At 68.2% G+C, this 57,671-nt stretch carries 47 protein-coding genes (1 of these 47 running past the window's edge); 13 read left to right on the plus strand and 34 right to left on the minus strand.

Annotated features, from left to right (window positions below):
• Positions 1-141 precede the first annotated feature (141 nt).
• On the minus strand, positions 142-489 hold the full coding sequence (locus tag ABE424_RS18680; protein WP_346492173.1) for a Rieske (2Fe-2S) protein: 348 nt from the start codon (positions 487-489) through the stop codon (positions 142-144).
• 179 nt (positions 490-668) lie between these two features.
• Here ABE424_RS18680 and ABE424_RS18685 point away from each other — a divergent pair, with 179 nt between their 5' ends.
• The 4 genes from ABE424_RS18685 to ABE424_RS18700 all read left to right on the plus strand — a co-directional run bounded on the left by ABE424_RS18685 (position 669) and on the right by ABE424_RS18700 (position 3,870).
• Positions 669-944: a hypothetical protein gene (locus ABE424_RS18685; protein ID WP_176988368.1), complete on the plus strand. Its 276-nt coding sequence runs from the start codon at positions 669-671 to the stop codon at positions 942-944.
• A 108-nt stretch (positions 945-1,052) separates the two neighbouring features.
• Positions 1,053-1,760, plus strand: a complete 708-nt coding sequence (locus ABE424_RS18690) for a fumarylacetoacetate hydrolase family protein (RefSeq protein WP_346479764.1) — start codon at positions 1,053-1,055, stop codon at positions 1,758-1,760.
• 57 nt (positions 1,761-1,817) lie between these two features.
• Positions 1,818-2,231: a large-conductance mechanosensitive channel protein MscL gene (gene mscL / locus ABE424_RS18695; RefSeq protein ID WP_346492172.1), complete on the plus strand. Its 414-nt coding sequence runs from the start codon at positions 1,818-1,820 to the stop codon at positions 2,229-2,231.
• Between the two features lie 217 nt (positions 2,232-2,448).
• Complete coding sequence (locus ABE424_RS18700; protein ID WP_346491693.1) at positions 2,449-3,870, plus strand: M28 family peptidase; 1,422 nt, start codon at positions 2,449-2,451, stop codon at positions 3,868-3,870.
• 343 nt (positions 3,871-4,213) lie between these two features.
• On the opposite strand, the gene ABE424_RS18705 is transcribed toward ABE424_RS18700, so the two are convergent.
• The 7 genes from ABE424_RS18705 to ABE424_RS18735 all read right to left on the minus strand — a co-directional run bounded on the left by ABE424_RS18705 (position 4,214) and on the right by ABE424_RS18735 (position 14,905).
• Positions 4,214-4,993, minus strand: a complete 780-nt coding sequence (locus tag ABE424_RS18705; protein ID WP_346479265.1) for a TrmH family RNA methyltransferase — start codon at positions 4,991-4,993, stop codon at positions 4,214-4,216.
• A gap of 52 nt (positions 4,994-5,045) precedes the next feature.
• Complete coding sequence (locus ABE424_RS18710; protein WP_176988364.1) at positions 5,046-6,563, minus strand: alanine/glycine:cation symporter family protein; 1,518 nt, start codon at positions 6,561-6,563, stop codon at positions 5,046-5,048.
• 129 nt (positions 6,564-6,692) lie between these two features.
• A complete protein-coding gene (locus ABE424_RS18715; protein ID WP_176988363.1) occupies positions 6,693-9,818 on the minus strand; it encodes an efflux RND transporter permease subunit in 3,126 nt (1,041 codons plus the stop codon).
• Positions 9,815-10,903, minus strand: coding sequence for an efflux RND transporter periplasmic adaptor subunit (locus ABE424_RS18720; RefSeq protein WP_346491692.1), 1,089 nt, complete (start codon positions 10,901-10,903; stop codon positions 9,815-9,817). Before ABE424_RS18720 ends, ABE424_RS18715 begins: the two co-directional genes overlap by 4 nt.
• 248 nt (positions 10,904-11,151) lie before the next feature.
• On the minus strand, positions 11,152-13,209 hold the full coding sequence (locus ABE424_RS18725) for a TonB-dependent copper receptor (RefSeq protein ID WP_346491691.1): 2,058 nt from the start codon (positions 13,207-13,209) through the stop codon (positions 11,152-11,154).
• Positions 13,210-13,279: 70 nt separating this feature from the next.
• A complete protein-coding gene (locus ABE424_RS18730; RefSeq protein ID WP_346491690.1) occupies positions 13,280-13,738 on the minus strand; it encodes a DUF2946 family protein in 459 nt (152 codons plus the stop codon).
• A gap of 183 nt (positions 13,739-13,921) precedes the next feature.
• Positions 13,922-14,905: a LysR family transcriptional regulator gene (locus ABE424_RS18735; protein WP_176988360.1), complete on the minus strand. Its 984-nt coding sequence runs from the start codon at positions 14,903-14,905 to the stop codon at positions 13,922-13,924.
• 237 nt (positions 14,906-15,142) lie between these two features.
• Between ABE424_RS18735 and cysK the strand changes: the two genes are divergently transcribed.
• Positions 15,143-16,102: a cysteine synthase A gene (gene cysK / locus ABE424_RS18740; protein ID WP_019183911.1), complete on the plus strand. Its 960-nt coding sequence runs from the start codon at positions 15,143-15,145 to the stop codon at positions 16,100-16,102.
• A gap of 238 nt (positions 16,103-16,340) precedes the next feature.
• Positions 16,341-16,940, plus strand: coding sequence for an O-acetyl-ADP-ribose deacetylase (locus ABE424_RS18745; RefSeq protein WP_346491689.1), 600 nt, complete (start codon positions 16,341-16,343; stop codon positions 16,938-16,940).
• A 4-nt stretch (positions 16,941-16,944) separates the two neighbouring features.
• On the opposite strand, the gene ABE424_RS18750 is transcribed toward ABE424_RS18745, so the two are convergent.
• The 8 genes from ABE424_RS18750 to gap form a co-directional block, all read right to left on the minus strand.
• Positions 16,945-18,261, minus strand: coding sequence for a M1 family metallopeptidase (locus tag ABE424_RS18750; protein ID WP_346479225.1), 1,317 nt, complete (start codon positions 18,259-18,261; stop codon positions 16,945-16,947).
• 127 nt (positions 18,262-18,388) lie between these two features.
• Positions 18,389-19,393 carry a class I fructose-bisphosphate aldolase gene (locus ABE424_RS18755; protein WP_121039354.1) on the minus strand — a complete coding sequence of 335 codons (1,005 nt, stop codon included), beginning with the start codon at positions 19,391-19,393 and terminating at the stop codon, positions 18,389-18,391.
• A 246-nt stretch (positions 19,394-19,639) separates the two neighbouring features.
• On the minus strand, positions 19,640-21,106 hold the full coding sequence (gene pyk, locus ABE424_RS18760) for a pyruvate kinase (protein ID WP_346491688.1): 1,467 nt from the start codon (positions 21,104-21,106) through the stop codon (positions 19,640-19,642).
• Positions 21,107-21,319: 213 nt separating this feature from the next.
• Positions 21,320-21,961, minus strand: a complete 642-nt coding sequence (locus ABE424_RS18765) for an HAD hydrolase-like protein (RefSeq protein WP_346491687.1) — start codon at positions 21,959-21,961, stop codon at positions 21,320-21,322.
• Positions 21,958-23,133 (minus strand): phosphoglycerate kinase, encoded by a 1,176-nt coding sequence (locus tag ABE424_RS18770; protein ID WP_346491686.1) that lies wholly within the window; start codon positions 23,131-23,133, stop codon positions 21,958-21,960. The genes ABE424_RS18765 and ABE424_RS18770 overlap by 4 nt, the downstream gene beginning before the upstream one ends.
• Before the next feature lie 161 nt (positions 23,134-23,294).
• Positions 23,295-24,662 (minus strand): DUF3999 domain-containing protein, encoded by a 1,368-nt coding sequence (locus ABE424_RS18775; protein ID WP_346491685.1) that lies wholly within the window; start codon positions 24,660-24,662, stop codon positions 23,295-23,297.
• Entirely contained in the window at positions 24,659-27,343 is a 2,685-nt protein-coding gene (locus ABE424_RS18780; RefSeq protein ID WP_346491684.1) for a DUF2339 domain-containing protein, read from the minus strand. Before ABE424_RS18780 ends, ABE424_RS18775 begins: the two co-directional genes overlap by 4 nt.
• Positions 27,344-27,523: 180 nt before the next feature.
• Positions 27,524-28,525: a type I glyceraldehyde-3-phosphate dehydrogenase gene (gap, locus tag ABE424_RS18785; protein ID WP_121039371.1), complete on the minus strand. Its 1,002-nt coding sequence runs from the start codon at positions 28,523-28,525 to the stop codon at positions 27,524-27,526.
• 200 nt (positions 28,526-28,725) lie between these two features.
• Here gap and ABE424_RS18790 point away from each other — a divergent pair, with 200 nt between their 5' ends.
• From ABE424_RS18790 to ABE424_RS18800, 3 genes are all read left to right on the plus strand, one after another.
• Positions 28,726-29,355, plus strand: a complete 630-nt coding sequence (locus ABE424_RS18790; RefSeq protein WP_346491683.1) for an OmpW family outer membrane protein — start codon at positions 28,726-28,728, stop codon at positions 29,353-29,355.
• A 548-nt stretch (positions 29,356-29,903) separates the two neighbouring features.
• Positions 29,904-30,719, plus strand: coding sequence for a S1/P1 nuclease (locus ABE424_RS18795; RefSeq protein WP_346491682.1), 816 nt, complete (start codon positions 29,904-29,906; stop codon positions 30,717-30,719).
• 10 nt (positions 30,720-30,729) lie between these two features.
• Positions 30,730-31,536 carry an MBL fold metallo-hydrolase gene (locus ABE424_RS18800; RefSeq protein WP_346491681.1) on the plus strand — a complete coding sequence of 269 codons (807 nt, stop codon included), beginning with the start codon at positions 30,730-30,732 and terminating at the stop codon, positions 31,534-31,536.
• Between the two features lie 52 nt (positions 31,537-31,588).
• Here ABE424_RS18800 and ABE424_RS18805 read toward each other — a convergent pair whose 3' ends face one another.
• From ABE424_RS18805 to ABE424_RS18815, 3 genes are read right to left on the minus strand one after another with little or no spacing between them, the layout of a single operon-like run.
• Positions 31,589-32,158, minus strand: coding sequence for a hypothetical protein (locus ABE424_RS18805; protein WP_346491680.1), 570 nt, complete (start codon positions 32,156-32,158; stop codon positions 31,589-31,591).
• Positions 32,155-33,360 carry a TonB family protein gene (locus ABE424_RS18810; RefSeq protein WP_346491679.1) on the minus strand — a complete coding sequence of 402 codons (1,206 nt, stop codon included), beginning with the start codon at positions 33,358-33,360 and terminating at the stop codon, positions 32,155-32,157. Before ABE424_RS18810 ends, ABE424_RS18805 begins: the two co-directional genes overlap by 4 nt.
• Entirely contained in the window at positions 33,353-33,718 is a 366-nt protein-coding gene (locus ABE424_RS18815; RefSeq protein ID WP_346491678.1) for a BlaI/MecI/CopY family transcriptional regulator, read from the minus strand. The genes ABE424_RS18810 and ABE424_RS18815 overlap by 8 nt, the downstream gene beginning before the upstream one ends.
• Before the next feature lie 214 nt (positions 33,719-33,932).
• Between ABE424_RS18815 and ABE424_RS18820 the strand changes: the two genes are divergently transcribed.
• Entirely contained in the window at positions 33,933-35,885 is a 1,953-nt protein-coding gene (locus ABE424_RS18820) for an acetyl-CoA hydrolase/transferase C-terminal domain-containing protein (RefSeq protein WP_346479234.1), read from the plus strand.
• Positions 35,886-36,012: 127 nt separating this feature from the next.
• Here ABE424_RS18820 and tkt read toward each other — a convergent pair whose 3' ends face one another.
• The 13 genes from tkt to ABE424_RS18885 form a co-directional block, all read right to left on the minus strand.
• The gene (gene tkt, locus ABE424_RS18825) at positions 36,013-38,022 is read right to left on the minus strand and encodes a transketolase (protein WP_346479235.1); all 2,010 of its coding nucleotides are present in this window, start codon (positions 38,020-38,022) and stop codon (positions 36,013-36,015) included.
• Between the two features lie 151 nt (positions 38,023-38,173).
• A complete protein-coding gene (locus ABE424_RS18830; protein WP_346491677.1) occupies positions 38,174-39,529 on the minus strand; it encodes a dicarboxylate/amino acid:cation symporter in 1,356 nt (451 codons plus the stop codon).
• Between the two features lie 67 nt (positions 39,530-39,596).
• Complete coding sequence (locus ABE424_RS18835; RefSeq protein ID WP_346491676.1) at positions 39,597-41,300, minus strand: BatD family protein; 1,704 nt, start codon at positions 41,298-41,300, stop codon at positions 39,597-39,599.
• Entirely contained in the window at positions 41,297-43,036 is a 1,740-nt protein-coding gene (locus tag ABE424_RS18840) for a tetratricopeptide repeat protein (RefSeq protein WP_346491695.1), read from the minus strand. The genes ABE424_RS18835 and ABE424_RS18840 overlap by 4 nt, the downstream gene beginning before the upstream one ends.
• Positions 43,033-44,040 (minus strand): VWA domain-containing protein, encoded by a 1,008-nt coding sequence (locus ABE424_RS18845; protein WP_346491675.1) that lies wholly within the window; start codon positions 44,038-44,040, stop codon positions 43,033-43,035. Before ABE424_RS18845 ends, ABE424_RS18840 begins: the two co-directional genes overlap by 4 nt.
• The gene (locus ABE424_RS18850) at positions 44,037-44,498 is read right to left on the minus strand and encodes a DUF4381 family protein (protein ID WP_346491674.1); all 462 of its coding nucleotides are present in this window, start codon (positions 44,496-44,498) and stop codon (positions 44,037-44,039) included. The genes ABE424_RS18845 and ABE424_RS18850 overlap by 4 nt, the downstream gene beginning before the upstream one ends.
• On the minus strand, positions 44,495-45,418 hold the full coding sequence (locus ABE424_RS18855) for a DUF58 domain-containing protein (RefSeq protein ID WP_346491673.1): 924 nt from the start codon (positions 45,416-45,418) through the stop codon (positions 44,495-44,497). The genes ABE424_RS18850 and ABE424_RS18855 overlap by 4 nt, the downstream gene beginning before the upstream one ends.
• Before the next feature lie 5 nt (positions 45,419-45,423).
• The gene (locus tag ABE424_RS18860) at positions 45,424-46,446 is read right to left on the minus strand and encodes a MoxR family ATPase (RefSeq protein ID WP_346491672.1); all 1,023 of its coding nucleotides are present in this window, start codon (positions 46,444-46,446) and stop codon (positions 45,424-45,426) included.
• A gap of 139 nt (positions 46,447-46,585) precedes the next feature.
• A complete protein-coding gene (locus tag ABE424_RS18865) occupies positions 46,586-48,577 on the minus strand; it encodes a type IV pilus secretin PilQ family protein (protein WP_346491671.1) in 1,992 nt (663 codons plus the stop codon).
• Positions 48,578-48,597: 20 nt separating this feature from the next.
• Positions 48,598-49,092 (minus strand): pilus assembly protein PilP, encoded by a 495-nt coding sequence (locus tag ABE424_RS18870; protein ID WP_257018742.1) that lies wholly within the window; start codon positions 49,090-49,092, stop codon positions 48,598-48,600.
• A 38-nt stretch (positions 49,093-49,130) separates the two neighbouring features.
• Positions 49,131-49,808, minus strand: a complete 678-nt coding sequence (locus ABE424_RS18875) for a type 4a pilus biogenesis protein PilO (RefSeq protein WP_179460186.1) — start codon at positions 49,806-49,808, stop codon at positions 49,131-49,133.
• Positions 49,805-50,644, minus strand: a complete 840-nt coding sequence (locus ABE424_RS18880) for a PilN domain-containing protein (RefSeq protein ID WP_346491670.1) — start codon at positions 50,642-50,644, stop codon at positions 49,805-49,807. The genes ABE424_RS18875 and ABE424_RS18880 overlap by 4 nt, the downstream gene beginning before the upstream one ends.
• Positions 50,644-51,702, minus strand: coding sequence for a pilus assembly protein PilM (locus tag ABE424_RS18885; RefSeq protein WP_019183880.1), 1,059 nt, complete (start codon positions 51,700-51,702; stop codon positions 50,644-50,646). The genes ABE424_RS18880 and ABE424_RS18885 overlap by 1 nt, the downstream gene beginning before the upstream one ends.
• 223 nt (positions 51,703-51,925) lie before the next feature.
• On the opposite strand from ABE424_RS18885, the gene ABE424_RS18890 reads away from it, so the two are divergent.
• Positions 51,926-54,355: a penicillin-binding protein 1A gene (locus ABE424_RS18890; RefSeq protein WP_346491669.1), complete on the plus strand. Its 2,430-nt coding sequence runs from the start codon at positions 51,926-51,928 to the stop codon at positions 54,353-54,355.
• Between the two features lie 235 nt (positions 54,356-54,590).
• A complete protein-coding gene (locus tag ABE424_RS18895) occupies positions 54,591-55,238 on the plus strand; it encodes a hypothetical protein (RefSeq protein ID WP_346489403.1) in 648 nt (215 codons plus the stop codon).
• A 23-nt stretch (positions 55,239-55,261) separates the two neighbouring features.
• On the opposite strand, the gene ABE424_RS18900 is transcribed toward ABE424_RS18895, so the two are convergent.
• Positions 55,262-56,026 (minus strand): alpha/beta hydrolase, encoded by a 765-nt coding sequence (locus ABE424_RS18900; protein ID WP_346491668.1) that lies wholly within the window; start codon positions 56,024-56,026, stop codon positions 55,262-55,264.
• A 96-nt stretch (positions 56,027-56,122) separates the two neighbouring features.
• Between ABE424_RS18900 and ABE424_RS18905 the strand changes: the two genes are divergently transcribed.
• Entirely contained in the window at positions 56,123-56,899 is a 777-nt protein-coding gene (locus ABE424_RS18905) for a helix-turn-helix transcriptional regulator (protein WP_346491667.1), read from the plus strand.
• Positions 56,900-57,021: 122 nt separating this feature from the next.
• Here the strand turns inward: ABE424_RS18905 and ABE424_RS18910 are convergent, their stop codons facing one another.
• On the minus strand, positions 57,022-57,671 hold the 3' portion of the coding sequence (locus ABE424_RS18910) for a citrate synthase (RefSeq protein ID WP_121039442.1). The gene runs 628 nt beyond the window's last position; the window shows 650 of its 1,278 coding nt (coding positions 629-1,278); its start codon lies off the right edge, out of view; its stop codon occupies positions 57,022-57,024.

Genomic DNA, 57,671 nt, shown 5'->3' on the forward strand with positions numbered 1-57,671 from the left:
CCGCTGGCCGGCTCCACGTACGGTTGGCCGTCAAGAGCAGCCGGCCAGCGGCCGGCACTACCGGTCGGGTGCGACCGACACCGGGGGCGTAGCGACCAACGCTCGCTACCTACCGGTGGGTTGGCGACCTGCCGGTCGTTGTCACGCCAACCAGACCTGGCCGTCGCGCACCTGCACGGGGACCGTGCGCAGGCGATCGCCGCGGCACGGGCCGGCCACGCAGTCGCCGTTGTCCAGCGAGAACGAGGCGCCATGCGCCGCGCAGACGAGGTGCCCTTCCCTGCTTTTCAGGAACTGCCCCGGCGCCCAGTCCAATCGACGGCCCGCGTGCGGGCAGATGTTCAGCCACGCGCGCACCTGGTCACCCTCGCGGTACAGCACCACCGATTCGCTGTAGCCGTCGATACGCACGTCGGTTTCGGCAAATCCCCCGTCCGCCAAGGCGTCCAGGGCGATGAGGGCGGTGGTGGTGGTCTCGGGAACGGACATGGCATCCAGGTAACGGGCAGTGGAGGGACAGTGTCTCACGCACTCATGTCACTGGCTCCCGGATGAATACAAGTCATTGATTTGCAATGAACGCGCGGTACGTTTAACGACTTTTTCACTCAATGACAAAAGCCAGCACGGATACTCATCCACTGCTGACCTCAGCCAAAAAGAGTGCCATGTACAGCCGCTTCTTCCAGTTCAACCAATTCCGCACCCTGTTCGCGCCGCGCAAGCCGCGCCATCCGCTGGTGCGCGTCGCGGTCGGTCTGTTGGGCCTGGCGATCCTGGCCGCGCTGGTGTTCGTCGGTGTGTTCGTGGGCGCGGCGATGATCATCGCCGGCCTGGCATGGAAGCTGCTCGCCCAGCGCAAGAGTGCGCGCACCGCTCCGTCGCAGGTCGTGGACGGTGAATACCGCGTGGTCCGCAAGCAGGCCTTGCCGATGTCGCGTTGATCGACGCGCTTCCCTCCTGATGACGGCCGCGCCCTGCGCGGCCGTTTCTGTTTGTGGGACCGGAAAAACGCTCTAGACTGCGGCGAAACCTCTCCACAGGACGCACGCATGACCGATGTAATCCCCCCGCCCGAGCAGCCCCGCATTCCGGTCGCCGGTGGCGGTACGTTTCCGGTGCGTCGCATCTACTGTGTCGGCCGCAACTTCGCCGATCACGCGCGCGAAATGGGTGCAGCGGTGCCGTCTGCCGATGATCGCGGCCGCCCGATGTTCTTCAGCAAGCCGGCCGATGCGATCGTGGTCGGCCATGACGATGTGATCCCCTACCCGCTCGCCACCCAGGACCTGCACCACGAGGTGGAGCTGGTGGTGGCGATCGGCAAGGACGCGCCCGCCGGCGAGCTGCCGGTCGACCAGGCCGAGGCGCTGGTGTTCGGTTATGGCGTCGGCCTGGACCTGACCCGCCGCGACCTGCAGGCGCAGGCCAAGGCCAAGGGCCATCCATGGGATCCGGCCAAGGGCTTCGATCAGTCCGCCCCGGTCAGCGAGCTGGTGCCGGCCGGCGAAGTCGGCGATCTGGCCGCGCTGAACCTGTCGCTGGAGATCAATGGCGAAGTGCGCCAACAGTCGCTGCTGGACCAGATGATCTGGAACGTGCCGGAAATCCTGCACGAACTGTCCAAGCTGTGGGCGCTGCGCGCGGGCGATCTGGTGTTCATGGGCACGCCATCGGGCGTGGCCGCGTTGAAGCCGGGCGACCGTTTCAGCGCGCGCCTGGAAAACGTGGCCGAGCGCCACGGCGTCATCGCCGGATGACAATGGCTGCGTTACGCTGCGGCGTCATTTGATTCCCCACTACGACAGGAGAGCCCGATGGGTGTACTGACTGAGTTCAAAGAATTTGCCATGCGTGGCAACGTCATCGACCTGGCGGTCGGTGTGGTCATCGGTGCGGCGTTCGGCAAGATCGTCACCGCGCTGGTGGACAAGATCATCATGCCGCCGCTGGGCTGGATGATCGGCCGCGTGGACTTCTCAGAGCTGGCCTGGACCCTGGCCCCGGCCCGGATCGCCGCAGATGGCAAGGAGATTCCGGCGGTGGTGGTCGGCTACGGCGACTTCCTCAACACCGTGGTGCAGTTCGTGATCGTGGCCTTCGCGATCTTCATGGTCGTGAAGTTCATCAACCGCCTCGCTCGCAAGAAGCAGGCCGAGCCGGCCGCCCCGGCGGCGCCGAGCGAAGAAGTGCTGCTGCTGCGCGAAATCCGCGACAACCTGAAGCACTGAGGCAGCGACACCGGTAGTGCCGGCCGCTGGCCGGCTCCACGGATATCCTGCATCGCGCGGAGCCGGCCAGCGGCCGGCACTCCCCATCGAAAGCCCCGCTCCGGCGGGGTTTTCGCTTTTGGAAAACAGCATTCGCCGGAGCATGACCTACCGCCCATGTGCGCGCCGGACAGGCTGGTAAGCTCGGACGCTTCCGCCCCGTTTCCGGAGTTCGTCCATGCGTCGCCGCGTCCTTGCCATCGCATCTTCCCTCGCCCTGCTGGCCGCGCCCGCGTTCGCGGCGACGGGTATCACCACGCTGCCGCCGAAGTCGCTGGCCACCGCCGCCGAGCTGCGTGAACAGGCCCTCAAGGACGACACCGGCTGGAAGGTGGTCGAGTCGCTGACCACCGAAATCGGCCCGCGCATCGCCGGCAGCGAGGCCGACGCGCGCGCGGTGGCCTGGGCGGTCGCCAAGTTCAGATCGCTCGGCTTCGACAAGGTCTGGACCGAGCCGGTCACCTTCCCCAAGTGGGAGCGCCGCAGCGAGCATGCCGCGGTGATCGGCAAGCATGCCCAGCCGCTGGCCATCACCGCCCTCGGCGGCAGCCCGGGCGGCACGGTCGAGGCCGAGGTGGTGCGTTTCGCCGATCTGGCCGCGCTGCAGGCCGCGCCGGAAGGTTCGCTGAAGGGCAAGATCGCCTTCGTCGATTACCAGATGACCGCCTACCGCGATGGCCGCGACTACGGCAACGGCGGCGCGGTGCGCAGCAAGGGGCCGTCCGAGGCGATACGCAAGGGTGCGATCGGCTTCGTGATGCGCTCGGCCGGTACCGACTCGCATCGCGTGCCGCACACCGGCATCACCCGCTTCGATGACGGCCTGACCCCGGTGCCGGCCGCCGCGCTGTCGGTGCCGGACGCCAACCAGCTGGCGCGCCTGGTCGCGCTGGGCAGCACCACGCTCAGGCTCAGCCTGGATTGCGGCTGGGACGGCAAGGCGACCTCGTACAACGTGATCGGCGAGATCACCGGGCGCAGCCTGCCCAAGGAAGTGGTGGTGATCGGCGGCCATCTCGATTCCTGGGACCTGGGCACCGGCGCGGTCGATGACGGCGCCGGCGTGGGCATCACCATGGCCGCCGGCCATCTGATCGGCCAGCTCAAACAGGCGCCGAAGCGCACCATCCGCGTGATCGCCTTCGCCAACGAGGAGCAGGGCCTGTACGGCGGCAAGGCGTACGCCGAAGCGCACGCCAAGGATGTGGTGCTGCACCAGCTCGCGGCCGAGAGCGATTTCGGCGCGGGCCGCATCTACGCCTTCAACACCGGCTCACCGAACCCGGCCAACTCGCGCGAGGCCACCCGCCAGATCGCCGAGGTGCTCAAGCCGCTTGGCATCGCCTACGCCGCTGACAAGGGCGGCCCGGGCCCGGACGTGGGTCCGCTGGCAGCCAAGGGCGGCGCGTGGGCGTGGCTGGCACAGGATGGCAGCGACTACTTCCACCTGCACCACACTGCCGACGACACGCTCGACAAGATCGACCCGGCCGCACTGGCGCAGAACGTAGCGGCGTATACCGTGTTCGCCTATCTCGCCGCCGAAGCCGAGGGCAGCTTCGGCAGCGAAGCCAAGCCGACCACGCCGCCGAGCGAGTAATCCCAACAGGCAGGTACCTGACGTTGGCAAATGGTAGGTACCGACCGTTGGTCGGTACAAAAAAAAGCCCGGTCGCATTGCGACCGGGCTACCGGGATAACGTCACACCCCACGCGGTGAGCGCCGCTAGACCTTCGCGGTCCGGACAAGCGGATCGCCGCGCTGCGGGGGTGTCTCTCCTCACCCACGCAGCACAGCGTCCACCCGGCACTGTGCGCAGTTTTCACTGCGTGCACTATGCGATTAATCCGAAAGCGATGTAGTCACGACGATTTCGGTGAAACCGATCACACCGTGGGTGGCGCGAATGACGCCGCGCTCTCCCCGAAAACGCACGCACGGCTCAGACGCGACTGCGTCCGAACCACTGCGCCAGCAACACTGCCGTCGCCGAGGCGACGTTGAGGCTTTCCACCGCACCCGTGCCCGGGATGGACACCTGGTGGTCGCACGCCTGCGCCAGCTCGCGATCCATGCCTTCGCCTTCGGCGCCCATCACGTAGACCAGTCGCGCCGGCAGCGTGCTGGCAAACAGATCATCGCCGCCCTCCACCAGCGTGGCGGCCAGGCTCAAGCCGGCGGCACGCAGCTGCTCCATCGCTTCGGGCAGTGCCGGCAGCCGCACCAGCGGTACCGATTCGGCGCCCCCTTCGGCCACGCGCGCGGCGGCACCGGACAACGCCAATGTCGCGCCCGGCGGCAGCAGCAGCCCGGCCACACCGAAATGCGCGGCCGAGCGCAGGATCGCGCCGAAGTTGTGCGGATTGCCCACGCCATCCAGCCACAGCGCCAGCACCGGCGCGTCGGCGGGCAGCGTGGCCAACCACTCCTCCAGCTCCAGCATCGGCGCGCGCAGCACGTCGGCGACCAGGCCTTCGTGATGCGTGGTCGCGGCGAGCTTGTTCAGATCGCCGTCTTCCACCACGCGGTAACCGACGCGGTTGGCGACGCACCACTTCAGCACCGGCTGCATGCGCGGGATCAGCGCCTCGGTCAGGTACAGCTTGCGCAGCGCCTGCGGGCGATGCTCGAACAGGGCCTGCACGGCATTCCAGCCGTACAGGCGCAGCTCGTCGTTGCCACGGCCGGGCGGCGGCGGCGTGCCACCTTCGCGGGGCGGCAGCGGCGTGGCGCGCGGCGGCCGCGAAGACGGACGGCGCGCATTCTTCCAGGGATCATTCACTACGGGACAGCTCCAGCTTGCGGGTACGCCAGAAATCGGCGTTCTTGATGCCCAGGGCATCGGGGTCGAAGGTCGGATCCAGGCCGAGCTTCTTTTGACGCTCATAGTCGCGCAGGGCCAGCATCGCCGGCTTCTGCACGATCAGGATCGCGATGATGTTCAACCAGGCCATCAGGCCCACGCCGATGTCGCCCAGCGCCCACGCCATGCCGGCATTGTGGAACGCACCGAAGATCACCATGCCGATGATGCCCAGGCGCAGCAGCAGTACGGTCAGCGGACGCTTGGCGTTGTTGTTGACATAGGTCAGGTTGGTTTCGGCCATGTAGTAATAGGCCATGATCGTGGTGAAGGCGAAGAAGAAGATCGCGATCGCCACGAAGGCCGCGCCGAAGCCCGGAATGACGGTTTCCACTGCGGCCTGCGCATAGCCAGCGCCTTCAGCCACACCGGCCAGGCCGGCGAACACGGGGGCGCCGCCCGGCACCGGCGAATACACGTTGTAGGTGCCCGCGGCCAGGATCAGGAAGGCGGTGGCGGTGCACACCATCATGGTGTCGAAGTAGATCGCGAAGGCCTGCACGTAGCCCTGCTTGGCCGGATGCGAGACCTCCGACGCGGCCGCCGCGTGCGGGCCGGTACCCTGGCCGGCCTCGTTGGCGTAGATGCCGCGCTTGACGCCCCACTCCACCGCCAGGCCCATCATCGCGCCGAAGGCCGCATGCGCACCGAAGGCGCTGCTGAACACCGTGCGGAACATGTCCGGCACGCGGTCGTAGTTGATGATCATGATGACGATCGCCATCAGGATGAAGGCCGCCGCCATGAACGGCACCACCACCTCGGCGAAGTTGGCGATGCGCTTGACGCCGCCGAAGATCACCACCGACAGCAGCAGCGCGACCACGATGCCGATGCCCAGCTTGAGCGCCTGCACCGATTCCAGCCCCATGAACTGGCCATCCAGCGGCCCGCACAGGCTGCCGCCGCGGCAGGCGTTGATGATGCTGTCGGCGATGGCATTGGCCTGCACGCCCGGCATCAGGAAGCCGGCGGCGATGATGGTCGCCACGGCAAACGCCAGCGCGTACCACTTCAGGCCCATGGCCTTTTCGATGTAATACGCCGGGCCACCGCGGTAGCGGCCTTCGGCATCCTTGGTCTTGTAGATCTGCGCCAGGGTGCATTCCACGTACGACGTGGAAGCACCGAGGAAGCCCATCACCCACATCCAGAAGATCGCACCGGGGCCGCCAAAGGCGATCGCGGTGGCCACGCCGGCGATGTTGCCGATGCCCATGCGCCCGGCCATGGACATGGCCAGCGCCTGGAACGAGGACACGCCCGCGTCGGATTTCTCACCCTGCACGGTCAGCCGGCACATCTCCACGAAACCGCGGATCTGCATGAAACGGGTGCGGGCGCTGAAGTACAGGCCTGCGGCAAGACACAGGAAGATCAGAGCTTTGCTCCAGATGATCCCGTTGATGAAACTGACTACTTCTTCCACGCGCTCTCTCCAGTCGGCGGAAACAAAAGGAACGTCCCCGTCGGCTGGGACCCGGTCGATTCTCCACGATCCGCGCCGGGCTGCGTAGTGGCAATTTCGATGAATGGGCGACAATGCCGCCCATTCCGCTCAGGCATGGCCGCCCACGGAGGGGGTTTCGGCTTCCTGGCGGGCCAGTTCGCGCGCCACGGCTTCCGGCGAACGCGTATACGGCGCCAGCAGCGAGTAGAACGCCGGCACCACGAACAGCGACAGGAAGGTGGACACGGTCACGCCGAAGATCACCACCACGCCGATCGTGCCGCGGCTGGCCGAGCCGGGACCCCCGGCCACCACCAGCGGGATCGCACCGACCACGGTGGCGATGGAGGTCATCAGGATCGGGCGCAGGCGCACCATCGCCGATTCGACGATGGCCTGGTGCACGTTGCGGCCCTCGTCGCGCAGCTGGTTGGCGAACTCCACGATCAGGATGCCGTTCTTGGCCGCCAGGCCGACCAGCATCACGATGCCGATCTGGCTGAACAGGTTGATCGTACCGCCGCTGACATACAGCCCCAGCAGCGCCCCGAGCACGCCCAGCGGCACGGTGAGCATGATCACCAGCGGATGGATGAAGCTCTCGAACTGCGCGGCCAGCACCAGGAACACCACCAGCAGGGCCATCGCGAAGGTCAGCAGCACGGCGCTGCCGGCGTTCTGGTACTCGCGCGATTCGCCCTTCCAGCTGACCTGCGCGTGCTGCGGCAGCTCCTCGCTGGCCACCTGCTGGGCCCAGGCGATCGCCTCGCCCAGCGGATAGCCCGGGGCCAGGCCGGCGTTGATGGTGATCGAGCGCAGGCGGTTGAAGCGGTTGAGGCTGCCGGCTTCGGCCACTTCGCTGAGCGTGACCAGGTTGGACAGCGGCACCAGCTCGCCACCACTGGCGCGCACCCGGATCGCGGCCAGATCGGCCGGCGAGGCGCGCCCTTCGCGGCCGGCCTGGACCAGCACGTCGTACTCCTCGCCGTTGTCGACGAAGGTGGTGACGCGGCGCGAGCCCATCATGGTTTCCAGCGCGCTGCCGATCGCGGTGACCGACACGCCCAGATCGGCCGCACGCTGGCGGTCGATGTTCACGCGCATCTGCGGGCGGGTTTCCTTGTAGTCCGAGTCCGCGCCGACCAGGCCGGGGTTGTCGGCCATGCGCAGCAGCATGCGGTCACGCCACTGTGCGATTTCTTCGTACTCCGGGCCACCGAGCACGATCTGGAACGGCTGGCCCTGGCTGCGGACCAGGCCGCCACCGACCTGGGTGCGCACGCGCACGCCACGCAGATCGTTGAGGTGGGTCTGCAGTTCGGATGCCACATCCGGCGTGGAGACGTCGCGCTGGCGCCACGGCTGCAGGAACACGCTGATGCGACCGGTGTGCATTTCCTCGCTGGCGCCGAAGCCGCCGGGCACGCGCGGGTTGGCGCGCACGATCGGCTGGTCTTCACCGACGAAGCCGGACACGATCTTCTCGACCTGCTGGACCTGGCCGACGGTGTAGTCGAAACCAGCGCCTTCCGGGCCATCGATCATGATCTGGAACGAGCCGCGGTCTTCGGCCGGGGCCAGTTCCGAGGGCAGCACCTTGAGCAGCAGCGCGCTGGCCAGCAGCGACAGGATCATCACCACGATGTAGATCCAGGTGCGGGTCACGTGCGCTTCCAGGAAGCGCCCGTAGGCCGCCGACAGGCGATCCAGATTGCGGTTGATCACCCCGTGCAGGCCCTTCGGTGCCTGGCCGGTATGCGGCTTGAGCAGCTTGGAGGCCATCATCGGGGTCAGCGTCAGCGACACGAACGCCGACAGCGCCACCGCCGCGGCCAATGCCACGGCCAGCTCGCGGAACAGCCGACCGGTATTGCCTTCCAGGAAGCCGACCGGCAGGAACACCGCGACCAGCACCGCCGTGGTGGCGATCACCGCGAACGCCACCTGCGTGGTGCCGCGCTTGGAGGCGACCAGCGGCGGCTCGCCCAGATCGATGCGGCGCTGCACGTTCTCGACCACGACAATGGCGTCATCCACCACCAGGCCGATACACAGCACCAGCGCGAGCAGGGTCAGCAGGTTGATCGAGAAACCGAACGCATACAGCGCGATGAAGGCGGCGATCAGACACACCGGCACCGTCACCGCGGGAATCAGGGCCGCGCGGAAGCTGCCCAGGAACAGCCAGATCACCGCCAGCACCAGCAGCATCGCCTCCACCAGCGTGGCGTAGACGCGATCGACGGCAGCCTCGATGAAGGTGGTGTTGTCGAAGGCGACGAAGATGCGCGTGCCTTCCGGCAGCGTGCTGCTGATCCGCTCGGCTTCGGCGCGCGCTTCGCGGGCGACATCCAGCGCGTTGGCGGTAGAGGTCTTGACGATGCCCAGGCCGATGTTCGGCTCGCCGTTGCTGCGGTAGTAGGCGCGGCGTTCGGACGAGGCCAGTTCGATCTTGGCCACATCGCCCATGCGCACCACGTAGCCGTCGGCGCCCTTGCCCAGCGGGATCCCGGCGAAGTCTTCGGGTTTGACGTAGTTGCGCTCCACGCGCAGGGTGAAATCGCGGTCGGCCGATTCGATCCGGCCGGCCGGCAGTTCGACGTTCTCGTTGCGCAGCGCGCTTTCCACGTCGCCCACGGTCAGGCCGCGCGCGGCGAGCTGGTCGCGGTCCAGCCAGATCCGCATCGCATAGCGCTGGCGGCCGCCGATGCGCACCTGCGCCACGCCATCCAGGCTGGAGAAACGGTCGACGATGTAGCGGTCGGCGTAGTCGCTCAGCTCCAGCGTGTCCATCGAGGTCGAGCTCATGTTGAGCCAGATGATGGGATCGGCGTCGCTCTCGACCTTGGCGATTTCCGGCGGCCGCGCCTCTTCGGGCATGCGATCGGCGACGCGGCTGACCGCATCGCGCACGTCGTTGGCGGCCGCTTCGATATCGCGGTTTGAGGTGAACTCGATGCTGACCTGCGAGCGCCCGTTGGAGCTGCGCGCGTTGATCGTGTCGATGCCTTCGATGCCGGCCAGGGCATCTTCCAGCACCTGGGTGATACGGCTCTCGATGACCGCCGCGGAGGCACCGGTGTAATCCACCGAGACCGACACGATCGGTGGATCGATGGCAGGCAGCTCACGCAGGGTCAGGCGGGTGAACGACATGAAGCCCAGCACGACCAGCAGCAGGCTCATCACCACGGCGAACACCGGCCGCTGGATGGAAACGTCGGAGAGTTTCATCCGGCGGCATCCGGTTCGACCGTCGTCGGTGCCGCCGGCCTGACCGGTGCAGCCTCCTCGGCCTGGATCTTCAGGCCCGGGCGCAGCTTGCCGGTGCCGTCCACCACGATGCGGTCACCGGCGGTGAGGCCGTCGCGGATTTCGACCACGCCACTGCGACGCGCGCCGGCGGTGATGTCCACCCGCTCCACGGTGTCGTCCTTGGCAACCCGGAACACATAGGAATCGCGCCCGACCTGGACCACCGCGATCTCGGGGATCACCAGCGCCTGGCGCTCGGGGCGGAACATGCGCACATCCAGCAGCATGCCCGGGCGCAGGGCGTGATCGGCGTTGATGAAGTCGGCGCGCACGGTGACCGCGCGCGTGCCCGGATCAACGCGCGTATCGATGGTGGCGACCTGGCCTTCGAAGTTGCGGCCTGGATAGGCCACGCTGGTCGCGTTGACCTTGTCGCCGGTGCTCAGCGAGGCCAGCTCGGCTTCGGGCACCTGGAAGTCCACGTGCATGCGCTCGATGTCGTCCAGCGTGGTGATCGCGGTGCTCGGGGTGACCAGCGAACCGGCACTGACCTGGCGGATGCCGAGCACGCCGGCGAACGGCGCGCGCACGCGGCGATCACCGATATCCGACTGCATCTCACGCACGCGTGCATCGGCGGCATCGCGGATGGCGCGCTGCGTATCCAGGGTGGAGCTGGCCACCAGCTGCTGGGCGGCGAGTTCGCGCTGGCGCTTGTACAGCTGGTCCGCTTCCAGGAACGTCGCCTGGGCCTGCAGCAGGGCCGCTTCCTGGGCCTGGCCGCGCAGGGTCACCAACGGGGTACCGGCACTGACCTGCTGGCCACTCTCGAAGTGGACCGTCTCGATGATTTCGCTGACCTTGGCGGTGATCGTCACCGACTCGCGCGCCTTGGCCGTGCCCAGCGCCTGCAGGGTGTCGCTCCATGCCGAGGTCTGCACCACCTGGGTGGTGACCGGTACGGCGTCTGCCTGCCGGCGAGCGGCCTCGTCTTTACTGCCACACCCTGCCAATGCGACCAAGGCGATGCCAGCGGCGAAGCGCGCTGCGATGCGTCCCAACATGTAATGCAATCCCGGTTGTTTCTCGACCGCCGAGTGTATAGAGGGGTCGAGCCGGGGCATATGTGCCAAGCGTTTACCGGGGTCTTCACATCTTCCGGTGACGGGCGAAAGCCCTTTCGTGCTGGGAGGCAGCAGGCGTGTATCGCCATGTATCGGCGCATGTCGAAGTGCGCGCCACCGTGCTGCCCTGTCGTGGCTGGCGCATCAGGCGCCGGGCGAGGCATGGACGCCCCGCCCGGCCGTCATGCTCAGTACCGATAGTTCACTTTGAGCCAGGCAGTGCGGCCGGGCTCGTTGATCCGCACCGGATCGGCCGGGAAGCCGAAATCGGCGCTGCCGGCGAGGTTCAGGTGCTCGCTGTAGGCGCGGTCGAACACGTTGTCGACACCGGCACTGAGCAGCAGCGCCGCGTTGAACCGGTAGCTGGCGTTCAAGGCCACGGTGGCGAAGCCGGCGCTGGGCCCCAGATCGCGGGCGACCACGTTGCCCTGCCCTGCGGCGACCCGCCCCTGGCGGGAGACCGCACGCGCCAGCGCACCGAGGGTCCAGCGCTCGCCTTCCCACGCCGTGCTGAGCCGGGCTTCCAGCGGCGGCATCTGCGGCAGCGCGCGGCCGTCGCTGCGGTTCTCGCCCCAGGCATAGGCCAGCGTGCCGCCGAGTTTCCACTGCTGCGCCAACTGCCACTCCGCGCCCGCCTCGGCGCCGGCAATGCGCGCATCCACATTGCTGGCCTGGCTGGTGCTGCCCATCATGCCGCCGTCGCGGTAGGTGAAGAGGATGTAGTCCTGGATGCGCCCGGCATAGGCCGAGACCCAGGCATTGAGGCGATCGGTTCGGTACTGCAGGCCGAGATCGAGCTGGGTGGTCTGTTCCGGCTGCACGCCAGTGAACGCATTCACCGCGCCGGCGGGGCCGAGGTCCGGCGAAAACAGCTCCCAGTAGTCGGGCATGCGCTCGCTGTGGCCGACACCCGCGTACCAGGTCAGGGCGGGCGCGATGTCACGCTCGAAGCGGACGAAGCCGCTGCCCAGGTTCTCGCGGCGGGTCTGCCCGGCGGTGGGATTGGGCATCGCCATCATGCCGCTGGTGGCGCGCGCGTCCTTCACCTCGGCACGGTCCATGCGCAGGCCCCCCACCCAACGCTGTGCGGTGCCCTCGCCCAGGGTGATCTCGGTGAACGCGCCGAGGTTTTCGAAGCGCGCGTCCGTGCGCCACGGCTGCTGCCGGTACACATTGCGCCCCATTCCATTGCGGCTGCGGTGACGGCTGTCCTGCGCGTCCACGCCGGCCACGATGGCGATGTCCTGCCAGCGCCATTCCGAGGCGATACGGCCACCGGTGGTGCGGCGATCGACGTTGGACGCCATCGGCATCGGCATGCTGCTGGCCGGGTTCGGCGTGCGCAGCGTGTAATTGTCCATCACGTGGTCGGCGTCGTTGTAGTACAGGTTCGCCTGCAGCTTGTCCCATGCACCCGGCAGGTTGTCCTTTTCGAAACGAGCGGCGTAACTGGTGCGCTTGAACGAGGCGCCGTCCATGCCACGACCGGCATAGCGCGCGATCGCATCGCCGGTGCCGGCCGAGAGTTCCAGCACGGTATCGGCATCGGGCGTCCAGCCGACGGCCACGTCGCTGTTCCACTTGCGCCACCTGGAGGGGACCACGTCGCCGTTGCCGTCCTTGTAGTCATCCGATTCGGAGCGGTTGCCGTTGACGCGTACATAGCCCGGCGAGGCGCCGGCAGTGAGGTCGAGCACCTGGTCGTTGCGGTTGCGCGAGCCGACCAGCGCGCTGGCGTTGATGTCCATGCCCGGCTGGTCGAAGCGCGGCGTATCGCGCTCGAAGCGCACCGTGCCCGCGGAAGCACCGGCACCCCAGCGCACGCTCTGCGGCCCCTTGATGATGGTCAGCCGATCGAAGGTTTCCGGCGCGATGTAGGACAGCGGGTTGTCCATCCGCGAGGGGCACGCACCGATCAGATTGCCTTCGTTGCTGACGATGTTCAGGCGCGAGCCGAACATGCCGCGCAGCACCGGATCGCCGTTGGTGCCGCCGTTGCGAATCGCGGAAAAGCCGGGAACCGTCTTCAGATAGTCGGCGCCATCGCTGGCCGGGACCGGCTGCCGCGGCAGGCGCGGATCGGTGACCCAGCGCAGTGGCGAGGACGGCGCGGAGGCGGTGACGACCAGCGTATCGAGGGTGCGGGCGTCGTCGGCGGCGGCCTGCAGCGGCAACGCGACCAGGGCCAGCGACAGGGAAACAGACAGGCGCGTCAGTGCGCCCGCGCTGCGGGAAGAAACGTTCATGGTGGAACTCCAGAAAAGCACGCAGGCACGCGTCGCCATCACGGCGACACGGGCAGGAAGGGCGGTGGCTTCAGGAGATCGCGGGCGGGCCGCGGGCGGCGTGGGCCGGCCAGCGCAGGCTGCGGGGCGTGGGCACGGCGCGCAGGACGCGCGGTGCGATGACCGGCATCGCGGGCAACAACAGGATCAGGACCGCCAGCCACGGCATCAGGCGCGAGGCCATCATGCAGTATTCGCAGGCGTCACCATGCCCGGCGTGCTCGCTCATCGGCGTGTGCTGCATGTCGCCGTGCTGCATGTCGCCGTGCTGCATGGCGTGATGTTGCCCGTCGTGCTGCGGCATGCCGTGCCCGGCGTGGGCATCCGGCAGCGCCGGCAGCGCGTGGGTCATGCCGGTCGGCATCAGCATCACCGGTGCCTCGGCATGGGCCTGCTGCCAGCGGCTGACCAGCGGCGCCAGCGCCATCAGCAACGTCGCCACGAAGGCAAGCTGCAGAAAGACGGCATACGGGCGACGGCGGACGTTCACCCCGTCATGGTAGCGCCCCACCGTTGGCAGGGCAGCCCGACGCCCTGCGACCAACCGTCGCAGCGGCGCTTTCGAAGCGCCAACCGCCCCCTCACCCCCTCTGGAGAAAAGCCCCCTTCTGTTGAAGGGGGCGCGCCAACGGCGCGGGGTAGAGGTGGAATGCGCGGGCAGCCATCACCGTCGTTAGACGGTGATGGTCTGCGTCAACGATTCCCAGGTCGGCGGCAACGGCCAGTTGGCCTCCTGGTTGCCGTCGATCACCCGGCGCAGGTCGCGGGTGTCGATCTGCGGGGCCAGCACGTGCACCAGCTCCAGTGCATAGTCGCGCAGTACGCGGTCACGCGGCAGCACCGCCCAGGCGATGCACTCGTCGATCGGCGCCGGGGCCGGCCACGCGCGCAGGTCTTCATCACTGGCGTTGACCGCCATTTCCGCGAGCAGGCCGACGCCCAGGCCGGTGCGCACATAGGTCTTGATCAGGTCCGCATCGAGGGCGGTCAAGGCGATGTCCGGGCTCAGTCCGGCACTGGCGAAGGCGCGCTGCAGCGAAGAACTGCCGCGGGTGGAGGATTCGTAGCTGATCAGCGGATGGCTGGCCAGCGCCTGCAGGTCCGGCGCCGCACCCGGGCGATCCAGCGCGTGCCCGCGCGGCACCAGCACCAGCCGGCGCCAGCGGTACAGCGGAATGGCCAGGCCAGCCGTGGGCTCACCGCCGGCGGTGCTGATGATGGCGATGTCCGCATCGCCCTGGCTGAGCAGGTCCAGCGCATCGCTTTCAGCGGCCTGCTGCAGATGCACGCTGACCTGCGGGTAGGCCTGCTTGATCCGCGCCACCGCCGGCGGCAGTACGAAGCGCGCCTGGGTGTGCGTGGTGGTCAGCACCAGCTGGCCCTGGCTTTCGCGGCGCTGGTTGGCCGCATAGGTGCGGATGTTGTTGGCTTCGCCGAGGACGGCGCGGGCGCGGCCGATCACTTCCACGCCGGCCGGGGTCACCGCTTCCAGACTGCGGCCCTTGCGCACGAACAGCAGGAAGCCGAGTTCATCCTCCAGCTGCTTGAGCTGCTTGGACAGGCCGGGCTGGGTGGCGTGCACGCGGGACGCCGCCAGCGTGATGTTCAGCTCGGCGTCGGCGATGGCGACCAGGTAGCGAAGTTGGGTCAGCGTCATGGGCGGGCGATACGGCGCATGGAGAGGGGGCCATCCGACTGTAGGGCAAATGCCGTCACCAGCTTATAACCAAACGTTGTTTAAGAAGGTAATCAGGTCATTTCGCGCGGTCATATGCCAGCGGTACGGTCTGACCGACCCCGGGCCGGCCGCGACCAGGCGCCTGCCGCCGCCACCCGCCCGACCCTTCCCCGCCGCACGGCCCCCGGGCGGCAACGACTTCTCCGGAGCATCCCCATGGCCCTGTACGACTCCATCCTGGACACCATCGGCAACACCCCGGTGGTGCGCCTGCACCGCCTCGCCCCCGAGCACGTCACCCTCTATGCCAAGGTCGAGTCGTTCAACCCGGGCGGCTCGGTCAAGGACCGCCTCGCGCTGGCGATCATCCTCGACGCCGAAGCCAAGGGCCTGCTCAAGCCGGGCGACACCATCGTGGAGGCGACCTCCGGCAACACCGGCGTGGCCCTGGCGATGGTGGCGGCCGCGCGCGGCTACAAGTTCGTGGCCACGATGGTGGAGACCTTCTCGATCGAGCGCCGCAAGCTGATGCGCGCCTATGGCGCCAAGGTGATCCTGACCCCGGCCGCCGAGCGCGGCTCGGGCATGGTCCGCCGTGCGAAGGAACTGGCCGAGGAACACGGCTGGTTCCTGGCCAGCCAGTTCGCCAACCCGGCCAACCCCGCCTATCACCGCAACACCACGGCGCCGGAAATCCTGCGCGACTTCGCCGGCAAGCGGCTGGACTACTTCGTGACCGGCTGGGGCACCGGCGGCACCCTGACCGGCGTCGGCGAAGTGCTCAAGGTCGCGCGACCCGAGACCCGCATCGTCGCCACCGAGCCGGAAGGCGCCGCCCTGCTCAAGGGCGATGAGTGGAAGCCGCACAAGATCCAGGGCTGGACCCCGGACTTCGTGCCGGAAGTACTCAACCGCGGGGTCTACGATGAGCTGCTGACCATCGACGACGCGCGGGCGATCGAGACCTCGCGCCGGCTCGCTGCCGAGGAAGGCATCTTCGTGGGCATCTCGGCCGGCGCCACCGTCGCCAGCGCGCTGGACATCGCCGCCAAGGCCGCGCCGGGATCGGTGATCCTGGCGATGCTGCCCGACACCGGCGAGCGCTACTTCTCGACCCCGCTGTTCGCCGACATCAACGAAGGCTCCGACGACGACTGGCTGGCCGGTCTGCCCTGATCCCCGCGTTGGTCCGTATGAACGGAACGCCCGCCCTGACCGGCGGGCGTTCTGCTTGCTGGCGCTTCATCTGCGGTGAAGCGATCCGGCGGCATCGTGTGAAGGTCAGCCAGCGCTCGCCGGGTCGCACTGCCTGAGACGACGATGACGCAGCCTAGATGTCCTGCAGGTTACGGTGCAGGTCAGGCACGTCATTTCGTTGTATGGACCCGGTATCAGTACGTAAGGAGCGGTACGCATGAAGATCGAAGTGTGGCAGGGCGACATCACGACCCTGGCGGTGGATGCGATCGTCAATGCGGCCAACGAATCCCTGCTGGGCGGCGGTGGCGTGGACGGCGCGATCCATCGCGCGGCCGGCCCGCAGCTGCTCGAAGCCTGCCGCGCCCTGCCGGAGATCCGCCCCGGCATGCGCTGCCCGACCGGTGAGGTGCGCGAGACGCCCGCCTTCGCGCTGCCGGCCAGGCATGTGTTCCATACGGTCGGCCCGGTCTGGCAGGACGGTCTGCGCGACGAGCCGGCGCTGCTGGCCAACTGCTACTGGAAATCGCTGCAGCTGGCGGAGAAGCTCGAGTTGGAATCGATCGCGTTCCCGGCGATCAGCTGCGGGGTGTTCGGGTATCCGCTGCACCAGGCCGCCCACATCGCCGCCACCGAAACCCTGACCTGGCAGCGCTCGCACCGCCAGCCGCGCCGGATCATCCTGGTGGCCTACAACGCGGCGACGTACAAGGCCTACCAGTCGGCGCTGGCCGCGCTGGGTCAGCCGGTCGAACCGTCGACCTCGGCGATCTTCGCGCCGCTGGCGTTGGGAATGCCGCCGGCCGCCGCGCACTGACGCGTCAGCCCACGCCATAGACCCACTGCGCGAAGAACGGCTGCAGGGAGCGGCCGGCCGCTGCTTCCATCGCACGCTGGAAATCGACGGTCACCACCGAGCGTCCATCGTTGGCCCGCGTGTAATCACGGATGCCGCGCCAGAACGCGGCCTCGCCCATTTCGACGCGCAGCAGGTGCAGCACGTAGGCGCCCTTCTGGTACACCACCGCGCGGTCATCGCCGGTCGGCGCGTTCCAGTCCGCATACACCAGCGCGTGATCCGCCCCCTTGGCACGCAGCGCGTCCAGCCGCGTGCGCCAGATCGTCACCTGCGCCTGGTAGGCCGCCTCTCCCTGCGCCTGTTGGAGGTAAGCGGCGGTCATGAAGTTGGCCATGCCTTCGTTGAGCCAGAAGTGCTCCCAGCCGGCGCAGGTCACCCGGTTGCCCCACCACTGATGTGCGGCCTCGTGCGCCATCAACGCGGTCTGGCCGGGATCCTCCAGCAGTTGCTGGCCGTAGCGCTCGGACATCAGCGACAGCCCGGCCATTTCCTGCCCGATCGTGCGGGCCACCAGCGCCTGCTGATAGTCGCCGCGATACGGCAGGCCCGCGCGATCGGCGAAGAAATCGAGCATCCCGCCGGTGGCAGTGAACACGCGCTGCAGCTGCGCGGGCGACCGCTCCCTGGACAGGAACCGCAAGCCGATGGCGCCATGCTGCTGCGTCGCTTCCTGATAGCGCCCCGCCGTGAAGCCATAGACATACCCCGGCATCGGCGTCTCCAGCTGCCAGCGATGTTCGATGCGTCCATCGGGAAGCGTGCGCAGCGGCAGCGCGCGACCGGTGCCCGCAGCCAGCAGGCCCGCCGGCAAGGTCACGGACAGGTCCAGCGTGGCGCGCTCGTCGGGGGCATCCACCGAGGGCATCCACTGACTGGTCGAGAAGATCGTGTAGACCTCGTCGCGCTCGGGGGCGAACTCCAGGCCATACGGCGGTTCGCCGTGATAGCGGATCGTCACGCTGGCGGTGTCTCCCGTCGGAAGCGGTTCGGCCAGCGTGATCTGCACCTTCGCATCGTGCTGCGCGAAGGCCAGCGCGCGATCCCCCTGCATCACGGCCGTCACGGTGAGCGCGCCGCTGTCCAGCGTCACTGCACGCAGCTCCCGCTCGGCCCGGAACCGCAGCGTCTGCTGGCCGGTGACGCGCTTGTGGGCGATGTCCGGCACCAGCGCGACATCGTAGTGCAGCACATCGAAGCCACGCGGCGTCGATGCGTGCGCCGCTGCGCTTCCCAGCAGCAATGACACCCCACACAGCGAGATACAGAGACGAACGAACATGGGATCCATCCACGCGAAGGTGGTTCGCATCGTGCCAGAGCACGCGTGCGTCTGCGCACCGCTGTCTCCCGCAAACGAAAACGCCGGCACGAGGCCGGCGTTTTCGTTGAGGGCGGTCAGGCGTGAATCAGCCGTTCCACTTGCCCAGGGCGGCCTGGCCGTTTTCCTTGGCGCGATCGAAGATCGTCTGCTGCGCCTTGGCAACGTTGGCCTTGGTGTCCTTGGCCCACAGCTTCAGCGCGGCCTGCTGCATGGCGCGGCCGTAGGAGAAGCTCAGCGGCCACGGCAGGTTGCCCATCTGGTTCATGGCGTTCAGATGCGCGGTGGACTGCTCATCGCTCTGGCCACCGGACAGGAACACCACGCCCGGCAGGATCGCCGGCACGGTGCTCTTGAGGCACATCACGGTCGACTCGGCCACTTCCTCGACGTCGGCCTGCTCTTCGCAGCCCTTGCCGGAGATGACCATCGAGGCCTTGAGGATGGTGCCTTCCAGCAGCACGTTCTGCTGGTACAGCGCATCGAACAGCGAACGCAGGGTGGCTTCGGTGACTTCGTAGCAGGTCTCGATGTCGTGGTCGCCGTCCATGATCACTTCCGGCTCGACCATCGGCACCAGGCCGCATTCCTGGCACAGCGCCGCGTAACGGGCCAGCGCGTGGGCGTTGGACTCGATGCAGGTGCCCGACGGGATGCTTTCACCGATGTTGATGACCGCACGCCACTTGGCGAAGCGCGCGCCCAGCTTGTAGTACTCCTGCAGGCGCTCGCGCAGGCCGTCCAGGCCTTCGGTGACCAGCTCGCCCGGGCAGCCGGCCAGGGCATGTGCGCCCTTGTCGACCTTGATGCCCGGAATGATGCCCTGGGCCGCCATGTACTTGGCGAACGGGACGCCGTCCTTGGTGGACTGACGGATGGTCTCGTCGTACAGGATCGCGCCGGAAATGTGCTCGTTCAGCTTGGGCGTGGTGAGCAGCAGTTCGCGGTAGGCGCGACGGTTCTCCTCGGTGTTCTCCAGGCCGACGCTGGCGAAGCGCTTGCCGATGGTGCCGGTGGATTCGTCGATCGCGATGATGCCCTTGCCCGGGGCGACCATGGCCTGTGCGGTTTCAGCCAGCTGTTCGATGCTCATGTACTTCCTGTGGCGGGTGCGGGAAAACGCCAATTATAGACCCCGCCTCCCGTGAACTGGCCGTCCACGGAATCTGGAAACGATTCCATCTGAAAACGGCCCCAGACGATCGAATGTGTCTGGGGGAAAGCCCCCTGAGTGAGGGGGCGGCCGCGAAGCGGCGGGGGTCTGGGAGGTGGCAAGAAGGGACCCACGGTTTGCCGCGCAAACCGTGGGGCGACAGCGCGTATGCGATGACGCGTACCCTTAGAGCTCGCCCAAGCCGCTCGCACGGCCGTCTTCGCCCACTTCCAGCAGGCGCAGCGTGTTGGTGGCGCCATGGGTTTCCATGTGCTCACCGCTGGTAAAGACGACACGGTCGCCGCCCTGCAGCTGGTTCGCTTCAAACAGCAAACGGATGCTGCCGCGCGCGGCTTCGCGCGGGGTCAGGCCACGGCTGTCGAAGTTGATCGGGAACACATCGCGCATCAGCGCCATCTGGCGGCGCGCGCCGTCATGGCGGGTCACCGCGAACACCGGGGCCGAGGCACGGAAGCGCGACAGGTACCGCGCGGTGCCACCGGATTCGGTCATCGCCACGATCGCGCGCACGCCCACGTGCTGGGACAGGAACATGGTGGCCATGGCGATCGCCTGGTCGGCGCGCTCCAGGTTGCGCGGCGAGGCACCGAAATCGGTCTCGGTCTGGAACTGACGTTCAGCACCGAGGCAGATGCGTGCCATCGCTTCGACCGCCTTGACCGGGTACATGCCGGCGGCGGTTTCGGCCGACAGCATCACTGCGTCGGTACCGTCGATGACCGAGTTGGCCACGTCCAGCACTTCGGCGCGGGTCGGGATCGGGCTTTCGACCATCGACTGCAGCATCTGGGTGGCGGTGATCACCACTTTGTTCTGCGCCAGCGAGGCCTTGATGATCTTCTTCTGCAGGCCCGGCAGTTCGGCATCGCCGATTTCCACGCCCAGATCGCCACGCGCGACCATGACCACGTCACTGGCGTCGACGATCTCTTCGAGGTTGTCGATCGCTTCGGTGCGCTCGATCTTGGAGACCAGCGCGGCGTAGCAGCCGTGCGACTCGGCGATCTCGCGCGCGTCGTGCATGTCCTGCGCATTGCGGCAGAACGAGACGGCGATGAAATCCACGCCGATCTTGGCCACGATGCCGATCAGTTCTTTGTCGCGCTCGGTCAGCGCGCCCAGCGACAGGCCGCCGCCCTGCTTGTTCAGGCCCTTGCGGTCGGACAGCACGCCGTCGTTGAGCACGGTGTTGATGATGCGCTCCCCCTGCACTTCGGTGACCTGCAGCTGCATCAGGCCATCGTCGAGCAGCAGGATGTCACCCGCCACCACGTCCTGCGGCAGGCCGAGGTAGCTCACGCCCACCTGGGTGGTGTCGCCGGCCGGTGCGTTCGGCGAGGCGACCAGGTCGAAGCGGTCACCCGCCTTGAGCTTGATCTTGCCTTCGGCGAAACGCTCGATGCGGATCTTCGGGCCCGGCAGATCGGCCAGGATGCCCACTTCCACGCCCACGCGGGCAGCGGCGGCACGCACGTCGGCGGCGCGCTTGGCCTGGCCGGACGGGTCACCGTGGCTGAAGTTGAGGCGAACCACGTTCACGCCGGCGCGGAAGAGATCCTCCAGCACGCCCGGCGGGTCGGTCGCCGGTCCGAGGGTGGCAAGGATCTTGGTGCGACGCTGACGCTCAATCATGGTTAATGGGCTCCCGTTAAAGGAGTGAAATTAGCACACCCATCACGTCCCATGAATACGATTACACCGCTGGCACGCTTGGGTTTCGCTGTTGTCCTGCAGACAGCCCGAGACGGGCGGGCGGACAGTCGTTTGACCGCCCGGCGGCCAGCGCCAATCGCGGCGGGCCTTTGCGCGGGACATGCGGCGGCGTACGGATCGCCGCCGCGGCCCTCAATCGATCAGGGTTAGCAGGTCGTCCGGTGCCTGCGCGAGGTGCCCGGCCCCGGCTGCCGTGAGCTCCTCGGCACCGCCGAAGCCCCACAACACCCCGATATTGCGCAGACCGTGATGGCGCGCGCCTTCGATATCCATGCGCCGGTCGCCGATCATCCAGCACTGCGCCGGGGTCAACGACAGCCGGTGCAGCGCCTCGGCGACCAGCTGCGGCTTCTCGCTGCGGCTGCCATCCGGGGTGGCCCCGATCACGTCCTCGAAGCAGTCGCCGAACGGCAGGTGCTCGACGATGCGCCGCGCATGCGGCTCGTTCTTGGCGGTGACGATCGCGAGCCGATGGCCGCGATCCTTGAAGGCCTGCACGACCTGGCCGATCCGCGGATAGACCTCATGCTCGCGCCAGCCGACCACGTCGAAGCGTTCGCGGTAATACGTCACCGCCTGCTCGACCTGGGCCGGATCGTTGAACAACGGCGCGAAGCTGGTACGCAGCGACGGGCCGATCCAGCGCCGCAGTTCGGCCTGCGGCGGGACCGGCTGGCCCATCTGCGTGAGCGCATGCGCCACGCACTGGGTGATCCCGACGGCCGAATCGATCAGCGTGCCGTCGAGATCGAAGAACAGGACATCGCGGCTCACGCGCCGCGGGCCTCCAGCGCGGCGACGGCCGGCAGGGTCTTGCCTTCCAGGAACTCCAGGAACGCGCCGCCACCGGTGGAGATGTAGCTCACCTCGCCCGCGATGTCGTACTTGTCGACCGCGGCCAGGGTATCGCCGCCGCCGGCGATCGAGAACGCCGGCGAGGCGGCGATGGCACGGGCCAGGGCTTCGGTGCCATGGCTGAAGGCCTCGAATTCGAACACGCCGACCGGGCCGTTCCAGACCACGGTGCCGGCCTTGGCGATCAGGCCGGCGTAGTGCTGCGCGGTGTCCGGGCCGATGTCCAGGATCAGGTCATCCTCGGCCACGTCGGCAACGGCCTTCACCGTGGCTTCGGCGTCCGGCAGGAACTGCCTGGCCACGACCACGTCGGTCGGCAGCGGGATGTCGGCGCCGCGCGCCTTGGCATCGGCGACGATCTTCTTCGCGGTGTCCAGCAGGTCCGGCTCGTACAGCGACTTGCCGACCGAGTAACCGGCGGCCGCGATGAAGGTGTTGGCGATGCCACCGCCGACGATCAGCTGGTCGACCTTGCCGACCAGGCTGGAGAGCAGTTCGAGCTTGGTGCTGACCTTGCTGCCGGCCACGATCGCCAGCAGCGGCTGGGCCGGGGCGAGCAGCGCCTTGGCCAGCGCGTCCAGCTCGGCCATCAGCAGCGGGCCACCGGCGGCCACCGGGGCGAAGCGGATCACGCCGTGGGTGGAGGCTTGTGCACGGTGCGCGGTGCCGAAGGCATCCATCACGAACACATCGCAGAGCGCGGCGTACTTCTTCGCCAGCGCTTCATCGTCCTTGCCTTCGCCGACATTCATGCGGCAGTTTTCCAGCAAGACGATCGAACCCGGCGCGACGGTCACGCCGTCGACCCAATCGCGCACCAGCGGCACCTCGACACCGAGCAGCTGCGACAGACGCAGCGCCACCGGCGCCAGCGATTCGGCCTCGCTCCACACGCCTTCCTTCGGACGTCCGAGATGCGAGGTCACCATCACGGCGGCGCCCTTCTCCAGCGCCAGCTTCAGCGTCGGCAGCGACGCGGTGATGCGCTGCTCGGAGGTGATCTGGCCGTTGTCGATCGGCACGTTCAGATCCTGGCGGATCAGCACGCGCTTGCCGGAGAGATCGAGGTCGGTCATGCGAACGATGGACATAAGCAACTCTTTGGCTCTGAAGAAGGAAGGGCGCCGCACGGCGCAGACCGTCATTGTCCCGGCTGGCGCGGTGCATCGCAAATTCATGACAGGGGCGGAGGTAGGCGGCGACCGTTGGTCGTCGCGCGCTTTTTAACGGGGACGGAGGTAGTTAAGCGCGCTTAACTACCTCCGTCCCTATTTGGTTGACGCAGCAGGCTGACTGCGAAGCCGCCGACGATCAGCACGCCGATCACCAGCAGCGCCCACAGCAGCCACTGCTTCCAGTCGCGCTGCGGCACCACCGCAGCATCGCCGGCGAGTACCTGCGGTTCGCCCTGCATGCTCGCCTGCGCCGGCTGCCACTGCGCGCCATGCTGTTCGCGCAGCTGCGCGATCACCGTAGCGACCGGCGCATCCTGGCGCTCCGCGCGTACGCTGCCGGCGGCTACCGTGTAGGGCGGCTCGCCCTGGCTGAGGAACACCAGCGCTTCAGACTGGTAACCGAGCTTGAGCGTCGGCGCCGGCATCGACTGCGGCTGGCCGGCCACGAGCTTCCAGTAGCGGTCGCGCGTGCTGCGCGCCAGCGGCTGGGTCTGCGATTGGCGGCGGTCGGCGGCGTCCTGCAGCTGATAGGCCACCCATGGGCCGGCCCGCACCTGCCACGGCTGGTCGGCATCGTCGCGGCTCAGCAGCGTCCACTGCACCACGCTGTTGTCCGCCGTCGCGATATCGGCCTGCGCGATCGGGAAGCGCCCATCAAGCTGATACTCGAACTCGCCGGGCTTGCCGGCGGCACCGGTCAACGACTGCCAGCGCCAGGCGATCGCCTGCGCAGTCGGCGCCAGCTCGGCCTGCACCGTGGACAGCGCCGGCAAGGCATCGGCACCGATCGGCAGGATGCGGAAATACCGGGCCTGGCGCGCGATCTCGATGCGGCGCTGCTGCAGGCGGCGGCCTTCGTGCTGCAGGTCGACCAGTGGCACGTCATCGGCAATGCTCAACCAGTCGCGCAGGTCGTTGCTCATCTCCACGCGCACGCGCGCCTGCAGGGGCGCCTGCGTCTGCCAGTCCAGGCGCAGCGCCTGCACGCCGGTCTCCAGCGCGCTGGCGTCGATCAGCCAGCCCGCGGGTTGTCCGGCCGCCCCGCCCCGCCCCAGCCGCGCCTCGACCCGGCGCACGCTGCCGTCGGTGTTGCGCTCGGTGAGCAGCTGCAGGTCATCGCCGGAGGTGCCGGCCATCGGCGGCAGCGGGAACCAGGACAGCGTCTGCCACTGCGGTGCCTGCGCCAGCGGCTGGTCGGCGGCCAACAACGCCGACGGCAGTGCCTGGCCCTGCGCGTTGAACACCTGCACGTCGGCCAGACGTGGCGACACCGCGGTGCGGTACACGCCCTCGTCGAGGGTCAACCGGTACGCACCCGCCTGCGGCTGCGCGAGCTGCAGCGGCCATTGCTGGCGATAGGCCTGGCGGCCATCGGCGGCCTGGGCCTGGGCCAGCGCCGGAAGCGCCAGCGCGGCAAGGAGGATCAGCGGGCGAAAGGTCTTCAAGACTGCGGCTCCACGGCGGGGTCCGGCGCGCGCGGCGGCGCCGGTGCCAGATAGCCCACGACCGTGCACAGCAGGCCGTAGGCGATGAAAGAAGAAATCCCGAGCAGGTTGCCCAGATGCTGGCGATCGATCAGCACCAGCTTGGCCAGCACCACGCCCATCAGCACCGCACCTACCAGCCACAGGACGCGTTGCCCGCGGCGCGAGCCCCACACCCAGCTGATCACGCCGAGCACGCTCCACACCACGGTCAGGCTGGTCTGGGCCAGCGTCGAGGACCACAGGCGCTCGTTCCACGGCACCCCGCCCCAGTGATGCACGGCATGCAGGGTGATGCTGGTCAGCGCGACGAAACCGGCAATCGCAAGCACCGGGATGCGGATCGCGCGAAGGCCCTCCGGCGCCTGTCCGGACCACAGCCAGCGCGCGGCGAGCACCAGCACTGCCAGCTGCACCAGTTCCACCGGGTTGAGCAGCGGCAACCACGGCAGCGGAGCAGCGCCGGCCGGCACCAGCAGCAGGCCCGCCCAGCTCACGCCGAGCACGGCGAACAAGGTGCATTGCAACGCGCCGCGCATGCGATCGAAGCGTTCGCCCAGCGGCACCGTCAGCCACGGCCAGCGCAGCAGCGCCACGGCGGTGACCAGCAGCCACGGCAGCAGCATCAACGCCAGGCCCCAGCCCTGTGCCAGCGCGAAACGGTCGGCCAACCACAGGCAGGCCAGCGACACCACGGACGGCCACAGCAGCCACCACAGGAACTGCGCCGCCAGCGACGTGCGGTCGTCACCCGCACGCAGGCACCACAGGCTGCGCACGCCCAGCAGCGCGAACACCGCCCAGGCCAGTGCGCCGTAGCCGGCGAACGGTTGATCGTGCACATCGGCCTGCCACAGCGCCAACGGGAACGCGGCCAGCACCATCGCCAGCGTGGTCAGCACCAGCGCGCGCGCCGGCCAGCGACGATGCATCTCGGCGGCCAGCCAACCGGTCACCGCTGCGCCGATCAGCAGCGCATCGGGTTCGTTGCGGTGGGCGACGAAGCGCAGGATCTCGTGGCTGACGCTGCCCAGCCACCACAGCAGCCCCCAGAGGTAGTAGACGATGGCCGGCGCATCCTGCTGCGCACGGCGATAGCTGAAGGCCGCGGCGAACCCGGCCAGTGCCAGCAGCAGGCCGCTCATGAAGGTGGGGTTGGCGATCGCCGTGGCATCGAGATGCCAGTAGTCCGCGCCGACCACGAAGCCGAACGCGGCGCCCAGGGTCAACAGCGCACCGGTGATCTGCGGCAGCCAGCGCTGCTGGCGCAGCCCCAGCCAGGCCAGCGCCGCCCCTTCCAGCGCGAACACGCTGGCGGTGGCCCGTGCGGACAGCGCCAGCGGCACCGCCAACGTGGCGAAGCCTACCGCGAGTACCGCATGCGACTGGCCCAGCGCGGCATAGCGCTCGCGCTTGATCAGCACCCACGCAAACCCCGCATACAACGCGGCCAGTGCCAGCGAGCACAACGCCAGCAGCAGGCGGTCGTCATGCAGCAGGCCAGCCTGCAGCGAGAACGCGATCAGCGGCGTGCCGAACACCAGGCTGCCATCGATCAGGTCGCGCTTTTCCGCGCTCTGCCGACGCGCATAGAGGATCGGAATCAGCAGGTAGAAGGCGAAGAACAGCAGCAGGAACGGCTCGGTGCTGGCGAACTTGTCCGCGCTGTACTGGAGCACGCCCCAGGCCGTGCCGATGCCGAAGGTGAAGGCGAAACCGAGCAGGTTCAGCGCGCGCCACGGACGCCACCAGGCAATCGCCAGGATCGCCGCATTGAGCACGGCGTAATACGAGAACAGCGCGACATGGTTGCCGCTGCCGGTGGACAGCCAGATCGGCGCCATGAAGCCGGCCAGGATGCCGAGCACGGCCAGCGTGCGCGAGTTCTGCACGACCGCCAGCACGCCCATGCCGGCGATCAGCAGCACGCTGAGCGCGAAGGCCGGCGCGGCGGGGATCAGGTCGTAGCGCTTGAACGCGGCGAAAATGGTCAGCAGCAGGACGCCGATCGCCCCGCCCTGCAGCGCCAGCGCGAACAGGCGCCGGGTATCGCGCTGCACCCAGCCGAACACCAGCCCGGCCAGCGCCGCCACCGCGATGGCGGCCAGGCGCAGCTCGATCGGGGCGTTCAACCAGCCCTGGTCGCTGGCGTACTTGAGCAGCGCGGCCACACCGGCCAGCAGTACCAGCATGCCGATCTTGACCGGCACGTTGCCCTCGGTGAACCACTGCTTGATGGTGCCGACGATGCGTTCGCCGATGCCCGGGCCCTGCGGTTCAACCGGCACCGCCGGCGGCGCGGGCCTGGGTGGAATCGGCGCCGAGGACGGCAGCGGCGGCGGCATGGCTCCCGCCGCTGCGGGTGCAGCCACGGTGTCTGCCGTCTCGACGGGCCTGTCGACCCCGGGCTGCATGGCGAAGTCCAGCGGCGCGGCCACGGTGTCGACGGATTCAATATCCGTCCAGCGCAGCGGCCGTTCGGGTTCGGCTGGCGCCGGCGCGGCGTCCCAGGCGGACCCAGCCGCGCGGTGTTCCAGCGCGGCCACGCGGCGGCGCAGGCCCGCGATCATCACCAGGGCCACGATCAGCATCAGCGGGATCGCCAGCAGTACCAGCACCAGCAGGACAATCAGAGCTTCCATTCCAGGCCATCCTCAAGAGGGTCGCCACGGCTGCGCCGGACAGGCGCAGTGCCGGCGGCACGCGGGCCATGCTAATGGATCGGCGGTACGCGCGGGATCACGGGCGTGAATGGTCCGCCTGAAACGACAGACCCCGGCACGGGGCCGGGGTCTGTGGAATGACGCAGGGGCAGCGCTGGCTTACGCCGCGACGACCTTGACCATTTCCAGGCACTTGTTGGAGTAGCCCCATTCGTTGTCGTACCACGACACCAGCTTGACGAAGGTGCTGTCCAGCGCGATGCCGGCGTCGGCGTCGAACACCGAGGTGTGGGTCTCGCCGCGGAAGTCGGTCGCCACGACCTTGTCTTCGGTGTAGCCCAGGATGCCCTTCAGCGCGCCTTCGCTCTGTGCCTTCACTTCAGCGCAGATTTCGGCGTAGGTGGCTTCCTTCTCCAGCTCGACGGTCAGATCGACCACCGACACGTCCGAGGTCGGCACGCGGAAGCTCATGCCGGTCAGCTTCTTGTTCAATTCCGGGATCACCACGCCGACGGCCTTGGCCGCACCGGTCGAGGACGGAATGATGTTTTCCAGGATGCCACGGCCACCGCGCCAGTCCTTGTTGGACGGGCCATCGACGGTCTTCTGGGTCGCGGTCGCGGCGTGCACGGTGGTCATCAGGCCACGCTTGATGCCCCACTTGTCGTTGATGACCTTGGCCAGCGGGGCCAGGCAGTTGGTGGTGCACGAGGCGTTCGAGACGATCGCCTGGCCGGCGTAGGTCTTGTCGTTCACGCCGAACACGAACATCGGGGTGTCGTCCTTCGACGGCGCCGACAGGATCACCTTCTTGGCGCCCGCATCGATGTGCTTCTGCGCGGTTTCCTTGGTCAGGAACAGGCCGGTGGATTCGATGACGACGTCCACGCCGACTTCGTCCCACTTCAGGTTGGCCGGATCGCGTTCCTGGGTCAGACGGATCTTCTTGCCGTTGACCAGCAGGTCGTTGCCGGAGACTTCCACGTCGGCCTTGAAGCGGCCATGCACGGAGTCGTACTTCAGCATGTACGCCAGGTAGTCCGGCTCCAGCAGATCGTTGATGGCGACGATTTCGATGTCATTGCCGAAGTTCAGCACGGCCGAACGCAGCACGTTGCGCCCGATGCGACCGAAACCGTTGATGCCAACCTTGATTGCCATGTTCACAAGCTCCTGCAGCCGCGACGGTGCGGCGCCGATGGAAAGGGGTGTTCATTCTAGCAGGGCCGGAACCGGCCCGGCCCGTGGAAGACGAATGGGAACCGGTTACAACGGTAAATACCCGGATTGATCCGGATCAAGGCGCACTGCGGCGCGGGCGGGAAAACTGGCGCCATTCCAACCCGCCACGAGACCGTCTCATGCGCAAGACCTCCCCCCTCCTGCTCTCCAGCCTGGCCGCCGCCCTGGCGCTGGCCGCCGCCCCCGCCATGGCCCAGTCCAAGGGCGACTGGACGATCGGTGCCGGCGTGCACCAGGTCGCCCCGAAGTCCAACAACGGCTCGCTGGCCGGCGGCACGCTGAAGGTCGACGTCGACAACGACATCAAGCCGACCATCACCGGTGAGTACTTCATCGCCGACAACCTGGGCATCGAGCTCCTGGCCGCGTTGCCGTTCAAGCACGACATCAACATCGCCGGCCTCGGCAACGTGGGCAGCACCAAGCACCTGCCGCCGGTGGTGTCGCTGCAGTACCACTTCAACAGCACGGGCAAGGTGTCCCCGTTCCTGGGCGCCGGCATCAACTACACCACCTTCTTCAGCGAGAAGACCGGCGGCGCGCTGGCCGGCAGCACGCTGAAGATGGAAGACTCCTGGGGCCTGGCCGCCCACGCCGGCGTGGACTTCGCGATCAACGACAAGGGCTCGCTGCGCGTGGATGTGCGCTGGATGGACATCGACAGCAAGGTCAAGCTCAACGGCGAGAAGATCGGTACCGTCAACATCGACCCGCTCGCCTACGGCGTGTCGTACGTGTTCAAGTTCTGATCGGCGGGTCAGAACCCAACAAGGCAACACCCTCGCAGCAAGACAGCTTCCCCGGCTTCGGCCGGGGTTTTTTTTCTCTTCTTCCGTCCACGTGGCGGGCGTGGCCAGTGTTGTGATCACGGCGGCAGGTGCGTCGGGCGCTGGGGCGCGTATCCAGACCACGGGTTCCCCATACACGCGCCGTTGCGCCCGTGCTCCTTCCGAACACCGCACGCCGAGCCACGTAGCGGCCGGCAGGCGCCTGGGCAAAATCAAGGAGGAGGCCGGCGCCACCAGGCGGCGGCCGGGGGACATTTGCCGAGGGGCCTGTCGGTCGCTACGGGGCGTGACACTCGCGGCAACCCAAGTGGAGACGCAGCCTGGCCTCCGAGCGAGCTGGCCGACACTAGCCTGCGGCCAGCAGGTGCCGCGCTGCGGCCTGCGCATGCAGCGTTGTCGTATCGAACACCCGCACTGTCACATCCTGCGCGCCGACCAAGCTGACCCGCGCTGCAGCCGGCCAGATCGTGGCAAGCCGGCACGGCGGTCGGCCCGCTAGAATGCCGCGGATGAAAATGCCTTCCCTGCTTCCGGCCACCGCCCTCGCGCTGGCCCTCACCCTTTTTTCCACCGATGCCCTGGCCTGGGGCGCGCAAGGCCACCGGCTGGTGGCGCGGATCGCCGAAACCCGGCTGACCCCGCAGACCCAGGCCGAAGTCGACCGCCTGCTCGCCGCCGAGCCGGACCCGACCCTGCACGCCATCGCCCCGTGGGCCGATCAGCTGCGTGCCAAGGACCCGGGGCTGGGCAAGCGCTCGGCCGGCTGGCACTACGTCAACATCGGCGAAGACGATTGCCACTATCAGGTGCAGAAGCACTGCAGGAACGGCAACTGCGTGGTCGAGGCGCTGAAGGCGCAGACCGCGATCCTCGGCGACCGCAGCAGGTCCGACGCCGAGCGCGCGCAGGCGCTGAAGTTCGTGGTGCATTTCGCCGGCGACATCCACCAGCCGATGCATGCCGGCTACGGCCACGACAAGGGCGGCAACGATTTCCAGGTGCAGTTCAACAACCGCGGTACCAACCTGCACTCACTGTGGGACAGCGGCATGCTGAACGAGCAGGCGCTGGATGACGACCAGTACCTCAAGCGCCTGCTCGCCCTGCCCAAACCCACGCTGGGCAAGCGTTCGAACATCGATGTCGATGCCGTGCAGTGGGCCGAAGCCAGCTGCAGGATCGCCATTGCACCTGGCGTTTACCCGGACAAGCGTACGCTGGCGCCGAGCTATGCAGCGACCTATCGCCCGGTCGCCGAGCGCGAGCTGCGCCTGGCCGGTGAACGCCTGGCGGTGCTGCTCAACGACACCCTGGGCAAGCGCTGAGGTCAGTACCATGTCATTGCACGTCGCCAGTTTCTTCCACCCGGACAGCCATACCTTCAGCTACGTGGTGCATGACCCGGCGACGTTGCAGGCGGCGGTGATCGACCCCGTGCTGGACTACGACCCGGACACCGATGCACTCGGCGCCGGGCCGCTGCAGCCGTTGCTTGCGCATGTGCGCGGGCACGGCCTGCAGGTGCGCTGGCTGCTGGATACCCATGCCCACGCCGACCATGTCAGTGCCGGGCGCTGGCTGAAATCCCAGTGGCCGGACGCGACGCTGGCGATGGGCCAGGGCATCGTGCAGGTGCAGCGCACCTTCGCACCGCGTTACGCGCTCGATGTACCCACCGACGGCTCGCAGTTCGATCATCTGTTTGCCGATGGCGAGCGCTTCACGCTCGGGGATATCGCCGCCGAGGTGATCGCGGTGCCGGGACACACCAGTGACAGCGTCGCGTATCGGATCGGCGATGCGCTGTTCACTGGCGACTCGCTGTTCATGCCCGACGGCGGCACCGCCCGCTGCGACTTCCCGGGCGGTGACGCGGGACAGCTGTATCGTTCGATCCAGCGGCTGCTGGCATTGCCGGACGCGACGCGTGTGTTCATCTGTCACGACTACGGCCCCGGTGGCCGCGGGGTCGCCAACGAGACCACCATCGGCGCGCAGCGCGCGCACAACATCCACCTGCATGACGGCATCAGCGAGGCCGAGTTCGTTGCCACCCGCCAGGCGCGTGATGCCACCCTGCCCGAGCCGAAACTGATGCAGCCCTCGGTAAAAGCCAACATCCAGGGCGGCCCGCCGAGGTAATGCCGGCCGCTGGCCGGCTCCCCTGCAACGTGCGGCCCGCCCCTCGTTCTGCTCAGCGCCCCTGCCCGCGCACCACGTGCTGCCCTTTCACGATCTCGAACGTGAAGCCATACAGCAGACTCACCGGCACCGGTTCAATGCGCTCGGCGCCCTCGCAGTTACCCCGATCCGTCGGCACGCGCTGCGGAGGGAAATGACAGACGGCCGCGGGGACAAAGCGCCACATCGCCACCGCTTCCTGGGCAGCCTGCATGAGGGGCGCGTTTTCCGGCGCATTGCCGGCGGCACAGTCGCTGCGATCGATCACTGGCAGACTGCGTTCGACCTTGCCTTCCGCATCGATCACCAGCTGCAGGCACACCGTCGTCGGTGCCAGCGCGCGGCGCGGATCGCGATCACCGACAGCCGGGTCCGGCCCCGCATTGAGCTGCGGCATCCGGTAGCCTTCGGTCGGCCCCAGCTGATACGTCTCCACCTTTCCGCTCCCCTGAGCGCCGACGTTCGGATCCAGACGCTGGTGATCCACGTTCTCGGCACGCGTGTCCACCGTGGTCGACGAGGGGTGACTGGCACAGCCGGCCACCAGCATCGCCAGGACCACGGCCAGCGGCCCCCGCTTCACAGCGTCGGGTCCGACGCATCGAGTTCGAATGTCATCGGAATCTTCAACGCCGAGGCAACGGCTTGTCCATTCCGGCGCGCCGGTTCGAACGTCCATTGCTTGGCCGCAGCGATCGAGGCCTGGTCGAACACGCCGGCCGGGGTCGAACTGAGTACCCGGACATCGCCAGGCTTGCCAGCCGCGTCGACCTCCACGCGCAACATCACGCTGCCGGAAATGCCCTGATCGAACGCGGCCTTGGGATACGTCGGTGGCGTCAGGTCACGGGCCTGCGCGCGCCCATCGCTCGTTGCCGCTTTGGCCGGCGCCGGCTCGGCACCCGCGCCGCCCTGGCTGGCCCAGGCCACCGTGCAGAGCCCGACACACAGCCCGACCACCAGCACCTGCCCGGTCATCCACGGCAATGCCTTCCGCTTGTGTTCCTTCAACATGGCAATACGCTCCTTCAACATCGGTTGGCTGCGCCAGTGGCAGGCCATCGGTGCAACCGGGTGGACCAACTGCGCCTTGAGCAGCGCGTTGGCGTAGAGCCGGCGCAGGGCCGGATGCGGATCGACCGTGCGCGCGTCGCAGGCCAGTTCCTGGTCACGCAGGAAGCGGCGCGCCGCCCACGGCAGCAAGGGGTGGAACCAGAACACGCAGCGCAGCAGGGCCAGCGCGGCGTTTGCCCAGGGATCGCCATGACGGCGATGGCTGTGTTCATGACGCAGGATCAGGTCCTGCTCGGCCGGGCTGAAATGCTGCTCGAAGTCGGGGCCGACCACGATCCGCGGGCGCCACAGGCCGACCAGCGCCGGCAGGCCCGGGTCGCCACTGGCCTGCCAGCTGCCATCCATGCGCGGCTGGAGCTCGCCCAGTGCATGTTCGAAGCGGCGCTGCGCGCGCCAGCTGAAGCAGGCCACCGCTACCGCGCCCAGCAACCACACCGTCAACAGCAGCAGCGGCCACTGCGAGGCGTCGGTGGGCACGGCCGGCGCGCGCAGGGCCGAGACCATGGCCATGACCGGGTCCGTTTCAGTCATCGGCAGCCGCGGCAGTGGCAGGTACGGCGCGACCAGCATCAACGGCAGCAACCACCAGCTGCGGTAGGCCAGCGCTGCGCCTCCGAGGCGAAGCAGCAGGGGCCTGGCCGCGGCCAGCACCAGCGTCGCCACCGACAGCCACACGCTGGCCTGCAGCAGTCCATCAAGCAGGTCAGTCATGGCCCAGCTCCCGGATCAACTGCTTCAGCTCGGCGATGTCCTGCGCGCTGAGCTCCCCGCGCTGGCTGAAATGCGCCACCAGCGGCGCGACGCGGCCGGCGAAGACGCGGTCCAGAAATCCCTCGCTCTGCTCGGCCACCCAGGCCTGGCGCTGCAGCACCGGCGAGTACAGATAGCGACGCCCGTCGCGGCTGGCGCTGACCGCGCCCTTGGTCAGCAGCCGGTTGAGCAGGGTCTTGATGGTGGGCTCGGCCCAGTCGCGGCTGGCCAGCGCGGTCACCACCTCGTCAGCGCCCAGCGGATGGCTGCGCCACAGCACCTCCATCACCACGGCTTCGGCCTCACTGATCTGGCTCATCATTTACATCCGTAATCGACAACTCGATTACGCCCGTAATCAAGCCGGGTGTCAACCCTTCGACAGCCGGTTCATGCAGCCGCTGCCAGCCTCGGCGCATGCCCCACGGAGCCCTCGATGAGACGCTGCCGAACATTCGATGAAGTCTCGCGTCGCCATCTGTTCAAACCGGAAATGCTGTAATGACCCGCATGATTTCGCAGGATAGCGCCGCATGACCGAACACCTGACCGACCTGGACGCCGCCGTCGACTGGCTGCTGCAGCGGGTCGATGGCCCCCTGCGCATCGGCGCGCCGCTCGCCTTGGGCAAGCCGCACCGGCTGCTCAACGCGCTGTATGCCCGTGTTGAAAACGATGCCTCGCGGCCGCTGCAGTTGTACACCGCGCTGTCGCTGAATCCGCCGCGCGGCGGTGCGGGGCTGGAAGCACGCTTCATGAAACCGTTCGCCGAGCGCCACTTCGGGGAGGATTTCCCGCGGCTGGCCTACGCCGATGCGATGGTGCGCGACCAGCTGCCGGCGCATGTGCAGGTGGAAGAGTTCTACATGCAGTCGGGCGCGCTGCTCGGCTCATCGCAGGCACAGCGCAGCTACACCAGCCTGAACTACACGCACGCCGCCGATGCGGTGGCACAGCGCGCGCCGCACGCGATCGTGCAGAAAGTGGCGATGCGCGCGAATGATCGGCGCCTGTCGCTGTCATGCAACAACGACATCACCCAGGACACGCTGGATGCGATGGTCGCGCGCGGGTTGCCCCGCCCGTTGATGATCGCCGAGATCGATCCGCAACTGCCCTACCTGGCGGGCTCGGCCACGGTCGACGTGTCGTTCTTCGATCTGGTGATCACGCCACCGGGGCCGTATCCGGCGCTGTTCGGCCTGCCGCGCCAGCCGGTCAGCGATGCCGACTACGCGATCGGCCTGTACGCCAGCACGCTGGTGCGCGATGGCGGCACGCTGCAGATCGGCATCGGTACGCTGGCCGATGCGCTCAGCCATGCACTGGTACTGCGGCATACCGACAACGCCCGCTACCGGCAGATCCTGCAGGCGCTGGATCCCGGCCTGGCCAGCCACCCGACCGTGCTGGAATGCGGTGGCCTGGAGCCGTTCGAGATCGGCCTGTACGGCTGCAGCGAAATGCTCAACGAGGGCTTCCGCCGGCTGGTCCAGACCGGCGTGATCCGGCGCAAGGTGCACGACGATCTGGCGCTGCTGCAGCGGATCGAGAACGGCACCGCGTGGACCACCGATTACGCCACGCTCGAGGCCGAGGGCGAGTACCTGCACGGCGCGTTCTACCTGGGCTCGCCGGAGTTCTACCAGTGGCTGCGCGACCTGCCCGATGACGAGCGCAGCGCGATCGGCATGCGCCGGATCAGCGAGATCAACCAGCTCTACGGCGGCGATGAAACGCTGGAGCGGATGCAGCGCCGCGATGCGCGTTTCTTCAACTCCTGCATGATGGCCACCGCGCTCGGCGCCGCCGTCTCCGATGCACTGGAAGACGGCCGCGTGGTCTCCGGCGTGGGCGGCCAGTACAACTTCGTGGCGATGGCGCATGCCCTGCCCGGCGCGCGCAGTGCGTTGATCTTCCGCGCCACCCGCGAGGACAAGGGCACGCTGCAGTCCAACGTGCGCTGGAACTATGGACACACCACGATCCCGCGGCACCTGCGCGATCTCTACATCAACGAGTACGGCATCGCCGACCTGCGCAACATGACCGACGAGGACTGCGTGATCGCCATGGCGGCGATCACCGATGCACAGTTCCAGGCCGCGTTGCTGGATACGGCGAAGGCCTCGAAGAAGCTGGCGACCGGTTTCACGCCGTCCGCCGATGGGCAGCGCAACACGGCCGCGGCGGTCAGTGCGTCGCTGGCGCCGTTCCGCCAGTCCGGGCTGCTGCCCGACTATCCGCTGGGCAGCGATTTCACCGAGGTCGAGCAACATCTGGTCAAGGCGCTGGGCTGGCTGAAGCAGAACACGCAGACGCCGATGGCGAAGCTGCGCACGGTGCTGGCCGCGGTGGCCCAACCTGCCGGCGATGGCGATCAGGCCTATCTGCAGCGGATGGGGCTGGAGGCGCCGACGACGTTCGGCGAACGCATCGAGGCGCGGCTGGTGCGGTTGGGATTGGCGCGCACCGCAGCCGGGTGATGTGGATCCACGCCGTGGATCTACCCTCGATCAAGGATCGTGGTTTTTGCCCGTCAACAAACGAAAAGGCCGGGGAATATCCCCGGCCTTTCGCGTTGCAGCAGCCGGGCAGAGCCCGGCGCCGCGATCAGTTCGCCAGCTGCGCCTTGGCCGCGGCCACGACGTGCTCGGCGGTGATGCCGAAGTGCTTGTACAGCGCCTCCGCCGGCGCCGAGGCACCGAAGGTGTCGATACCCACCACCGCACCGTCCAGGCCCACGTACTGGCGCCAGAAACCGGTGACGCCGGCTTCCACGGCCACACGGTTGCGCACGGCGTTGGGCAGCACGGACTCGCGGTAGGCCGCGTCCTGGCGCTCGAAGACATCGGTCGACGGCATCGACACCACGCGGGTCTTGATGCCGGCGGCATCCAGTTCCGCCTTGGCGGTCACGGCCAGGCCCACTTCCGAACCGGTGCCGATCAGGATCACGTCCGGCACGCCGCCTTCGGCGTCGGCCAGCACGTAGCCACCGCGCGCGATCTGGGCGACCTGCTCGGTGCTGCGCGGCTGGTGCGGCAGGTTCTGGCGGCTGAACACCAGGCAGCTCGGACCGTCCTTGCGGGTGAGCGCCGACTTCCAGCTGACTGCCGATTCGACCGCATCGCACGGACGCCACACATCGTTGTTCGGGATGTAGCGCAGCGAGGCCAGGTGCTCCACCGGCTGGTGGGTCGGGCCGTCTTCGCCGAGGCCGATCGAATCGTGGGTGTACACGTGGATCGCGTGGGCCGGGATCAGCGCGCTCATGCGCACGCCGTTGCGGGCGTAATCGCTGAACACCAGGAAGGTGGCGTCGAACGGGATGAAGCCGCCATGCAGGGCCAGGCCGTTGGCGATCGCGGTCATGCCGAACTCGCGCACGCCGTAATAGACGTAATTGGCGTTCGGGTCATCGGTGGCGACCGACTTGCTGGCTTTCCACAAGGTCAGGTTGGAGTGCGCCAGATCGGCCGAACCGCCCACCAGTTCCGGCAGCAGCGGCGCGAACGCTTCGATCGCCAGCTGCGAGGCCTTGCGCGAGGCGATGGTCTGGCCGTCGGCCTGGACCTGGGCGATGTAGGCATCGGCCTTGGCGACGAAGTCGGCCGGCAGCTCGCCGTGCGAACGACGGATCAGCTCATCGGCTTCGGCCGGGTACTGCGCGGCGTACTTGTCGAACTGCTGCTCCCACTCGGCCTGGCGCAGGGTGCCGGTACCGCCGGCACGCCAGCCGGCGTAGATCTCTTCCGGAATCTCGAACGGGCCGTACGGCCAGCCCAGCTGCTTGCGGGTCGCGTCCAGCTCATCCTTGCCCAGCGGGGCGCCGTGGCTGGATTCCTTGCCGGCCTTGTTCGGCGAGCCGAAACCAATCGTGGTGCGGCAGCAGATCAGGGTCGGCTTGTCGAACTGCGACAGCGCGCTGTCGATGGCGGACTTGATGCTCTCCGGATCGTGGCCATCGACGCCGCGCACCACGTTCCAGCCATAGGCCTCGAAACGCTCGGGGGTGTTGTCGGTGAACCAGCCATCGGTGTTGCCGTCGATGGAGATGTGGTTGTCGTCCCAGAAGCAGACCAGCTTGGACAGGCCCCAGGTGCCGGCCAGCGAGGCGGCTTCATGCGAGATGCCTTCCATCAGGCAGCCATCGCCCAGGAACACCCAGGTGCGGTGGTCGACGATCTCGTGTTCCGGGCGGTTGTAGCGCTGTGCCAGCAGCTTCTCGGCCAGGGCGAAGCCCACGGCATTGGCCAGACCCTGACCCAGCGGACCGGTGGTCGTCTCCACGCCGGGGGTTTCATGGTGTTCCGGATGGCCGGCGGTCTTGCTGCCCAGCTGGCGGAACTGCTTGAGCTGCTCGATCGGCAGGTCGTAGCCGCTCAGGTGCAGCAGAGCGTACTGCAGCATCGAGCCGTGGCCGTTGGACAGCACGAAGCGGTCGCGGTTGAACCACTTCGGATTCTTCGGGTTGTGACGGAGGTAGTCGTTCCAGAGCACTTCGGCGATGTCGGCCATGCCCATCGGCATGCCGGGATGACCGGACTTGGCGGTTTCGACCGCATCAGCGGCGAGGAAGCGGATGGCATTGGCCAACTGGCGGCGGGTAGGCTGCGTCATGGTTCTGTCGGAGTCGGGAGGCTCCCGCGGAGCTGCGGGCAGCCCATTGTCCCACAGGTGATCGGCGGGGTCAGGCCGGAGACAGGCCAGGCCCTTAACGACAACGCCCCGCACGAGGCGGGGCGTCGGGAACCCGCAGGCCTGCGCAGCCTTAGTCGCGCGTGGCGGGTGCGGGTGCTGGGGCTGGGGCCGGGGCCACTGCGGCCACGACCGGGCCTTCGTCCACCTCGCCCTTGGCCACCAGGGTGGTCAGGGCCAGATCGCCGGTCACGTTCAGCGCGGTACGGCACATGTCCAGGAAGTGGTTGACGCCCAGGATCAGGCCGATGCCCAGCGGGTTCACGCCGACCATGGCGCAGATCATCGCCACCACCGGCAGCGAGCCCGAGGGCACGCCGGCGGTGCCGATGCCGCCCAGGATGCAGACCGCCATCACCATGATCTGCTGGCCGATGCTCAGGTCCACCCCGAAGAACTGGGCCAGGAAGATCACCGTCACGCCCTCGAACAGCGCGGTGCCGTTCTGGTTGGCGGTGGCACCCACGGTCAGCACGAAGCGCGAGACCTTCTGCGGCAGGCCCATCTGGTCGGCCACGCGCAGCGCGGTCGGCAGGGTGGCGTTGCTGGAGGCGGTCGAGAAGGCCATCACGGTGGCCTCCTGGGTATCGCGGAAGAACGCCAGCGGCGAACGGCCGGACAGCCACACGGCGACGCCGTAGGTCACCACCATGTGCAGCCCGAGCGCCAGCACCACCACGCCCACGTAGGCGCCCAGGCGGATGATCAGCTCGAAGCCGAACAAGGCCGCCAGGTTGAACATGAAGCAGGCCACCGCGTACGGGGCCAGCCGGATGACCAGGTTGATCAGGGTCATCGAGATTTCGAAGATGCCTTCGATGGCGCGGCGCAGCGGGGCGACCTTCGCCTCATCGGTCAGCACCATGCCGATGCCGAACATCAACGCGAAGAACATCAGCGAGAGGATCGCGCCGTTGCTGGAGGCCGCCTCGACCACGTTGCTCGGCACGATCGACAGCAGCATGTCCATGCCCTTTGGCACGCCATGGATGCCGGCGACGATTTCCTTGCTGCGCTCGGCATTCTCGGTGAGCATCTGCGCGGCCACGACCGGGTCCACGCCCACGCCCGGCTTGAGCACGTTGACCAGCACCAGGCCGATGCCCACGGCGATGCCGGAGAGCAGGATCGTGTAGGCCAGCGTCTTCCAGCCGATGCGGCCGAGGGCGCGGATGTCGCCCATCTCCGACACGCCCATGATCAGCGCCGAGAAGATCAGCGGCACGATCAGCATGAAGATCAGATTGAGGAACAGGCCCGAGGCCGGGGTGGTGATGTAATCCATCACCCACTTGGCACCGGTATGCAGGCCGTCGACGCTGCCACCGAGGGCATGCACGGTCAGCCCGAGGACCAGGCCGATGATGAAGCCGATGCCCATTTTCCAGTGCAAAGGCAGTTTCTGCCGGGTCGTTGCGGCCTCAGTCATGGAGCGGCGTTCCTCGAAAAAATGAAATCAGCTTAGCAAAGCCGGCCGCCCTGACCGACACGCCTTTTTATGAATGCGCAGGCGGGTACAACGGCGCCAGCCCATTGTCCTTGGCGGCCGCAGACACCCGCCAGTGCGGTCCGTCATGGAAGGCCCGCCGCAGCGACTGCCGCGCCTCGCCGACATCGCCGCCCTGCCCGCCCCAGCGGACCTGCTGCATCCGGATCAGCGTGTCGCGCTGCTGAGCGTCGTCGAGACGCTCCAACACCTGCTCCAGGGTCTGCACGCCGCCCATCCCGGCCAGCACGACAATGATCTCGTCGAACCCACCGGCTTCCATGGCCCGGCGCAGGTCGGCGCGGGTGTACGTGCCCGCTGATGGGGCAGAGGACACAGTGCCCTCGCCGCCCCGCGCGACCACCGGTCGAGCCCGCCGGCGCCAGCCCCAGGCGAGGGTCAGCAGCCACAGTACCGCCAGGCCGGCCGACAGCGCGATCCAGCCCCACGGGTGCGATGCGGCCTGCATCGGCGCCAGCTGCAGGTCGGGGGAGGCGGCCGCCGGTTCGCCCGGCAGGGCCGAGGTGGTGTCCACCGGCAGGGTCGGCGCGGCGCTGCCGGCCACCCCGGCGGTGATCGCCAGCTGCAGGTCCGGCAGGCTGGCCGTGCGCGCCTGGCCGGCCGCCACGTCCCACCACGCCATGCGCAGGCCCGGGACGGTCAGCGCCCCGGCCTGGCGCGGCACGATCGCGAAGCGACGGGTCAGCGTGAGCTGCGGCGTGCTGCCGTTGAAGGTTTCATCGAACTGCGGCGGCTCGGCGAAGACCTGGGCGTCCGGGCCCACGTCGGGCACCGGCAGTTCCGGGAACTGCGCCTTGGTCGCGCCCTCGGCCACGGCCTCCACCACCACGGTGGCTGCCTCGCCGGCCCGGCCGGTGGTGGGCGCAGCGGTATAGCGCAGGCGCAGCCCATGCAGCGGCAGCCACGGTTGCGGTGCCGAGGCCGGTTGCGCCTGGACCTGCAGGGTGCGCGGGGCGGAGGCCGCGCGCAGGCGGCCATCGCCGCCGAACATGTCGTTGAAGAAACCGCCCGCGCTGCGCCCGTTGAACTGCGCCGCCGGCAGCGCCAGCGGACCGCTGCGCTCGGGGATCAGCAGGAAGCGCCGCTCCACCACGTTGTAGCGGCGGCCGTTGACCTCGCGCACCTCGGTGCGGTCTTCGCCGACGCGCTGCAGCGATGCACCGGCAGGCGTATCGAGCACCAGTTCACCACTGAGCAGCTGTGCGGCGTAGAACAGGCGCACCACCACGCCGACGCTCTGCTGCACATACGGCGAGGAATCGTCGACCTCGGTTTCCAGGAACACGGCGGCATTGCCCGTGGCCGCCGCCGGCGCGGTCGCGGTGCTGGCGCCGACCTGCAGGGTCAGCGGCTGGGTACGGCTGCTGCCGACCTGCAGCGCGGGAATCTGCAGGGTGCCGACGCGCTTCGGGGTGAGTGCGACGGCATACAGCGCGCGCGAGGTCGTCGCGCCATTGCTCCACTGCATCTGGCGGCTGCTGGTCTGGCTGCTGAGGTCGAAATCGGCCCGCAGCGGCGCGTAGTCCGGTGCACCGCCGCCGGCATCGGATTCGATGTTGAGGGTGACCGTGTCGCCGTCGGTGATCTGCTCGCGATCGAGCCAGGCGCGGGTCTGCGCGTGCGCGGCCATGCTCGCGCACAGCAGCAGGGCAAGCCCGGCGCGCAACCAGCGCCGTATCGTGGAATGTGTCATCGCCCTTCCCGTTTCCTGCGTTCGTTTTCCAGCTGGAACTTGGCCCGCAGCAGACTGCCCGGGTCATCCGGCACGCGGCGCATCCAGGCTTCGACCGCCTGCTGCTGCTCGCGCTGCTGCGGCGTGCCGCTGACCTGGCCCTGCGCCTTGTCGTTGCCGTCGTCCTGCCCCTGGCGCTGCATCGCCTGCTGCATGCGTTCGCGCTGGGCCGCGTCGGCCTCGGCCTGCGCCTGGCTGTCGGCGGCCTGCGGCGGCGACGTCCCGCTCTTGGATTGGCCGTCCTTCGGCTCACCGGAGGTGGGCGGCGGTGACTGGCCCTGTTCACCCTTGTCCTGCGGCGGCGCAGCGTCACCGTTCTGGCCCTGCCCCGGGTTCTTGCCGGGATCGGGCTTGTCGGAGGGCGGCTTCTTTCCGTCCTTCTGGTCGTTGTTCTGCGGCGGCCTGCGCTTGCGGGCGGCGTCGACTGCCGCGCGATTGGCGACCGCATCGGCCATGCCCGGATGCTTCTTCAGCGCGCGGTCGTAGGCCTCGATGGCGGCATCGTACTGTCCCTGGCGCGCCAGCGCGTTGCCGAGGTTGTACCAGCCGGCATCGGTATCGATGCCCTCGAACTGCTGCTGCGCGGCCTTGAAATCGCCTTTGCGGTACGCATCCACCCCGGTGGACAGGCGTTGCTGGTCGAGCTGGTCGGCGCGTTGCCACCACGTGCCTTCGGCGGCGTGCGCCGGCATCGGCATCGCCATCGGCAGTGCCGCGACCATCACCAGCACCGCCAGCGCGCCGCGTCGGCGGAACGAGAACAGGGCCAGCAGCATCAGCGCCGGCAGCAGCCAGAAGCCTTCATCGCGCCAGGTGCGGCCCTGCCCTTCACGGCTGTCATCGGCACTGACGCGCGGGGTCAACACGTCGAGCGCGGCGAGGTCCTTGTCATCGCTGGCCACGCGCGCATAGCGACCGCCACCGCGGCTGGCGACGCTGCGCAGCGAGCCCTCCTCCAGGCGCGCCGGCACGATCTGACCCTCGCCGTTGCGATAGGCCGCGCCCTGCGGTGTCCCCAGCCCGAGCACGGAGACCATGAAGCCCTGCGCGCGTGCCGCGGCTGCCGCCTGTTCGGCATCGGCATCGGCGCGGTCGGTGAGCAACAGGATGTCGCCGCCGCGTGCGCCGGACTGCTGCAGCAACTTGACCGCTGTTTCCAGCGCGCGGTCGGCGCGCTGGCCATCGCGGGGCATCACATCGGGTGCCAGCGCATCCAGGTACAGCGCGACATTGGCCATGTCGTCGGTCAACGGCGCCACGGTATAGGCATCGTCGGCGTACACCAGCAGGGCGACTTCCCCGCCTTGGCGTTCGCGCAGCAGCGTGGCGAGCTTCGCGCGTGCCTGCAGCAGGCGCGACGGCGGCAGATCGGTCGCGGTCACCCGCGAGGACAGGTCCAGTGCGACCACCAGCGGCGACGGCGTCTGCCACAACGGCTGTGCGACCTGCCGCCATGAGGGACCGGCCAGCGCCACGATCGCGATGGCCGTGCCCAGCAACAGCAGGAGCAGCCCACCCCAGGCGCGGCGGTCGCGGCCCACCAGCAGATGGCGCAGCAGATGCGCATCCACGGTCTGGCGCCAGACATTGGCGCGACGCCGGCGCAGCCACCAGATCGCCGCCAGCAGCGGCAGCACGAGCAGCGCCCACAACGCATCGGGGCGGATGAAATGCAGGGCGTTCCAGCTCGCGGTCATGTCCAGCGCCTCGGCAACAGCCACGCCAGGCTGGCCAGCAGCAGTGCCAACGCCAGCGGCAGGGCGTAACGCTCGATCCGCGGCCGCACCGCCGGGCCGGCCGATTTTACCGGCTCCAGACGTTCCAGCTCGGCGTAGATGCCGGCCAGCTCATCGGTATTGCGCGCCCGGAAAGAGCGGCCGCCGGTGAGCTCGGCGATCCTGTTCAACGTGGCTTCGTCGACCGGATCTTCGCCGGGCGCGATCTGCACGCCGAACAGGCTGATGCCGCCGTCGCCGCCGAAGGCCACGGTGTAGACGCGGACCCCTTCGGCCTCGGCCAGTTCGGCCGCACGCAGCGGTTCGAGCACGCCGGCGTTGCTGACGCCGTCGGTCAGCAGGATCAGCACGCGCTGGCCTTCGGGTTGTTCGCGCAGGCGCTTGACCGCCAGCGCGATCGCGTCGCCGATCGCGGTCTCGCGCCCGGCCAGGCCGACCACGCTGTCGCGCAGCTGATCGCGCACGCTGGTGAGGTCGGCGGTCAACGGGGTCAACGTGTAGGCGCGCTCGCCGAAGATCAGCAGGCCGACGCGATCACCGACGCGGCGATCCAGGAAGTCGGCAAGCACGGCCTTGGCCGCGGTCAGCCGCTCGACCACCTGGTTGCCGAGCATCATGTCCGCCTCGCTCATGCTGCCGGAGACGTCCACCGCGAGCATCATCTGGCGGCCCTGCTGCGGCGGTGTCACCGCGTCACCGAGTTGCTGCGGTCGCGCGGCCGCCACGCACAGGCAGGCCCACGCCAGCCACAGCAGCGCGCGGCCCAGGCGTGGGCCGGCACCGCCCGCGGCAGCACCCAGCGACTGCAGTTGATCGGCCGCGTAGGGCACGCGCAGTGCGGCGCCCGCGCCGGGCCGTGACGGCCACCAGCGCATCAGGATCGGCAAGGGCAGCGCCAGCAGCATCCACGGCCAGGCGAGGCTGTCGAGCCAGCTCAACCACGTCGGCAGGGTGATCGCGATCATCGGCGCCGCTCCGTGAGCAGCGACAGATAACGGCGGCGTGCAAGGACGCGCAGACGCTGCACCGCTTCGGCATCGGCATGTGGGCGGTAGCTGCCGTCGAGCAGCAGCGCGCCATCGCCGTCGGAGAAAGCCCGGCTGTTCTTCTCATCGAGGAAGGCCAGCCATTCACTGCCCTGCAGCCGTTCGGCGCCGGGCTGATGCTGGCGCGCCGCGCGGCGCAGCAGGTCGGCGATCGCCGCGATCTCGGCGACCGGCGAGCCGGCCTGGGCCACCTGGGCATCGAACAGCGCCAGCCAGCGCTGGCGCGTACGCCGCCGACGCCACTGCCAGGCCCAGATCGCGGCCACCACCAGCGCAAGGGCCGCAAACACCAGCCACCAGCCGGGCGCCGGCGGCCACCACGGCGGCGAGGGCGGCAACTGCACATCGCGCAGCGGCAGCGAGGCGGCGGCGCTCATGCCACCACCGCGGTCGGCAGCGGACTCAACCAGCTGTCGCTGGCGTCGTCGGTGGCCACCACATGCACCTGGATGCGGCGCGCGGCCAGGCTGTTCTGCAGCGTCTCCAGCGGCGCCACGAACCGCTCGCGCCAATGCTCGCGCACCGCAGTGCTGCCCAGATCGAGCAGCACGCGACGGCCCTCCGAGAGAAACGGCAGCGCGTCGGCCGGGGGCGCCAGTTCAAGGGGATCGACCAGCAGCATCACCACCACTTCGTGATGCATGGCCAGCGCGGCCCAGCGCGCACTACCGATCGTGGCGGCACGCGCCGGGTCGGCCAGCACCACTACGCGCGCACCGGGGCGCAGCAGCCGTGCGGCCTGCTCCAGCGCGCGGTCCAGCCCGGCATCCTCGGCGGGCGGTCCGGCGTACCAGCGGGTCAGCGCATCGAGCACGCGCAGCACCCCGCGGGTGCCACCGGCCGGTGCGATCGGCGGTTCCTGGGTGCTGCCGCGCACGGCGGCAAGGCGGTCACCCTGGCGCTGCGCCAGCCACGCTGCCACCGCACCGACGCGCGCGGCCTGTACGGATTTGAAACGGACCCGGGTGCCGAAATACAGCACCGGGTCGGTATCGGCGACCAGCAGCGTCAGCCGCTCGCGTTCGGCCTGGAACAGCTTGGTATGCGCGCGCCCGGTGCGGGCCGTCACACGCCAGTCGATATGCCGCGCGTCATCGCCGGGCACGTAATCGCGGGACTCGGCGTACTCCATGCCGCGTCCGCGTGCCGGCGACGGCGCACTGCCGGCATGACCCAGCCGGCCACGCCGCGCCGGCGGCGCGCGGTGCGCACTGCGGCGCAACGCCACCAGCTCGGCCAGACTCGGCCGCAGGCCATCGCCCTCCAGCGGCGTGGCGCTCTGCGCGGGGGTGTCCATCGCGCTCAGGGCGCCGGCACGCGGGACAGCAGCTCGGCGACCAGGCGTTCGCCATCCCAGCCTTCGGCGGTGGCTTCATAGCTGGGCAGCACGCGATGGCGCAGCACATCCGGCGCGACGTTGCGCACATCCTCCGGGGTGACGAAGTCGCGCCCGGCCAGCCAGGCGCGCGCCCGCGCACAGCGCTCCAGCGCGATCGAGCCACGCGGGCTGGCGCCCCAGGCAATGCGCCGCGCCAGCGCCGGGTCGTAGCGCGCGGCATCGCGCGAGGCCAGCACGATTTCGATGAGGTAGCGTTCCAGCGCCGGTGCGACATGCAGCGACAGCACCGCCTTGCGGGCGGCGAACACATCGCTCAGCGGCATGCGCGCCGGCGCGGCGGCCGGGGTGGACAGCGCTTCACGGGCGCGCTCGCGGGCCAGTCGCAGGATTTCGGTTTCGGCGTCCGAATCGGGGTAGCCGATCCGCACATGCATCAGGAAACGGTCCAGCTGCGCTTCCGGCAGCGGGAAAGTGCCTTCCTGCTCGATCGGATTCTGCGTGGCCATCACCAGGAACAGCGAGGGCAGCGGATAGGTATGGCGGCCAACCGTCACCTGGCGCTCGCCCATCGCTTCGAGAAGGGCCGACTGCACCTTGGCCGGCGCACGATTGATTTCGTCGGCGAGCAGGATCGGATGGAAGATCGGACCCGGCACGAATTCGAACCGCCCTTCCTGCGGGCGCCAGATCTCGGTGCCGGTCAGGTCGGCCGGCAGCAGGTCCGGGGTGAACTGCACGCGCGAGAAATCCGCATCCAGCCGGGCGGCCAGCGCGCGGATCGCGGTGGTCTTGGCCAGCCCGGGGGCGCCCTCGACCAGCAGGTGGCCATCGGCCAGCAGCGCGGTCAGCAGGCGCTCGACGAGCGCACTCTGGCCGACGATCTCGGATGACAGGCCGTCGCGCAGCGCGCGGAAGGCATCGTGCAGGCGGTCGTGCTCCACCGGAGCGGGCGTCGGGGTATCGGGCATGGGGGGCGGCAGATTCATGGCATCCATGTGACCTCCACGGTGGGCAGAGGTTCCATCACCATGATGGCAGGACAGTGGCGGTTACGACATCAAGATTGGCTGAACGCAGAAAGGGCCGCACAGGGCGGCCCTTTCCTCATTGCAGCGGCGGTGCGGCTCAGTTGACGGCCGGATTGGCCTTGGCCACGCGCAGCACCTTCGGCGTCACGAACACCAGCAGTTCGGCCTTGTCCTTGTTGCGGCTGCGCTTCTTGAACAGATTGCCCAGGAACGGCACGTCGCCCAGGAACGGCACCTTGTTGATGCTGGTGCGGTCGGTGAACTCGTACACGCCACCGATCACCACGGTCTGGCCATCGTCCACCAGCACCGCGGTATTCACTTCGCGGCGGTTGATGGTCGGCACCTGGCCGTAGCCTTCCAGCAGGATGTACTGCTCCACTTCATCCTTCTTGACCGCCATGTTGAGGAACACACGGTTGTCATTGGTGATGGTCGGGGTGACCTTCAGCTCCAGCACCACTTCCTTGAACTGGACGTTGGGCTGGGCCGCGGCACCGGCCGCACCGCCACCGCTGATGGTGACGTAGCCGATTTCCTTACCCTGCTTGATCACTGCTTCGCGCTGGTTGGTGGTCACCACGCGCGGGTTGGAGATCACTTCGCCGCGCGATTCGGCCTGCATGGCCGACAGTTCCACGTCCAGCAGGTAACCGGCATTGAGGATCGACAGCGCCAGCGAACCGGGGTTGTTGATCGCGGCCACCGGCAGGTTCCAGTTCAGGCCCTCGGCGAACTTGGTCCCACCGCGGACCGGAATCGCACCGGTGCGGCCACCCGCCACCCACTCATTGATCGCTTTCTGGTACTCGAGGTCCTTGGTCCCGCGATCGGTGATGTTGGCGTGGTTCTGATCGGTGTTGGCGCCGAAGAACACGTCCTGGCGGCTGCCGCTGATGCCGAACTTGGCCCCCAGCTCACGCGCGAACGTATCGGTGGCGATCACGATCCGGCTTTCGATCAGCACCTGGTCGACCGGACGGTCGATCACGCTGATCAGCTCACGCATCCGCGCGATCTTCTTCGGGATGTCGCTGATCATCAGCGTGTTGGTGCGCTCGTCGGCCACGATCCGGCCGCGCGAGGACAGGAACCCGCTGTCTTCCTGCGAGCTGCCGCCGCCACCGCCACCGCTGCTGCCGCCGATGCCCTTGGCTTCGGTCAGCGCTTTGAAGATCGCCGCGGCGTTGTGGTAGTTGATCTGGACGTAATCGGTGACCAGGTCCTCGCGGTTCTCGATCGCGATGCGTGCGTCTTCCTTGTCCTGCTCGAACTTGGCCAGCTCCGGCTGCGGCGCCACCCAGATCACGCCGCCATCGCGGCGCTTGTCCAGGCCCTTGGCGCGCAGCACGATGTCCAGCGCCTGGTCCCACGGCACGTTGATCAGGCGCAGGGTCACGTTGCCCTGCACGCTGTCGGAGGCGACCACGTTGAGGTTGGACTCCTCGGCGACCAGCTGCAGCACGGTACGGACCGGCACATCCTGGAAGTTGAAGGTCACCGGCTTGCCGCTGTAGCCGCGCTGGCCTAGTGCCGCCGCGGCCTGGCTCACGCTGGTCGCGGTGATCGCACCGGCGGCCGGGGCCGCCTGGCGCGGGCTGATCTCGACCACGTATTCGTTGCCGCTCTGATACGCCAGCGACTCGAAGGCGGTATTGGTGTTGAGCACCAGCTGGGTGCCGCCGCCATAGGGCTTGGGATCGATGCGCTGCACCGGCGTGGCGAAGTCGGTCACGTTGATCGACTTCTGCAGGCTTTCCGGCAGGCGCGCGTTGCCCACGTCGATGACGACGCTGTTGCCCTGGCTGCGCAGGTCCGGGCTGGCGCCCTGGCCGTCGAACTGCAGGATGAGCCGGCCGGCGCCATCGTCGCCGCGCTTGAAGTCGATCTTGGACACCGACAGCGATGCCGGTGCTGTCGCCGGTGCGGTCGCCGGCGCGGTGGTGGCCGCCGGTTTGGGCACGGCGCCGCTGGGCGTGGCCGCCATCAGCGTGCCGTTGGCCACCATGAGCGCGACTCCCAGCGCGCACAGGTGGAACAACTTCTGGCGCCGGACGGAACGCAGCCGCAGGGCGTTGGAAAAGGTCATCGTGCTATCCCCATAATCATTCATTGATCTTCAAGCGCGAGCGTTGCCGGCCGTTCCAGCCAGCCACCCGCGCCATCCGGCACCAGTTCAATCAGCTCAATCCGGTCCTCGAAGACCCCGGTTACCCGCCCGTCGCTCTGCCCCAGATAGACGCCAGGACGCACCCGATAGGTGACCTTGTCCGGCGCCATCACCAGCGCGACGAGCCCGCCCCCACGGCCGATCGAACCCACCATGTCCAGGCTGTCCAGCGGGAAATCTTCCAGCGGCTCCTTGCGGCGGTTCGGATCCGGACGCAGCCCCGATCCCCCTTGCGGATTGGTCCAGGCGTCGGTGAACGGGTCGCGCATCCCCTGCGCGGAATATTCAAACGTCTCGAACTGCTGCATCACCGGCAACGGTTCGAGCGGCGGTGCCGGGCGTGCACGCACGTCGGCCACCCACTTCTCCAGGTTCGGCGCATCGCCGGGCGTGCTGGTCACGCCGCGGGCGCAACCGGCCAGCAGCAGCACCATCAACAGGCCGCATACCCGTGCGGTCGAGGTCAGGCGGCTCATTTCCGGCCTCCCTTCTTCGCCGCTTTTTCCTTCTCGGCGGCAGCCTTCTCCTGGGCTTCCATCTCCACGTCATCCAGGTAACGGTAGGTCTTGACCGTTCCGGACAACTCCAGCGCACCGCTGCGGGCGGTGATGCCGGTCTTGGGATCCTTCGGCTTCAGGTTGATGTCGTGCATGGTCAGGATGACCACGCGCGGCAGCGAGGCCACACCGCTGACGAACGCGCCGAACTGGTGGTAACTGCCCACCATGCGCAGGGCGATCGGCTTCTCGGCGTAGAACTCCTTGGGCTGCTCGGCACCGGGCTGGAACAGCTCGTTGGACAGGCCGCTGGACAACGCGGTCTGCGAGATGTCGATGATCAGGTCCGGCATCTCGGTCTTGCTGGGCAGCTGGCGCAGCATCTGCTGCAGCACCTGCTCCATCTGGGTCAGCTGCTGCTTGAGCGGCTCGAGGTTGACCGCGCGACCCTGTTCCTTCTCGAACTCGGCACGCAGCTGGGTCTCGCGGCTTTCCAGCGAGGCCAGCTCATCGCGCTTGCCGCTGATCAGCAGGAACCAGGCCATGATCATGATGAACAGCGCCAGCAGCACGCAGAACACGACCTTGGCCTTCTGCGGCCAGTTGCCGATGTTGTTGAAGTCCAGCTCTTTGAGATTGATCTTCTGGCTCATGCGGCGGCCCCCTTCTGGGCCGGGGCCGGCGCCGCCGGTTGTGCAGGTTGCGCGGAGGGCGTGGACGGCACGATGTGGCTGCTGCCGGCCGGCTTGGCCGGATCGGCGGCATCGGGCGAGACCGGCGCGGCCGGTGCGTCGGCCGGTGCCGGCGACAGCGGGGCGACCGGTGCCACCGGGGTCGCACCCGGCGGGGCGGGATCGGCGGTCGGCTCGATCACGCTGCCATCGGCGGCCAGCTCGGTGACGCTGCTCTGGGCCGGCAGATTGACCTTGACCACGAACATGTACGGCAGCGACTTGATGTCCGCCACCGGACCGCTGGCGGCCCCGGCCTTGTCACGCTCCGGCGCCTTGGCTTCGATGATCGACAGCTCCGGGTTGGTCATCCAGCCCGAGCTTTCCAGATTGCGCATGTAGGCACTGACGCGCGCATTGGACTGGGTGCGACCTTCCAGGGTCAGCACGTCGCCCTCCTGCTTGAGCGTGGTCAGCACCACCCCGTCGGGGATCGTCCGCACCAGCGCATCGAACAGATGCACCATCTGCGAGCGCTTGGCCTGCAGTTCCTCGATCACGGCCTTGCGCGCCAGCAGGCGATCCTTCTGGCGGTCCAGGCGCTCGATCTCCTTGTTCTGCTCCTTGACCTTGTCGATCTCGGCCTGCAGGAAGGTGTTGCGATCCCCCTGTCCGCTGACCTGGCGGTCGTAGTAGAACCAGATCAACAGCGACAGCAGCAGACCGCCGATGGCGGCCGCACCGAGCATGGCGTAGAAGTCGCGCTGGCGTTGCTTGCGCCGCTCGGCGCGCCAGGGCAATAAATTGATGCGCGCCATCAGTCAAAGCTCCTCAGGGCCAGACCAGTGGCGATCATCAGCGCCGGGGCATCCTGGGCCAGGGCGTGTGCCTGCACCTTCGGGCCCAGCGTCATCTGTGCCAGCGGGTTGGCCACTACGGTGGCCACGCCCAGCTGCTCTTCCACCATGTCCGGCAGGCCGGTCAGGGCCGCGCAACCGCCGGCAAGCACGATGTGGTCGACCCGGTTGAACTCGCTGCCCGCATAGAAGAACTGCAGCAGGCGGCTGATCTGCTGGACCGTGGCCTCCTTGAACGGCTCCAGCACTTCCATCTCGTAGCTTTCCGGCAGTCCGCCCTGGCGCTTGGCCAGGCCGGCCTCTTCGTAGGTCAGCCCGTAACGGCGCATCACTTCGTCGGTCAGCTGCTTGCCGCCGAACACCTGTTCGCGGCTGTACAGGCTGCGCCCGCCGCGCAGGACGTTCAGGGTGGTCATGGTGGCGCCGATGTCCACCAGCGCGACCACGCCATCACTGGCCACCGGCAGCTCGCTGGCGACCAGGGCGAAGGCGTTCTCGACCGCGAAGGCCTCCACGTCCATCACCCGCGCCACCAGCCCGCCCAGCTCCAGCGCCGACTGGCGCAGCTCGACGTTCTCCGACCGCGAGGCGGCCAACAGCACCTGGACCATTTCCGGATTGTTCGGAATCGCACCCAGCACTTCGAAATCGAGGTTCACTTCCTCGATCGGGTACGGGATGTAATTGACCGCCTCGAGCTCGACCTGGGCTTCCATGTCGTTCTCGTCCAGATCGGCGGGCATCGGGATCAGCTTGGTGATCACGGCCGACCCGGCCACGGCGGCGGCAGCATGCCGTGCCTTGGTTCCGGAGCGGTTCACGGCGCGTCGAATGGCCTCCCCGACCGCTTCGACCTCCACGATGTTCTTCTCCACCACCGCATTCGGCGGAAGTGGTTCCACGGCGTAATGTTCCACGCGGAAACGATTGCCGCTGCGGGATAGCTGCAACAGCTTTACTGCAGTCGAGCTGATATCGACGCCGATAAGAGGCGACTGGCTTTTTGGGATAAGCCCCACGGTTTCTCCCCTGCCGATGGGCACTTGGACGCAGAACCTGCGACCGCGCATTAATAACGTTTTTTTTGCAAATCGCAACCGTCAAGCTGTAAAACGAGCACCAGTGCTCGTTTCACGCGTCCCCAGACGGTGATCGACTGCTCTCCCCAGGAACAACCCCAGCCGTTCCCTTGCGTAATCTATACTCTGCGACCACGAAATTCGCAATCGGAATCTGTCACTGATGACACGTCTTCGCCGTTGGCTGCGCTGGATGCTGGTCGCGTTCCTGGTCCTGGCATTGATCGGCGCCGCGGTTGCCGGTGGCCTGTACTACGCCGTCTCCTCCAAGCTCCCGGACGTGCAGACCCTGCGCGACGTGGAGATGCAGGAGCCCATGTACGTCTATGCCAGCGATGGCAAGCTGATGGCGGTGTTCGGCGAGACCCGGCGCACCCCCATCACCATGAAGGACGTCCCCGAGCGCCTCAAGCAGGCCTTCCTGGCCACCGAGGACGCGCGCTTCTACGAGCACGGCGGCGTGGACTACAAGGGCATCGGCCGCGCGGTCTGGCTGCTGGCCACCACCAACGACAAGCGCGTGCCCGGTGGCTCGACCATCACCCAGCAGGTCGCCCGCCAGTTCTTCCTGAGCTCGGAATACAGTTACACCCGCAAGCTGGCCGAGATCCTGCTGGCGCGCAAGATCGAGAGCGAGCTGAGCAAGGACGAGATCTTCGAGCTGTACCTCAACAAGAGCTTCTTCGGCAACCGCGCCTATGGCGTGGCCGCCGCGGCCGAGTTCTATTACGGCAAGAAGCTGGGCGAGCTGGACCTGGACGAGATGGCCTCGCTGGCCGGCATCCCCAAGTTCCCCTCCTCCGGCAACCCGATCAGCAACCCCGAGCGGGCCCGCGAGCGCCGCGACTACTATGTGCTGCAGCGCATGGCCAGCCTGGGCTTCATCTCCCAGGCCGAGGCCGACGCGGCCAAGGCCGTGCCGATGCACGCCACCGCGCATGAGCCGCCGCTGCAGGTGGAAGCCCCCTACGTGGCCGAGCTGGTCCGCCAGGAAATGATCGCCCGCTTCGGCGGCGACGTGGTCAACAAGGGCTACCACGTGACCACCACGATCAACGCCGAGCTGCAGACCGCGGCCAACCTGTCGGTGCGCGATGGCCTGCTGGCCTACGACCACCGCCACGGCTGGCACGGCGTGGAGCAGCACGTGGAGGTCCCGGCCGACGCCGATGCCGCCGCGCTGGCCACCAAGCTGTCCGGCATTCCCGCACAGACCGGCCTGCTGCCGGCGATCGTGGCGGCGACCGCCGCCGATGGCAGCGCGACCGTGGTGCTGGGCAACCGCAGCGAAGTGGTGCTGCCCGCCAGCGCCGCCCGCTGGACCAACAAGACGCCGGCCAAGCTGGTGACCCGCGGCGATATCGTGCGCGTGCGGGCCGGCGAGAAGGAGGGCGAGTGGCTGCTCGACCAGATCCCGCGCGGCCAGGCCGCCCTGGTTTCGCTGGACGCGGAGAACGGCGCGTTGAGGGCGCTGGTCGGCGGCTTCAGCTTCTCCGGCAACAAGTTCAACCGCGCCACCCAGGCCCGCCGCCAGCCGGGCTCGAGCTTCAAGCCGTTCATCTATGCGGCCGCCTTCGACAAGGGCTTCAACCCGGCCTCGATCGTGCTCGACGCCCCGGTCGTGTTCCGCGACCGCCGCGGCAAGACCTGGTCGCCGCAGAACGACGGTGGCGGCTTCCGTGGCCCGATGCGCCTGCGTGAAGCGCTGGTGCAGTCGCGCAACCTGGTCTCGGTGCGCCTGCTCGATGGCATGGGCGTGGATTACGCGCGCAAGTACATCAGCGAGTTCGGCTTCGCCGAGGCCGAGCTGCCGCCGAACCTGTCGATGTCGCTGGGCACCGCCTCGCTGACCCCGCTCTCGGTGGCGCGCGGCTATGCCGTGTTCGCCAACGGCGGCTCGCGCGTGGACACCTGGCTGATCGACCGGGTCACCGACCGCGATGGCGTGGAAGTGTTCAAGGAAAACCCGGCCATCGCCTGCCGCGATTGCGCCGGCACCAGCGGCATGCCGGTCAGCCAGGTCGTGGACGGCTTCAACTTCGGCTCCGCGCCTGCGGCCAACGCTGCCCCGGCCAAGCCGCAGCAGGCGGCCGCGACGGCCGCCGTGGAAGCCCCGGCCCCGGTCAACCCGGACGCCAAGGTCGCCCCGCGCGCGATCGATGCCCGTACCGCATACCAGCTCAACTCGATGATGCGCGACGTGGTCCAGCGCGGTACCGGTACTGCGGCCAAGGTGCTCGGCCGCGAAGACGTGGGCGGCAAGACCGGCTCGACCAACGATCACCGCGACGCCTGGTTCTCCGGTTTCGGTGGCCCGTACGCGACCACCGTGTGGGTGGGCCGCGACGACTTCCGCTCGCTCGGCTACCGCGAGTACGGCGGCCGCGCCGCCCTGCCGATCTGGATCGAGTACATGCGCGTCGCGTTGAAGGACACCCCGATCGCGCAGAACGAGCCGCCGTCGGGCATGGTCCAGGCCACGCTCAACGGCGCGACCGAGTGGGTCAAGGTGGAGGACATGGAGAAGCTGGAGGAGTACGACTTCAACAGCCACACCCCGCAGGCCGACGACGCCGCGTTCGATATCTTCTGACCGCGTGCGCCGGGTACGCCCGGCGCCGCGATGGAACACAGGCCGGGCATTGCCCGGCCTTTTTTTTTCGCCCCCCCCACCCCGCGTATCGTCCGCCCCATCGCTCCGGTAGAGCCACCCCATGGGTGGCTGCACGCACTCCCTGATCGCAGGCACAGCCACGCATGGCGTGGCTCTACCCGCCTGTCACATCGCCGGTGTACATTGCCGTGCAGGTCGCCAAGGAGTTCCGGTCATGCATCGAGCCCGTCAGCATGCAGCCACGCAGACCCGGGAGCGCCGCCACCAGTTGGCGCACGAGGCCGCCCGCCTGATGGCCGAGGGCGGCATCCGCGACTACCACCAGGCCAAGCTCAAGGCCGCCACCCGGCTCGGCATCCACGACGATGCCTCCCTGCCCCGCAACACCGAGATCGAAGACGCGCTGCGCGAGTACCAGCGGCTGTTTGCCGGTGCCGACCATGGCGCGCAGCTGCGCCTGCGCCGTGAAGCGGCCCTGCGTGCGATGGACTTCCTGCAGGCCTTCTCGCCGCGGCTGTGCGGCCCGGTGCTCGATGGCACCGCCGACGCCAACAGCCCCGTGCAGCTGCAGGTGCACAGCGACGACGCCGATGCGGTGCAGCGTCATCTCGACGAACACGGCATTCCGGCCGAATCGCGCACGCGGCGGCTGCGGCTGGACCGCGAGCGCACCCTGGACGCCCCGGTGTGGGTGTTCAGCGCCGAGGAGCTGACCTTCGACATCGCCGTGCTGCCTTACGACGGCCTGCGCCAGCCACCGCTGTCGGCCATCGATGAGAAGCCGATGCGGCGCGCGTCGGCCGCGCAGGTGCGTGAGCTGCTGGCCGAGAGCGAGATCGAGGGTTACCTGGGCAGCCGCTGAGTCCGCCGCGCGTTCGACGCCGCTCAGCGATCACCGAACGGCGCGAGGAATGCCTCGATGGCGGCCACCAGGGCCAGCGGCGTTTCGTTCATAGGGTAGTGCCCTGCGTTGCCGATCACCTCCAAGGACGCGTGCGCGTAGCGGCGCAAATAGGTCCGCTCCATCAGCGCGCGATGGAAGATCGGATCATGCTCGCCGACCAGCACCTTCACCGGGTGCCGGCCGACGATGTCCGCGCTGAAGTCGGTGTCGGCCCATGCCGTGAAATAGGCTGCGAAGGCCTCCGGGGAGGCGTGCTCCATCGAGTACTGCGCTTTCCAGTCCAGCCACGCGGCGGGAAGTCGTCCGCCGGTGCTGCGATCAATGATCCCGCGGCGGATGTCCGCGCTCCCGGCGGCCGCTTCAAGCAGCTGCCGCGTCGGCGGATCATAGGCGATGCCGCCGCAGGGCACGGGCGCGACGGCCACCAGCGCGCGCACGCGATCCGGGGCGAGGACCGCGATCCGCTCGATGGCCATGCCGCCCATCGAATGCCCGACCAGGCTGAAGGTCTCGATGCCCAGCGTGTCGGCCAGGGTCAGCGCGTCGTTGGCGATCTCGTCGATCGTGTAATCACCGCGTGCGTCGCGCATGCCGCCGTAGCCGCGGCAGTCCATGAAGACGTAGCTGAACACCCCATCGGACAGCCACGGCTCGATCGGTTCGAACGCGTGCGCGTCGCCGAACCAGCCGTGCAGGACCAGGACGGGATGGGCGCCGGTGCCGACGCGGTGAAAGGTAGTGGTCATGGCTGCACCGTGTGGGCGTGGGGTTGGGCCGCGATGTTAGGGCGGCGGCGCGTGGCCCGCCGTCGATAGCAGGCCGATGGCGATAGAATCCGGGCCATGCGCAATACCCTGCTCGATCCCTTTGAAGACCTGCCGCGCGCCGTGGTGGTCACCGCCAACGACTACGCCGCCGGATCCGTCTTCCCCGACCACGCGCATCGGCGCGGTCAGTTCGCGTTTGCCTCGCGCGGCACGATCAGCCTCACCACGCCCGAGGGACACTGGCTGGTGCCACCGCAGCGTGCGTGCTGGGTGCCCGCAGGCGTCGCCCACGCCATGGCGATGCGTGGCCCGGTCACGATGCTCAATGTGTTCGTGGCGGCGGAAGAAGTGGCGGCCGCCCGGTTGCCAGCGCGCTGCGGCGTATATGCCGTATCGGCGTTGCTGCGGCACCTGATGGACGATGCGATCGACCTGCCGGCGCTGTACGACGAGGACGGTCGTGCCGGCCGGCTGATGCAGTTGCTGGTCGCAGAGATCGCGGTGATGCCACGCCTGTCACTGCATGCGCCGTTGCCCCGCGACCCACGCCTTGCGCGTGCCTGCCAGCAGGTGTCCGATGCGCCCTCGATCGCCTCCACGCTCGATGCGGTGGCCGCCGAGGCAGGCATGAGCCGACGCACGTTCACCCGCCAGTTCCGCGCGGACACCGGGGTGGGGTTTGCCGAATGGCGCCAGCAGGTCTGCCTGCTCGCCGCGATCGAACGCCTGGGTGCCGGGCAGCCGGTCACCCGGGTGGCGCTGGACCTTGGATACACCAGCCCGAGCGCGTTTTCCGCGGCATTCCGGCGTGCATTGGGGGAATCGCCCAGCCGCTATGTTGAAGCACGCTGAGAGCCGCCGGACGACGTAGAAACCGCACGGCCAAGCGGTAAGGCCGGTTGCCCGCGCAGGGAGGGACAGGCAAAAAAACGCCCCGCGATGCGGGGCGTTTTCATCACGAACTGCCGGAGCGATCAGCCCTGGTAGTCGCGCACGTCGCTGCCGGTGTAGACCTGGCGCGGACGGCCGATCTTCATTTCCGGATCGACCTGCTGTTCCAGCCAATGTGCGACCCAGCCGGAAGTACGGCCCAGGGCGAACATGACGGTGAACATTTCGGTCGGGATCTGCAGCGCCTTGTAGATGATGCCGCTGTAGAAATCGACGTTCGGGTACAGCTTGCGGGCGACGAAGTAGTCGTCCTGCAGCGCGGCCTGCTCCAGCTTGACGGCGACGTCCAGCAGCGGATCCTGCACGCCCAGCTGCTTGAGCACCTTGCCGGTCATCTCACCGATGACCTTGGCGCGCGGGTCGAAGTTCTTGTACACGCGGTGGCCGAAGCCCATCAGGCGGAAGCCGGAGGTCTTGTCCTTGGCCTTGAGCACGGCGGACTCGACGTTGTCGGCCGAACCGATCTCTTCCAGCATCTTCAGCACGGCTTCGTTGGCACCGCCGTGGGCCGGACCCCACAGCGCGGTGACGCCAGCGGCGACCGATGCATACGGGTTGGCACCGGTCGAACCGACCAGGCGCACGGTCGAGGTCGAGGCGTTCTGCTCGTGATCGGCGTGCAGGATGAACAGCAGGTCCAGCGCCTTGACCACGTCCTGGTTCAGCTCGTACT

Origin of the sequence: Stenotrophomonas sp. TWI1149, assembly GCF_039673155.1 — a bacterium.
GTDB classification, from domain to species: domain Bacteria; phylum Pseudomonadota; class Gammaproteobacteria; order Xanthomonadales; family Xanthomonadaceae; genus Stenotrophomonas; species Stenotrophomonas maltophilia_AA.

Bases quoted from the DNA above. Each gene is read 5' to 3' on its own strand.
- ABE424_RS18680 (WP_346492173.1), bottom strand. From the start codon at position 489: ATGTCCGTTCCCGAGACCACCACCACCGCCCTCATCGCCCTGGACGCC.
- ABE424_RS18685 (WP_176988368.1), top strand. From the start codon at position 669: ATGTACAGCCGCTTCTTCCAGTTCAACCAATTCCGCACCCTGTTCGCG.
- ABE424_RS18690 (WP_346479764.1), top strand. From the start codon at position 1,053: ATGACCGATGTAATCCCCCCGCCCGAGCAGCCCCGCATTCCGGTCGCC.
- mscL (WP_346492172.1), top strand. From the start codon at position 1,818: ATGGGTGTACTGACTGAGTTCAAAGAATTTGCCATGCGTGGCAACGTC.
- ABE424_RS18700 (WP_346491693.1), top strand. From the start codon at position 2,449: ATGCGTCGCCGCGTCCTTGCCATCGCATCTTCCCTCGCCCTGCTGGCC.
- ABE424_RS18715 (WP_176988363.1), bottom strand. From the start codon at position 9,818: ATGAAACTCTCCGACGTTTCCATCCAGCGGCCGGTGTTCGCCGTGGTG.
- ABE424_RS18720 (WP_346491692.1), bottom strand. From the start codon at position 10,903: ATGTTGGGACGCATCGCAGCGCGCTTCGCCGCTGGCATCGCCTTGGTC.
- ABE424_RS18725 (WP_346491691.1), bottom strand. From the start codon at position 13,209: ATGAACGTTTCTTCCCGCAGCGCGGGCGCACTGACGCGCCTGTCTGTT.
- ABE424_RS18735 (WP_176988360.1), bottom strand. From the start codon at position 14,905: ATGACGCTGACCCAACTTCGCTACCTGGTCGCCATCGCCGACGCCGAG.
- cysK (WP_019183911.1), top strand. From the start codon at position 15,143: ATGGCCCTGTACGACTCCATCCTGGACACCATCGGCAACACCCCGGTG.
- ABE424_RS18745 (WP_346491689.1), top strand. From the start codon at position 16,341: ATGAAGATCGAAGTGTGGCAGGGCGACATCACGACCCTGGCGGTGGAT.
- ABE424_RS18750 (WP_346479225.1), bottom strand. From the start codon at position 18,261: ATGTTCGTTCGTCTCTGTATCTCGCTGTGTGGGGTGTCATTGCTGCTG.
- ABE424_RS18755 (WP_121039354.1), bottom strand. From the start codon at position 19,393: ATGAGCATCGAACAGCTGGCTGAAACCGCACAGGCCATGGTCGCCCCG.
- pyk (WP_346491688.1), bottom strand. From the start codon at position 21,106: ATGATTGAGCGTCAGCGTCGCACCAAGATCCTTGCCACCCTCGGACCG.
- ABE424_RS18770 (WP_346491686.1), bottom strand. From the start codon at position 23,133: ATGTCCATCGTTCGCATGACCGACCTCGATCTCTCCGGCAAGCGCGTG.
- ABE424_RS18780 (WP_346491684.1), bottom strand. From the start codon at position 27,343: ATGGAAGCTCTGATTGTCCTGCTGGTGCTGGTACTGCTGGCGATCCCG.
- gap (WP_121039371.1), bottom strand. From the start codon at position 28,525: ATGGCAATCAAGGTTGGCATCAACGGTTTCGGTCGCATCGGGCGCAAC.
- ABE424_RS18790 (WP_346491683.1), top strand. From the start codon at position 28,726: ATGCGCAAGACCTCCCCCCTCCTGCTCTCCAGCCTGGCCGCCGCCCTG.
- ABE424_RS18795 (WP_346491682.1), top strand. From the start codon at position 29,904: ATGAAAATGCCTTCCCTGCTTCCGGCCACCGCCCTCGCGCTGGCCCTC.
- ABE424_RS18800 (WP_346491681.1), top strand. From the start codon at position 30,730: ATGTCATTGCACGTCGCCAGTTTCTTCCACCCGGACAGCCATACCTTC.
- ABE424_RS18810 (WP_346491679.1), bottom strand. From the start codon at position 33,360: ATGACTGACCTGCTTGATGGACTGCTGCAGGCCAGCGTGTGGCTGTCG.
- ABE424_RS18815 (WP_346491678.1), bottom strand. From the start codon at position 33,718: ATGAGCCAGATCAGTGAGGCCGAAGCCGTGGTGATGGAGGTGCTGTGG.
- ABE424_RS18820 (WP_346479234.1), top strand. From the start codon at position 33,933: ATGACCGAACACCTGACCGACCTGGACGCCGCCGTCGACTGGCTGCTG.
- tkt (WP_346479235.1), bottom strand. From the start codon at position 38,022: ATGACGCAGCCTACCCGCCGCCAGTTGGCCAATGCCATCCGCTTCCTC.
- ABE424_RS18830 (WP_346491677.1), bottom strand. From the start codon at position 39,529: ATGACTGAGGCCGCAACGACCCGGCAGAAACTGCCTTTGCACTGGAAA.
- ABE424_RS18835 (WP_346491676.1), bottom strand. From the start codon at position 41,300: ATGACACATTCCACGATACGGCGCTGGTTGCGCGCCGGGCTTGCCCTG.
- ABE424_RS18840 (WP_346491695.1), bottom strand. From the start codon at position 43,036: ATGACCGCGAGCTGGAACGCCCTGCATTTCATCCGCCCCGATGCGTTG.
- ABE424_RS18845 (WP_346491675.1), bottom strand. From the start codon at position 44,040: ATGATCGCGATCACCCTGCCGACGTGGTTGAGCTGGCTCGACAGCCTC.
- ABE424_RS18850 (WP_346491674.1), bottom strand. From the start codon at position 44,498: ATGAGCGCCGCCGCCTCGCTGCCGCTGCGCGATGTGCAGTTGCCGCCC.
- ABE424_RS18855 (WP_346491673.1), bottom strand. From the start codon at position 45,418: ATGGACACCCCCGCGCAGAGCGCCACGCCGCTGGAGGGCGATGGCCTG.
- ABE424_RS18860 (WP_346491672.1), bottom strand. From the start codon at position 46,446: ATGAATCTGCCGCCCCCCATGCCCGATACCCCGACGCCCGCTCCGGTG.
- ABE424_RS18865 (WP_346491671.1), bottom strand. From the start codon at position 48,577: ATGACCTTTTCCAACGCCCTGCGGCTGCGTTCCGTCCGGCGCCAGAAG.
- ABE424_RS18870 (WP_257018742.1), bottom strand. From the start codon at position 49,092: ATGGTGCTGCTGCTGGCCGGTTGCGCCCGCGGCGTGACCAGCACGCCC.
- ABE424_RS18875 (WP_179460186.1), bottom strand. From the start codon at position 49,808: ATGAGCCAGAAGATCAATCTCAAAGAGCTGGACTTCAACAACATCGGC.
- ABE424_RS18880 (WP_346491670.1), bottom strand. From the start codon at position 50,644: ATGGCGCGCATCAATTTATTGCCCTGGCGCGCCGAGCGGCGCAAGCAA.
- ABE424_RS18890 (WP_346491669.1), top strand. From the start codon at position 51,926: ATGACACGTCTTCGCCGTTGGCTGCGCTGGATGCTGGTCGCGTTCCTG.
- ABE424_RS18895 (WP_346489403.1), top strand. From the start codon at position 54,591: ATGCATCGAGCCCGTCAGCATGCAGCCACGCAGACCCGGGAGCGCCGC.
- ABE424_RS18900 (WP_346491668.1), bottom strand. From the start codon at position 56,026: ATGACCACTACCTTTCACCGCGTCGGCACCGGCGCCCATCCCGTCCTG.
- ABE424_RS18905 (WP_346491667.1), top strand. From the start codon at position 56,123: ATGCGCAATACCCTGCTCGATCCCTTTGAAGACCTGCCGCGCGCCGTG.